Annotated in this window: 64 protein-coding genes and 3 pseudogenes; 51 read left to right on the top strand and 16 right to left on the bottom strand. The window is 44.3% G+C overall.

What is annotated here, in order from left to right:
• Positions 1–170 precede the first annotated feature (170 nt).
• From ACERC7_RS04165 to rpsD, 7 genes are all read left to right on the top strand, one after another.
• On the top strand, positions 171–593 hold the full coding sequence (locus ACERC7_RS04165) for a MarR family winged helix-turn-helix transcriptional regulator (protein ID WP_373658605.1): 423 nt from the start codon (positions 171–173) through the stop codon (positions 591–593).
• A gap of 137 nt (positions 594–730) precedes the next feature.
• Complete coding sequence (locus ACERC7_RS04160; protein ID WP_373666210.1) at positions 731–1282, top strand: NADPH-dependent FMN reductase; 552 nt, start codon at positions 731–733, stop codon at positions 1280–1282.
• A 169-nt stretch (positions 1283–1451) separates the two neighbouring features.
• A complete protein-coding gene (locus ACERC7_RS04155; RefSeq protein ID WP_373666209.1) occupies positions 1452–2420 on the top strand; it encodes a thiamine pyrophosphate-dependent dehydrogenase E1 component subunit alpha in 969 nt (322 codons plus the stop codon).
• A 476-nt stretch (positions 2421–2896) separates the two neighbouring features.
• Positions 2897–3892: an alpha-ketoacid dehydrogenase subunit beta gene (locus ACERC7_RS04150; protein ID WP_373666208.1), complete on the top strand. Its 996-nt coding sequence runs from the start codon at positions 2897–2899 to the stop codon at positions 3890–3892.
• Between the two features lie 176 nt (positions 3893–4068).
• Positions 4069–5472, top strand: coding sequence for a dihydrolipoamide acetyltransferase (locus ACERC7_RS04145; RefSeq protein WP_373666207.1), 1404 nt, complete (start codon positions 4069–4071; stop codon positions 5470–5472).
• A 279-nt stretch (positions 5473–5751) separates the two neighbouring features.
• Positions 5752–7512, top strand: a complete 1761-nt coding sequence (lpdA, locus tag ACERC7_RS04140; RefSeq protein WP_373660178.1) for a dihydrolipoyl dehydrogenase — start codon at positions 5752–5754, stop codon at positions 7510–7512.
• A gap of 746 nt (positions 7513–8258) precedes the next feature.
• On the top strand, positions 8259–8870 hold the full coding sequence (gene rpsD / locus ACERC7_RS04135) for a 30S ribosomal protein S4 (protein WP_373666206.1): 612 nt from the start codon (positions 8259–8261) through the stop codon (positions 8868–8870).
• Positions 8871–9024: 154 nt separating this feature from the next.
• On the opposite strand, the pseudogene ACERC7_RS04130 reads toward rpsD, so the two are convergent.
• From ACERC7_RS04130 to ACERC7_RS04115, 4 genes and pseudogenes are all read right to left on the bottom strand, one after another.
• A pseudogene (locus ACERC7_RS04130) lies at positions 9025–10187 on the bottom strand (tyrosine-type recombinase/integrase).
• Between the two features lie 97 nt (positions 10188–10284).
• Positions 10285–11801, bottom strand: a pseudogene (locus ACERC7_RS04125) (RNA-binding domain-containing protein).
• A 162-nt stretch (positions 11802–11963) separates the two neighbouring features.
• Positions 11964–12239, bottom strand: coding sequence for a helix-turn-helix transcriptional regulator (locus ACERC7_RS04120; protein WP_373658598.1), 276 nt, complete (start codon positions 12237–12239; stop codon positions 11964–11966).
• Positions 12240–12955: 716 nt separating this feature from the next.
• Entirely contained in the window at positions 12956–13507 is a 552-nt protein-coding gene (locus ACERC7_RS04115; protein ID WP_373658597.1) for a helix-turn-helix domain-containing protein, read from the bottom strand.
• Between the two features lie 222 nt (positions 13508–13729).
• On the opposite strand from ACERC7_RS04115, the gene ACERC7_RS04110 reads away from it, so the two are divergent.
• The 21 genes from ACERC7_RS04110 (at position 13730) to ACERC7_RS04010 (ending at position 23494) form a co-directional block, all read left to right on the top strand.
• Complete coding sequence (locus ACERC7_RS04110; protein WP_373658596.1) at positions 13730–13930, top strand: helix-turn-helix transcriptional regulator; 201 nt, start codon at positions 13730–13732, stop codon at positions 13928–13930.
• 14 nt (positions 13931–13944) lie between these two features.
• A complete protein-coding gene (locus ACERC7_RS04105) occupies positions 13945–14556 on the top strand; it encodes a Rha family transcriptional regulator (RefSeq protein ID WP_373658595.1) in 612 nt (203 codons plus the stop codon).
• 243 nt (positions 14557–14799) lie between these two features.
• Positions 14800–15240, top strand: coding sequence for a hypothetical protein (locus ACERC7_RS04100; protein WP_373658594.1), 441 nt, complete (start codon positions 14800–14802; stop codon positions 15238–15240).
• A gap of 2 nt (positions 15241–15242) precedes the next feature.
• The gene (locus ACERC7_RS04095; protein WP_373666205.1) at positions 15243–15365 is read left to right on the top strand and encodes a hypothetical protein; all 123 of its coding nucleotides are present in this window, start codon (positions 15243–15245) and stop codon (positions 15363–15365) included.
• Positions 15366–15513: 148 nt separating this feature from the next.
• The gene (locus ACERC7_RS04090; protein WP_373658592.1) at positions 15514–15816 is read left to right on the top strand and encodes a hypothetical protein; all 303 of its coding nucleotides are present in this window, start codon (positions 15514–15516) and stop codon (positions 15814–15816) included.
• A 3-nt stretch (positions 15817–15819) separates the two neighbouring features.
• Positions 15820–16035, top strand: coding sequence for a hypothetical protein (locus ACERC7_RS04085; protein ID WP_373658590.1), 216 nt, complete (start codon positions 15820–15822; stop codon positions 16033–16035).
• Positions 16028–16264, top strand: a complete 237-nt coding sequence (locus ACERC7_RS04080) for a hypothetical protein (RefSeq protein ID WP_373658589.1) — start codon at positions 16028–16030, stop codon at positions 16262–16264. The genes ACERC7_RS04085 and ACERC7_RS04080 overlap by 8 nt, the downstream gene beginning before the upstream one ends.
• Positions 16265–16268: 4 nt before the next feature.
• On the top strand, positions 16269–16592 hold the full coding sequence (locus ACERC7_RS04075; RefSeq protein ID WP_373666204.1) for a DNA-binding protein: 324 nt from the start codon (positions 16269–16271) through the stop codon (positions 16590–16592).
• Between the two features lie 3 nt (positions 16593–16595).
• Entirely contained in the window at positions 16596–16865 is a 270-nt protein-coding gene (locus tag ACERC7_RS04070; RefSeq protein WP_373660175.1) for a hypothetical protein, read from the top strand.
• Between the two features lie 10 nt (positions 16866–16875).
• On the top strand, positions 16876–17028 hold the full coding sequence (locus ACERC7_RS04065) for a hypothetical protein (RefSeq protein WP_373666203.1): 153 nt from the start codon (positions 16876–16878) through the stop codon (positions 17026–17028).
• Positions 17025–17906, top strand: a complete 882-nt coding sequence (locus ACERC7_RS04060) for a primase alpha helix C-terminal domain-containing protein (protein WP_373660174.1) — start codon at positions 17025–17027, stop codon at positions 17904–17906. The genes ACERC7_RS04065 and ACERC7_RS04060 overlap by 4 nt, the downstream gene beginning before the upstream one ends.
• Before the next feature lie 62 nt (positions 17907–17968).
• Entirely contained in the window at positions 17969–19441 is a 1473-nt protein-coding gene (locus ACERC7_RS04055; RefSeq protein ID WP_373658585.1) for a phage/plasmid primase, P4 family, read from the top strand.
• Positions 19442–19708: 267 nt separating this feature from the next.
• Positions 19709–20152: a hypothetical protein gene (locus tag ACERC7_RS04050; protein WP_373658584.1), complete on the top strand. Its 444-nt coding sequence runs from the start codon at positions 19709–19711 to the stop codon at positions 20150–20152.
• Positions 20149–20364 carry a hypothetical protein gene (locus ACERC7_RS04045; protein WP_373658583.1) on the top strand — a complete coding sequence of 72 codons (216 nt, stop codon included), beginning with the start codon at positions 20149–20151 and terminating at the stop codon, positions 20362–20364. The genes ACERC7_RS04050 and ACERC7_RS04045 overlap by 4 nt, the downstream gene beginning before the upstream one ends.
• Before the next feature lie 29 nt (positions 20365–20393).
• Complete coding sequence (locus tag ACERC7_RS04040; RefSeq protein WP_373658581.1) at positions 20394–20549, top strand: DUF2292 domain-containing protein; 156 nt, start codon at positions 20394–20396, stop codon at positions 20547–20549.
• Between the two features lie 79 nt (positions 20550–20628).
• Positions 20629–21438 (top strand): hypothetical protein, encoded by an 810-nt coding sequence (locus tag ACERC7_RS04035; protein ID WP_373658580.1) that lies wholly within the window; start codon positions 20629–20631, stop codon positions 21436–21438.
• Positions 21435–21647, top strand: a complete 213-nt coding sequence (locus tag ACERC7_RS04030; protein ID WP_373658579.1) for a hypothetical protein — start codon at positions 21435–21437, stop codon at positions 21645–21647. Before ACERC7_RS04035 ends, ACERC7_RS04030 begins: the two co-directional genes overlap by 4 nt.
• Positions 21632–22012 carry a replication protein gene (locus ACERC7_RS04025; RefSeq protein ID WP_373658578.1) on the top strand — a complete coding sequence of 127 codons (381 nt, stop codon included), beginning with the start codon at positions 21632–21634 and terminating at the stop codon, positions 22010–22012. Before ACERC7_RS04030 ends, ACERC7_RS04025 begins: the two co-directional genes overlap by 16 nt.
• Before the next feature lie 145 nt (positions 22013–22157).
• The gene (locus ACERC7_RS04020) at positions 22158–22598 is read left to right on the top strand and encodes a DUF1492 domain-containing protein (RefSeq protein WP_373658577.1); all 441 of its coding nucleotides are present in this window, start codon (positions 22158–22160) and stop codon (positions 22596–22598) included.
• 250 nt (positions 22599–22848) lie between these two features.
• Positions 22849–23037 (top strand): type II toxin-antitoxin system HicA family toxin, encoded by a 189-nt coding sequence (locus ACERC7_RS04015; RefSeq protein ID WP_373658576.1) that lies wholly within the window; start codon positions 22849–22851, stop codon positions 23035–23037.
• A 52-nt stretch (positions 23038–23089) separates the two neighbouring features.
• A complete protein-coding gene (locus ACERC7_RS04010; protein WP_373658575.1) occupies positions 23090–23494 on the top strand; it encodes a type II toxin-antitoxin system HicB family antitoxin in 405 nt (134 codons plus the stop codon).
• 666 nt (positions 23495–24160) lie between these two features.
• Here the strand turns inward: ACERC7_RS04010 and ACERC7_RS04005 are convergent.
• Genes ACERC7_RS04005 through ACERC7_RS03980 form a run of 6 tightly spaced genes read right to left on the bottom strand, consistent with a single transcriptional unit; the run spans position 24161 to position 29524 of the window.
• Entirely contained in the window at positions 24161–24844 is a 684-nt protein-coding gene (locus ACERC7_RS04005) for an NAD(P)H-dependent oxidoreductase (RefSeq protein WP_373666202.1), read from the bottom strand.
• A 1-nt stretch (position 24845) separates the two neighbouring features.
• A complete protein-coding gene (locus ACERC7_RS04000; RefSeq protein WP_373658573.1) occupies positions 24846–25139 on the bottom strand; it encodes a Veg family protein in 294 nt (97 codons plus the stop codon).
• A 13-nt stretch (positions 25140–25152) separates the two neighbouring features.
• Positions 25153–25707, bottom strand: a complete 555-nt coding sequence (locus tag ACERC7_RS03995; RefSeq protein WP_373658572.1) for a hypothetical protein — start codon at positions 25705–25707, stop codon at positions 25153–25155.
• 11 nt (positions 25708–25718) lie between these two features.
• Positions 25719–27071 carry a replicative DNA helicase gene (gene dnaB / locus ACERC7_RS03990; RefSeq protein ID WP_373658609.1) on the bottom strand — a complete coding sequence of 451 codons (1353 nt, stop codon included), beginning with the start codon at positions 27069–27071 and terminating at the stop codon, positions 25719–25721.
• A 42-nt stretch (positions 27072–27113) separates the two neighbouring features.
• Complete coding sequence (gene rplI / locus ACERC7_RS03985; protein WP_373658571.1) at positions 27114–27566, bottom strand: 50S ribosomal protein L9; 453 nt, start codon at positions 27564–27566, stop codon at positions 27114–27116.
• A 5-nt stretch (positions 27567–27571) separates the two neighbouring features.
• Complete coding sequence (locus tag ACERC7_RS03980; RefSeq protein WP_373666201.1) at positions 27572–29524, bottom strand: DHH family phosphoesterase; 1953 nt, start codon at positions 29522–29524, stop codon at positions 27572–27574.
• Positions 29525–29884: 360 nt separating this feature from the next.
• Here ACERC7_RS03980 and ACERC7_RS03975 point away from each other — a divergent pair, with 360 nt between their 5' ends.
• Positions 29885–31780, top strand: a complete 1896-nt coding sequence (locus tag ACERC7_RS03975; protein WP_373666200.1) for a M13 family metallopeptidase — start codon at positions 29885–29887, stop codon at positions 31778–31780.
• 91 nt (positions 31781–31871) lie between these two features.
• On the opposite strand, the gene ACERC7_RS03970 is transcribed toward ACERC7_RS03975, so the two are convergent.
• Positions 31872–32897, bottom strand: coding sequence for a low specificity L-threonine aldolase (locus tag ACERC7_RS03970; protein ID WP_373666199.1), 1026 nt, complete (start codon positions 32895–32897; stop codon positions 31872–31874).
• A gap of 154 nt (positions 32898–33051) precedes the next feature.
• Here ACERC7_RS03970 and ruvA point away from each other — a divergent pair, with 154 nt between their 5' ends.
• Positions 33052–33651 (top strand): Holliday junction branch migration protein RuvA, encoded by a 600-nt coding sequence (gene ruvA, locus ACERC7_RS03965; RefSeq protein WP_373666198.1) that lies wholly within the window; start codon positions 33052–33054, stop codon positions 33649–33651.
• Between the two features lie 23 nt (positions 33652–33674).
• On the opposite strand, the gene ACERC7_RS03960 is transcribed toward ruvA, so the two are convergent.
• Positions 33675–34526 (bottom strand): helix-turn-helix domain-containing protein, encoded by an 852-nt coding sequence (locus ACERC7_RS03960; protein ID WP_373666197.1) that lies wholly within the window; start codon positions 34524–34526, stop codon positions 33675–33677.
• Between the two features lie 305 nt (positions 34527–34831).
• On the opposite strand from ACERC7_RS03960, the gene ACERC7_RS03955 reads away from it, so the two are divergent.
• The 19 genes from ACERC7_RS03955 to ACERC7_RS03865 all read left to right on the top strand — a co-directional run bounded on the left by ACERC7_RS03955 (position 34832) and on the right by ACERC7_RS03865 (position 50419).
• Positions 34832–35167: a hypothetical protein gene (locus ACERC7_RS03955; protein ID WP_149036268.1), complete on the top strand. Its 336-nt coding sequence runs from the start codon at positions 34832–34834 to the stop codon at positions 35165–35167.
• A 182-nt stretch (positions 35168–35349) separates the two neighbouring features.
• On the top strand, positions 35350–36225 hold the full coding sequence (locus ACERC7_RS03950; RefSeq protein ID WP_373666196.1) for a hypothetical protein: 876 nt from the start codon (positions 35350–35352) through the stop codon (positions 36223–36225).
• A 24-nt stretch (positions 36226–36249) separates the two neighbouring features.
• Positions 36250–37137, top strand: coding sequence for a hypothetical protein (locus tag ACERC7_RS03945; RefSeq protein WP_373666195.1), 888 nt, complete (start codon positions 36250–36252; stop codon positions 37135–37137).
• Positions 37138–37161: 24 nt separating this feature from the next.
• The gene (locus ACERC7_RS03940) at positions 37162–38049 is read left to right on the top strand and encodes a hypothetical protein (RefSeq protein ID WP_373666194.1); all 888 of its coding nucleotides are present in this window, start codon (positions 37162–37164) and stop codon (positions 38047–38049) included.
• Positions 38042–38722 (top strand): ABC transporter ATP-binding protein, encoded by a 681-nt coding sequence (locus ACERC7_RS03935; protein WP_373666193.1) that lies wholly within the window; start codon positions 38042–38044, stop codon positions 38720–38722. Before ACERC7_RS03940 ends, ACERC7_RS03935 begins: the two co-directional genes overlap by 8 nt.
• Positions 38712–39095, top strand: coding sequence for a hypothetical protein (locus ACERC7_RS03930; protein WP_373666192.1), 384 nt, complete (start codon positions 38712–38714; stop codon positions 39093–39095). Before ACERC7_RS03935 ends, ACERC7_RS03930 begins: the two co-directional genes overlap by 11 nt.
• A gap of 36 nt (positions 39096–39131) precedes the next feature.
• Positions 39132–39698 carry a DNA-3-methyladenine glycosylase I gene (locus ACERC7_RS03925; protein ID WP_373666191.1) on the top strand — a complete coding sequence of 189 codons (567 nt, stop codon included), beginning with the start codon at positions 39132–39134 and terminating at the stop codon, positions 39696–39698.
• Between the two features lie 26 nt (positions 39699–39724).
• Positions 39725–40978 (top strand): competence/damage-inducible protein A, encoded by a 1254-nt coding sequence (locus ACERC7_RS03920; protein WP_373666190.1) that lies wholly within the window; start codon positions 39725–39727, stop codon positions 40976–40978.
• A 26-nt stretch (positions 40979–41004) separates the two neighbouring features.
• The gene (gene recA, locus ACERC7_RS03915; RefSeq protein ID WP_373658558.1) at positions 41005–42201 is read left to right on the top strand and encodes a recombinase RecA; all 1197 of its coding nucleotides are present in this window, start codon (positions 41005–41007) and stop codon (positions 42199–42201) included.
• A 240-nt stretch (positions 42202–42441) separates the two neighbouring features.
• Entirely contained in the window at positions 42442–42840 is a 399-nt protein-coding gene (gene spx, locus ACERC7_RS03910) for a transcriptional regulator Spx (RefSeq protein WP_018368116.1), read from the top strand.
• A gap of 176 nt (positions 42841–43016) precedes the next feature.
• Positions 43017–43283 carry an IreB family regulatory phosphoprotein gene (locus ACERC7_RS03905; protein WP_018368115.1) on the top strand — a complete coding sequence of 89 codons (267 nt, stop codon included), beginning with the start codon at positions 43017–43019 and terminating at the stop codon, positions 43281–43283.
• A complete protein-coding gene (gene ruvX / locus ACERC7_RS03900; RefSeq protein ID WP_373658557.1) occupies positions 43283–43702 on the top strand; it encodes a Holliday junction resolvase RuvX in 420 nt (139 codons plus the stop codon). Before ACERC7_RS03905 ends, ruvX begins: the two co-directional genes overlap by 1 nt.
• 17 nt (positions 43703–43719) lie before the next feature.
• Positions 43720–44019 carry a DUF1292 domain-containing protein gene (locus ACERC7_RS03895; protein ID WP_018368113.1) on the top strand — a complete coding sequence of 100 codons (300 nt, stop codon included), beginning with the start codon at positions 43720–43722 and terminating at the stop codon, positions 44017–44019.
• A gap of 339 nt (positions 44020–44358) precedes the next feature.
• Positions 44359–45909, top strand: a complete 1551-nt coding sequence (locus ACERC7_RS03890; RefSeq protein WP_373666189.1) for a hypothetical protein — start codon at positions 44359–44361, stop codon at positions 45907–45909.
• A gap of 125 nt (positions 45910–46034) precedes the next feature.
• A complete protein-coding gene (gene nrdD / locus ACERC7_RS03885) occupies positions 46035–48176 on the top strand; it encodes an anaerobic ribonucleoside-triphosphate reductase (RefSeq protein ID WP_373666188.1) in 2142 nt (713 codons plus the stop codon).
• An 18-nt stretch (positions 48177–48194) separates the two neighbouring features.
• The gene (gene nrdG / locus ACERC7_RS03880) at positions 48195–48758 is read left to right on the top strand and encodes an anaerobic ribonucleoside-triphosphate reductase activating protein (protein ID WP_373658553.1); all 564 of its coding nucleotides are present in this window, start codon (positions 48195–48197) and stop codon (positions 48756–48758) included.
• Positions 48759–48826: 68 nt separating this feature from the next.
• Positions 48827–48976: a hypothetical protein gene (locus ACERC7_RS03875; RefSeq protein ID WP_373666187.1), complete on the top strand. Its 150-nt coding sequence runs from the start codon at positions 48827–48829 to the stop codon at positions 48974–48976.
• On the top strand, positions 48973–49908 hold the full coding sequence (locus tag ACERC7_RS03870) for a Gfo/Idh/MocA family protein (protein WP_373666186.1): 936 nt from the start codon (positions 48973–48975) through the stop codon (positions 49906–49908). Before ACERC7_RS03875 ends, ACERC7_RS03870 begins: the two co-directional genes overlap by 4 nt.
• A gap of 10 nt (positions 49909–49918) precedes the next feature.
• Positions 49919–50419 (top strand): GNAT family N-acetyltransferase, encoded by a 501-nt coding sequence (locus tag ACERC7_RS03865; protein ID WP_373666185.1) that lies wholly within the window; start codon positions 49919–49921, stop codon positions 50417–50419.
• A 135-nt stretch (positions 50420–50554) separates the two neighbouring features.
• Here ACERC7_RS03865 and ACERC7_RS03860 read toward each other — a convergent pair whose 3' ends face one another.
• Positions 50555–51190 (bottom strand): VanZ family protein, encoded by a 636-nt coding sequence (locus ACERC7_RS03860; RefSeq protein WP_373666184.1) that lies wholly within the window; start codon positions 51188–51190, stop codon positions 50555–50557.
• Positions 51191–51265: 75 nt separating this feature from the next.
• On the opposite strand from ACERC7_RS03860, the gene ACERC7_RS03855 reads away from it, so the two are divergent.
• The gene (locus ACERC7_RS03855; protein WP_373658547.1) at positions 51266–51670 is read left to right on the top strand and encodes a hypothetical protein; all 405 of its coding nucleotides are present in this window, start codon (positions 51266–51268) and stop codon (positions 51668–51670) included.
• 130 nt (positions 51671–51800) lie between these two features.
• Here ACERC7_RS03855 and yaaA read toward each other — a convergent pair whose 3' ends face one another.
• A complete protein-coding gene (gene yaaA, locus ACERC7_RS03850; RefSeq protein ID WP_373666214.1) occupies positions 51801–52142 on the bottom strand; it encodes a peroxide stress protein YaaA in 342 nt (113 codons plus the stop codon).
• 20 nt (positions 52143–52162) lie between these two features.
• On the opposite strand from yaaA, the pseudogene ACERC7_RS03845 reads away from it, so the two are divergent.
• Positions 52163–52387, top strand: a pseudogene (locus ACERC7_RS03845) (GNAT family N-acetyltransferase); the annotation flags it as partial.
• Between the two features lie 119 nt (positions 52388–52506).
• Here ACERC7_RS03845 and ruvB read toward each other — a convergent pair.
• Complete coding sequence (gene ruvB, locus ACERC7_RS03840) at positions 52507–53505, bottom strand: Holliday junction branch migration DNA helicase RuvB (protein WP_373658546.1); 999 nt, start codon at positions 53503–53505, stop codon at positions 52507–52509.
• 220 nt (positions 53506–53725) lie between these two features.
• Positions 53726–54628: a helix-turn-helix domain-containing protein gene (locus tag ACERC7_RS03835; RefSeq protein WP_373666183.1), complete on the bottom strand. Its 903-nt coding sequence runs from the start codon at positions 54626–54628 to the stop codon at positions 53726–53728.
• Positions 54629–54953: the final 325 nt, after the last annotated feature.

Here is a 54953-nt window from a genome sequence, read left to right as displayed (position 1 = left end):
GCCTCAAACAGCTAATTTTAGCTTGTTTAAGCGATGTGTAGAGTGATGGACAGCGTTGCGTGTTGCCAGATGACCGCTTGTGCGTCATTATTTTTTTGCAGTCTCCTATCTTGACTTTATTATCGGTCATATAGTAGGATAAATAGCGGATATCGTATGGAGGAAAAATCATGAATGAGAAAAGACTAGCCCAGAAAGCTAATATTGTCTTTCGAAAGGCACAGTTGACGATTGATAATTATGTTGTGCCGAATCTACGCGAGTATGGCATCACCCATACCCAGTTTGGCGTGTTGGATTACCTCTACAGCAAAGGGGAGCAAAAAGTTGGGCAGATTTTATCAGGCTTATTAGCGACTTCTGGTAACATGACCGTGGTCATTAAAAATATGGAAAAAAATGGCTGGGTGTGGACAAAAACTTGTCCTGAGGATAAACGTGCTAAGCTCGTTGGTTTGACTGAAGCGGGTCGTGCGTTAATCGAGCGTGTCCTGCCAGAGCATTTAACCAAGGTCGAAGAGGCCATGTTTGTTCTGACCGATGATGAACAAGAGCAGTTGATTACCCTGCTTAAAAAATTCAAAAATTTGTAAGCAAAAGACTTTACAAATTTTTTTAGCTGTTGTATAATCACTATATAGTAATATCTGCTGTAAATCTATTTTAAGGAGATAGCGTGTCTATCATTACTTCAATCAAATCGTTGTTTTCAAAAAAGGAGGAAACAGTTATGTCAAAAAATATTTTGTTTATCGTAGGGTCACTGCGTCAAGGGTCATTTAACCACCAGTTGGCTCAAGCTGCTGAGAAGGTTTTAGCTGAGAAAGGTGCAACAGTGACTTACTTGGACTACAGTCAAGTGCCACTCTTTAACCAAGAATTGGAAGTCCCAACGCTTCCTGCGGTACAAGCTGTGCGTGATGCGGTGCTTGCTGCTGATGCGGTATGGTTCTTCTCACCAATCTACAACTTCTCTATCCCAGGTATCTTGAAAAACTTGACTGATTGGCTCAGCCGTGCTCTTGATTTGTCAGAAACTCGCGGTCCATCAGCGATTGATTCAAAAGTAACGACTGTGTCATCAGTGGCTAACGCAGGTCACGACCACCTCTTCCCAGAGTTCCAACAACTCTTGACTTTCATCCGTACTCAACCTGTTGGTGAGTTCACTGGCGCTTTGGTTAACCCAGAAGCTTGGGCAACAGGTGAGTTGACCGTTTCTGAAGAAACGATTGCTAAACTCTCTGCTCAAGCAGATGCGGTTTTAGCTGCCATTAACTAAGCTTACTAAAAATCTTGTTCGTTTTGAACGAGATTTTTACTTTGTGAAAAAAACAACTTTTTAAAAACCGAAACTGACCTATAACAGTTGAGAAAGCGGTTGAAATTCTTGCACTTTGTGAATTTTTCCGATAAAATAATAAGGTAATCTAAAAAATTTGGAGGCCGAAATGGTAACACTCTCAAAAGAGATACATTTGGAAATGTATTTGAAAATGCAGCGCATTCGTGAATTCGATATGCGGATTAACAAGCTGGTTCGTCGTGGCTTTGTTCAAGGGATGACTCACTTCTCAGTTGGTGAAGAAGCTGCCAACGTTGGTGCAGTACAACACTTGACTTATGATGATTGCTTCTTCTCAAACCACCGTGGTCACGGTCAGTCTATCGCGCAAGATATGGACTTGAATGCCATGATGGCTGAGCTTGCTGGTAAAGTGACGGGTGTATCTAAAGGTCGTGGTGGCTCTATGCACTTGGCAGACTTCAAACGTGGCAACTACGGCACTAACGGTATTGTTGGTGGTGGTTACGCCATGGCTGTCGGTGCAGCTCTTACCCAACAGTACAAAGGTACCAACAACATCGCTGTTGCTTTCTCAGGTGACGGTGCGACCAACGAGGGGTCATTCCACGAGTCTGTGAACATGGCAGCAACATGGAAACTCCCTGTGATTTTCTTCATCATCAACAACGGCTATGGTATCTCTATGGATATCAAAAAAGCGACAAACACGCCTCACCTTTACACACGTGCGGAAGCTTACGGGATCCCAGGCTTCTACGTAGAAGACGGAAACGATGTGTTGGCGGTTTACGAAACAATGGGCAAAGCAGTTGAGCATGTGCGTGGTGGAAACGGACCAGCTATCGTTGAAGTGATTTCTTACCGTTGGTTCGGGCACTCAACAGCGGATGCCGGTGTTTACCGTACCAAAGAAGAAGTTGAAGAGTGGAAGAAAAAAGACCCAATGATCAAGTACCGCGACTACTTGACCAAAGAAGGAATTGCAACGCACGAGGAGCTTGATACCATCGATGCTCAAGTGGTCAAAGAAGTCGACGATGCCTATGAATTTGCCGTAAACAGTCCAGACCCTGAACTCTCAGTAGCCTTTGAGGACGTTTGGGTAGATTAGGCGGCCGAGCAGGAGTGACTTTATCACTCCGTTGCGAGACCCCCGCAAGGACAGTTAGGGGATTGCCGAGCGTTTAGCAACGGCAGAGCCAGCTGTCTACTACGTGGTTGTAGGATATTCAGACTGAAATCTGAATGTTTCGTCAGCCGCTATGGCGGTCTGCCTACTGACCTTACTAACTACGTTATCGCTGTGTTATCGATAGTGATAACTCCGTGTCGTAGGCTAAAAAGAGCCGATGCTTGCTGGACAAATCAGCGAGCGAAGCGAGCAATTAAACGATAGATTCGCTGTGGCAAAGGTGGCATCAGATTTTAAGCTGATGCCACAAGGGAAGTTTTGAGACCTTAGGCTCAAAACTTAGGAATGGAATGCCGTAGGCAGTCGCTTCCGTCCCTGCCACCTAAGAATCTATCAAAAAGAAAACAATCATTGGAAAAAATCTTTTCATAAACAACACAGGAGAAACACACAAAATGGCTGAAACAAAATTGATGGCTATGCGTGAGGCGATTAACCTTGCCATGAGCGAAGAAATGCGTAAAGACGAAAATGTCTTCCTGATGGGTGAAGACGTTGGTGTCTACGGTGGTGACTTCGGTACCTCTGTCGGCATGTTAGCTGAATTTGGCGAAAAACGCGTTCGCGACACGCCTATCTCAGAAGCGGCAATCGCTGGTGCAGCGGTTGGTGCGGCAATCACTGGTTTACGTCCAATCATTGACTTGACCTTCATGGACTTCATCACCATTGCCCTTGATGCGATTGTGAACAACGGTGCAAAAAACAACTACATGTTCGGTGGTGGTCTCATTACCCCTGTCACTTACCGTGTCGCATCAGGATCAGGTATCGGTTCTGCAGCGCAGCACTCCCAGTCACTTGAAGCGTGGTTGACACATATTCCAGGAATCAAAGTGGTTGCCCCTGGTAACGCTAACGAAGCTAAAGGTCTTTTGAAGTCATCTATCCGCGATAACAACATCGTTATCTTCATGGAGCCAAAAGCCCTTTACGGTAAAAAAGAAGAAGTTAACCAAGATCCAGATTTCTACATTCCACTTGGTAAAGGTGACATCAAACGTGAAGGTACTGACGTGACCATCGTGTCTTACGGTCGTATGCTTGAGCGCGTTATCCAAGCTGCTGACGAAGTGGCTGCTGAAGGCATCAGCGTTGAAGTTGTTGACCCACGTACCCTGATTCCGCTTGACAAAGAGATGATTTTCAACTCTGTTAAGAAAACAGGTCGCCTGATTTTGGTCAACGACGCTTACAAAACAGGTGGCTTCATCGGTGAGATTGCTTCACAAGTTGCTGAGAGTGACGCTTTTGATTACCTTGATGCGCCAATCATTCGCTTGGCATCAGAAGATGTGCCAGTTCCTTATGCCCGTGTTCTTGAGCAAGCCATGCTTCCAACTGTTGAGAAGATTAAGGCTGCTATCTACAAGTCTGTTAACAAGGGCTAATCGCTCAGACTCTTTTAGTTTTGCTTGTTCTTCGTTAGGTGGTCTTGTACGACTATCAGTGGTGTCTATGACTGCTTGACGAGACTGAGCTTATCTGAAGGTGTCTGGCTGCTAGTCAGTAGTAATTGACTAGCTCCGCCATTAACCAAAAAAATAACACAAAGAAAGGAACCCCCATGGCAATCGAAATTATTATGCCAAAACTCGGTGTGGACATGCAAGAAGGCGAAATCATCGAGTGGAAAAAGAAAGAGGGCGACGTTGTCAAAGAGGGCGACGTTCTCCTCGAAATCATGTCAGACAAGACAAATATGGAGCTGGAAGCGGAAGATTCTGGTATCCTGATTAAAATCGTTCGTGGCGACGGTGAGGTTGTGCCAGTCACTGAAATCATCGGTTACCTCGGTGAAGCAGGCGAAACAGTTGAGACGTCTGGCGAGGCTGTTGCAGAAGCGTCTCCGTCTATCAGTGATGCACCAGTTGTGGCAACAGAAGAGCCAGAAGCTGCTGTACCTGCGAAGTCTGAGCAGCCAGTACCTGCATTTAAACGCCCAGCGGGTGAAAAAGTCCGTGCGACCCCAGCGGCTCGTAAGGTGGCTCGTGATTTGGGTATTGACCTTGACCTTGTTCCAGGAACAGGTGCCAACGGTCGTGTCCATAAGGACGACGTTGAGGCCTTCAAGGGTGCAGTTCCTAAAGCGACACCATTAGCACGCCGTATCGCTGCAGGCGAAGGTGTTGATTTGGCTAGCTTGACAGGAACAGGTGTCGGTGGCAAAATCACCAAAGAGGACGTTCTGGCAGCTATTGCTCCAGCACAAGCGCAAGCACCAGCTGCGCCTGCCAAGGAAGAAAAACCAGCCAAGGAATTGCCAGAAGGCGTTGAAGTCATCAAGATGTCTGCCATGCGTAAGGCGATTTCAAAAGGTATGGTCAACTCTTACCTGACAGCACCAACATTTACGCTTAACTACGACATCGACATGACCAACCTCATGGCGCTTCGCAAGCAAGTCCTTGAGCCAATCATGAACAAGACAGGTCTCAAAGTGACCTTTACCGACTTGATTGGTCTGGCGGTCGTGCGTACCCTCATGAAACCAGAACACGAGTACCTCAATGCCTCTCTCATCAACAATGCTGAAGAGATTGAACTCCACCGCTTCGTCAACCTCGGTATCGCCGTTGGTCTGGACGCGGGTCTAGTCGTACCAGTTGTTCACGGTGCAGACAAGATGAGCCTGTCTGACTTTGTGGTAGCGTCTAAGGATGTCATCAAGAAAGCCCAATCTGGCAAGCTCAAGTCTAACGAGATGTCAGGCTCGACCTTCTCCATCACCAACTTGGGGATGTTTGGAACGAAATCCTTCAACCCAATCATCAACCAGCCAAACTCAGCGATTCTGGGTGTGGCAGCAACAGTACAAACCCCAGTTGTAGTGGATGGCGAAGTGAAAATCCGCCCAATCATGGGACTGTGCTTGACCATCGACCACCGTATCGTAGATGGTATGAACGGTGCCAAGTTCATGGTGGATCTCAAGAACTTGCTTGAGAATCCATTGGAGTTGTTGATTTAAAAATAAGCGAGCGTTAGCGAGCACAGTAGATACTGACGCCGTGATTATAGTATCATTGCTAGAGGCAATGATACAGGCAAACGGAAAGACTACAGGCTTTCCGTTTAGCCATGACATTCAAAATGGAAAGTTGCGACGTTTGGAAAACAATTCGATAATAATTATTTTCCAAACTAGTGCAAATCATAGTCAATTCTGACGGGAATTGACGTTATGATTTGCCTTGCGTCCCGACCACCTCAGTCAGTATCAAAAAGAAACCATAAAAAGGAGAAAATCATGGCAGTAGAAGTCATTATGCCAAAACTCGGTGTGGACATGCAAGAAGGTGAAATCATCGAGTGGAAAAAACAAGTCGGTGATGTCGTCAACGAAGGTGATGTCCTTCTTGAAATCATGTCTGACAAGACCAATATGGAACTGGAAGCAGAAGATTCAGGTGTTCTCTTGAAAATCGTTCGTGGCAACGGTGAAGTAGTGCCTGTTACAGAAGTGATTGCCTATATCGGCGCTGAAGGTGAAGTAGTTGAAGAAGGAGCAGCTCCAGCCGCAGCTGATGTGGCTAAGGCAGAAGCAGACCTCAAGGCAGCAGGTTTGGAAGTGCCAGCAGCTCCAGCTCAAGCGGCACAAGCGCCAAAAGCAGAATTGGCAGCTGATGAGTACGACATCATCGTAGTCGGTGGTGGTCCTGCTGGTTACTATGCGGCTATCCGTGGTGCCCAACTCGGTGGAAAAATCGCCATCGTAGAGAAGTCTGAATTTGGTGGTACCTGCTTAAACGTTGGCTGTATCCCAACTAAGACCTACCTCAAAAATGCTGAAATCCTTGACGGTTTGAAAATCGCAGCTGGTCGTGGCATCAACTTGGCGTCAACCAACTACACCATCGACATGGATAAGACCGTTGACTTCAAGAACACAGTTGTAAAAACCCTCACTGGTGGTGTTCAAGGTCTCTTGAAAGCCAACAAGGTAACCATCTTCAAAGGTCTTGGTCAAGTCAATCCTGATAAGACAGTAACCATCGGTTCAGAAACCATCAAAGGTCGCTCTATCATCTTGGCGACAGGTTCAAAAGTGTCTCGCATCAACATTCCAGGGATTGATTCTAAGTTGGTGTTGACCTCTGATGATATCCTTGACCTGCGTGAAATGCCGAAATCCCTCGCTGTTATGGGTGGTGGCGTTGTCGGTGTTGAGCTTGGTTTGGTATGGGCATCTTACGGTGTCGAGGTGACCGTTATCGAGATGGCTGACCGTATCATTCCAGGTATGGACCGTGAAATCTCTCTTGAGCTTCAAAAAGTCCTTTCTAAGAAAGGCATGAAGTTCTTGACATCTGTAGGTGTCTCTGAGATTGTTGAAGCCAACAACCAGTTGACCATCAAACTCAACAATGGTGAAGAAGTCGTCGCTGAAAAAGCCCTTCTTTCTATCGGACGTGTGCCACAGATGGCTGGACTTGAAAACCTCAACCTTGAAATGGACCGCGGTCGTATCAAAGTTAATGCCTACCAAGAAACCTCTATCCTAGGTATCTACGCTCCTGGTGACGTCAATGGTACGAAGATGCTCGCTCACGCGGCTTACCGTATGGGTGAAGTGGCTGCTGAAAACGCGATGCAAGGCAACCACCACAAAGCAAAATTGGACTTCACACCAGCTGCTGTTTACACACATCCAGAAATTGCCATGGTTGGTTTGACCGAAGAGCAAGCCATCGAGAAATATGGCAAAGACAACATTATCATCGGTCGCAACAGCTTTACTGGTAACGGTCGTGCCATCGCCTCTAGCGAAGCTCACGGTTTTGTGAAGGTCATTGCGGAGAAGAAATACCATGAAATCCTTGGTGTTCACATCATCGGTCCGATCGCTGCAGATATGATCAACGAAGCAGCCACCATCATGGAAGCTGAATTGACCATCGACGATGTTGCGGCATCCATCCATGGACACCCAACCTTCTCTGAAGTGATGTACGAAGCCTTCCTTGATGTACTTGGTGTGGCCATCCACAACCCACCAAAACGTAAGTAAGCTTAACTCTGTCATCTTGCGAAAGCAAGGGACAAGCTGAGCAAGCTCTACTTATGGGCAGCTTGCTCAATCTCAAACTAGAATGAAGCCCTCGTTGTTGTCAAACGAGGGTTTTGTTCGTTGTAAAAAGTAAGAATCCAGCGATGTGCTCAGAGGCATTGTAATGGTATATGAAGAGGAATCTCCAAACTACGCTTTAGTGACGGTCATCCATCTGCACCAGCTCCCTTTTAACTTCTTCCTAGCCCATTTTCTCAGGCATTTCTAGAAAGTCGCAAGCCCTTGGTAGGAGTCCAGTCTGATCTGCGCTTCTTCTGTCAGTTTAGCCAGTTTTTTCAATCGTTGGTCTTTTCTTTCTCTGAATTTTAGGCGATAGCCAGCTTGGTAGGGTGCCTTTCGGACAAGAGTTCAGAGAAATAGACAATATCAGGTTTAAGGTCACTGTGGGTATCATATGTTTTGAGCTGGATGCTCGCATTTGTCTGTGCTCGGTTTCTGGTAGGTGCTTGTAAGTAGATGTTTTGTAGAAGATGGCGAATGATAAAAAACAGTGAAAGTGCTTGTCAAGGCTATATTTTTGTGATATAATATCATTTGTGTGAAATAACAGCAGGACAAAATAAAGCTCGTCAACAGCTTGTCTGAAATACCAGTAACCTTTGCTGTTTGGGCGAAGGCAAGCTGCACGAATTAGGTTTGTCTACATCGTTATTTCCATAAAAATTTATTTTATGGAGGACATTGCTATGTCACGTTATACAGGACCATCTTGGAAACAAGCTCGTCGTTTGGGTCTTTCACTTACAGGTACAGGTAAAGAGCTTGCTCGCCGTAACTACGTCCCAGGACAACACGGACCAAACAACCGTTCTAAATTGTCAGAATACGGTTTACAGTTAGCTGAAAAGCAAAAATTACGTTTCACTTTTGGTATGGGTGAAAAACAATTCCGTAACCTTTTCGTACAAGCGACTAAAATTAAACAGGGTACGCTTGGTTTCAACTTTATGCTTTTGCTTGAGCGTCGTTTAGACAACGTCGTTTATCGTCTTGGTTTGGCAACAACTCGCCGTCAAGCGCGTCAGTTTGTTAACCACGGTCATATTCTTGTTGACGGTAAACGCGTAGATATCCCATCTTACCGTGTTGAAGTAGGTCAAGTGATTTCAGTTCGTGAAAAATCATTGAAAGTACCAGCAATCCTTGAAGCTGTTGAAGCAACTCTTGGACACCCAGCTTTCGTGTCATTCGATGCTGAAAAATTGGAAGGTTCACTCACTCGTTTGCCAGAGCGTGATGAAATCCACCCAGAAATTAACGAAGCCCTTATCGTTGAATTCTACAACAAAATGTTGTAATACTTTTTTGGAAGTATGGGGCAGAAATGCCTTTATATCAAGCACTTTGGGGCTCTATCCCAAGGTGCTTTTTTGATTTTACTACCCTTTTTACTACCCCTGGGAGAAATTGGGTTAAGTAAGAGGGTCGTCGCAAAATGCGACACCCTTGTTTTTATAGATTGCTGATAGCTGCCTCAAAGATTGAGACGGCTTTTTAGCCCCCTCTTGGGTGGCGTGGACATAGGTGTTTAGGGTCATGGCTATATTAGAATGCCCCGGCCTATACTGGAGGTCTTTAGGCTCAATCCCAGCGTAGAGCATGATAGTGGCGTGCGTATGGCGAAAACCATGGAAACTAATATCAGGAACGCCAGCAGCCTTAAAATGGCCTTGCAGCCTCTTTCTCAACATGCAGGCATGGGCGTACTTGGTGGTAAGAGGTGTAAAGACAACTGTTTCAGACCGTCCCAGTTGCCAGCTTTGGACTTGCTGGCGTTTTTTGTATTGTTTCAGGAGCAAAACGGTAGCTTTGTCTATCTCAATATCACGCACCCCAGCCTTAGACTTTGGCGTGTTGGTTTCCTGATACCTGTTTAGGGTTTTGGATATGCTGATAGTCCCCTGCTCTAGGTCAATATCAGACCAGTCAAGGGCTAGGGCTTCGCCGATACGGCAACCGCTGGCCAGTAAGACCTTGTAAAGCACGTAGTCAAAAAACGTTCCATAATCGGACAAGTCTAGGCTATCGAGGTAAGCCAAGAACTGTTTAAGCTCCTGATTGCTGAAAAATTTGACTTTCTGCTCTTTATTTTGTTGCTTACGTGGTACGATGACATCACGAGCAGGGTTATGCTGAAGCAGTTGCATAGTGACCCCGTACTGGAGAATGCGGCGGTTGATATTGTTGAGAAAGCTATAATTAGCGTATGCTCCCTTTACTCCTCTATTGGCTCTATCAGCCCATTTGTTGACCTGTTGCTGGATAACTGGAGTAGTCAGCTTATCTAGCTTGTAATCGCCAAATACAGGCAAAATATGAAGCCTTACAATGCCTTCCATGGATTGCTGGGAGTTTGGTTTGATGGTATGGTGGTAGCTGTCCCACCAGAGAGCCACAAGCTCCCTATACGTTGTAATGGTTGGTTTAGCCTTTGAGCAATTCCCATTAGCCACAAAAGCGTTGACCGCCTCCCTAACCTTGATTTTTACCCCTTTTTTGGTGGAAGCCGTGACCGTGGTGCGTGCTTTCTTACCTGTTAGCTTATCAATGCCCAGGTAAACACTAGCCCGGTAAACTGTTACCCCATTTTTCTTTTTATGTTCTGTAATGTTCATTGTCTAACCTCTTTTCTAACTATCAGCAGGCAAGCCGTTATCAAAGGTTTTAGATTGGGGTTAGGTTTATATCATGTCAGGGCTTACGAGAAGGCCTTTATTTTCGTTTCATTTCTTCTAGTAGAGAATACATAGCATCAATGTGGTTATATTTTTGAAATTCAGGATCTTGGTTTTGTGCAATAAAGTATACGTATTGTCTACCAGATTTGAATTTATTGATAGCTTGTTTTTCCACTAATTTTTTTAAATATTTTAAAATTGTATTTTTATGGATTTTTAGTTTTTCTTCCAAAGTCTCTCTTGTTATGAAACGGTTTTCGATTATTAACTCTAATATTTTTTTCTCATGTTCGTTATCAATATCTAGGTTATCTATAAGGGAAGTATCCCATAATGTAAGTTCAACTGAGTCTAATTCAGTTCGTAATTTGGGATACTTTAAATGACTCTCTTTAACTGCTTCCATTATTTTAGGGATACCAGTTCCCGCTTTTTCACATAAATTTAAAAACCTAAAAATTTCTTGTATTAAGTAGTTTCTTGGATCAGAATGTGCCCCACTAAAAAAGTCCTTTAGGTCAATTCTAAGTGTTCCGCCATTTGTGAATATATATATCTATCAGAGTATCTAATTACCATTATCCCTTTTTCGCTTTTATAATCACTATGAATAAGGCTGTTAACGAATGCCTCACGAATTGCAATTCGTAACTTTGAAATCCCAATTCTATTCATAGAATTTTCTTGAATGTTAGAGTTGTCATTTAAAGTTAGATACAATTTTTCGATAACTAGGTGAAAGAAATTAAAAAGATTATCTTCTCCCCACGTACCATCATAGATTACTCGGTCTTTAAATCGATTATTTTCGGTAAATTCTTTTAAAACATATTCTACGTTATAGTGAGGAATAAACTCTTTTATGGCATTATGTGTTCCAAAAATTAATAATCCAGCCACAGTTGGTTTTATTTTATTGTCTGTACGATCTCTTCGTAGAGCGTTTATTTTTAAGAGAAATTGCTCGGTGTCTAATTTGGAAAAAGGGTGCTCAGCATTAATATTATCGAACTTTTCTCTATAACGGTTTATTGTTTCTCTATCTAAATCTAAAATAGAGAAATCCTGAACAAGTGTACTATCAAAACTTTCTTTTGCAGAATCTCTTAGCATCGCATTGATTTGTTCTTGTGAACACCTAAAATCACCAGTCCCCTGACGAAAATAGGTAGATGCTATATTGTCATTAAGATATATAGGTTTATCCTTGTAGTCAACCTTGTTAACAGGGATAATGATAATCTCTTTTCCTTTTATATTTGTGACTTCAACACTTTCTTCATTAATCACATTTCTATTAATTTTATTAGGGTTATTAAGTAAACTATATAATTCGTCCAGTACTTTATCGGAATCATTAACGCCGGAAATATAAAAATCTTTACTCTTTGTGTTTTCTGAGACCCCTAGAATTAACAGACCATTATTTGTATTAGCGAAGGAACAAATTGTTTTCATACCGTCTTTAGGGAAAGAATTTTTAGCTTCTTTAAATTCGACACTTTGGTTCTCCCCTGATAATAACAATTTTTGTATATCGTATTTTCTCATTTTTTCTCCAATCAATTCGCACACGCATTCGCACACGCGCAGACTAATAAGTTTGTTTCCTGTTAGCAAAAGGCGTTATTAAAGGATTTATCGATAACAATCAATTCGCACACGCATTCGCACACGCGCGGGAAAGTTTAAAAATCATCTTAGTTAATTTGTTTATAACTTGTGCCAGTTATTGTTATACCATTCCCTTACTGCATCTCTCGGAAAAGCTAATCTTCTTCCATATCCTCTATCAATCTTAGGAAAATCTTTCCGATAAATAAATTCAGGTAAGCGACTTGTAGAACAACCGAGCAAAGTTGCCAATTGTTTTTGGTTAAGTTCCAGGGGCAATGTCTGATCAATATCAATGACTTTTGTTTTTTCAATGATTACAGCCTGGATCATATCACCAAACTTATCAGCCATTTGTTGCATTAATTTATCCATGTTTCGATTTCCTTTCTAGGAACAGTAAAGTCACAATTAAACAGGCGCACAATATACGGCATTATATGACCTTGTCCAGAAGCCTAATTTGTGTATGCGGTTTTCAAAAAAATGATTATGCGCCTGCTTAATTCTGATAGCTAAGTTAGGTGTTTGATCAATCACGCACCCCACAAGCGGACTTCTATAAGTCCGTTTTTTCTTTTGGATTTGTGGTAGGTATGTGAAAGTATGAGGATAGACTACACCCTTAAGTATAGACATATCCCGTATATAGGAAAATGTTGGAAAAAGTAGGAAAAAAGTTGGTAGAACCAAGATGGCTAATAACGCCTAGAAATAGCCTTTTATCCATGTTAGTAGAGTGTGATTACTAAGAAATCCTAAGGTAAAAACCTGTATAGGGCAACTGTCAAGCGATGGTTGATAGTTGGGAATGTTAACCCACCGAGCCTATATAGGCAGGTTGTGGGTGCGTGATGGTGTTGCCCTCAATCCCGCTGGAATGGTAGGACATGCGAACCAGGACATCATCAAGATAGCTATTTGAGTAGGGCATAGGTACCGCCTTTCTATTTGGATTGTGAGAAGGCTCTAGCAGGCGTTTTGAGAGCCTAAACTTTTTGGAGGGGAAAGATACCCCTAAGAGTTTTGAAGTCGTTAGAAGCCCAGTAGGAAGCTTCTGGTGGGGCGTAGAATGGATTATGGCGCGTGGGTTAATCGATAGTGTTAGCAAACTCTTGGGCTATTTCCATAACTATATCTTTTTGCTTTTGTGTTCCCATTGACCAAAAGACTAGTAATTTTCTATATTCTTCAGGTAAGTTAAAAATATTATTAACAAGATGGGTAATATCACGCATAGCTTCCTCTTTTGAGCTGTACCCGCCTAAGCCAAACTTTTTATTCTCAGTGTTGGCAATGTTAACGAGAGCGTCATAAAATTCATCTACTCTTTTCTCACCGATAGTATCAAAAAGAAGAAGCTCTATAGGTTCAGCTTTTAATTCAATTATATCTCCTACACTTTCGTGATGTACTATTTCTTTGCTTTTCAAAAAATCATTAGGGGAAATAAAATCACTATACCCCAACAGATACCCCACTGATACACCGAAGTAGTCCGCCAGTTGCTGGGCTTTGTCGGGTTTGATTTGGCTTTCGCCGTTTTCCCAGCGTTGATAAGTTCTAGGTGGCACTTGTAATTCAAGGGCTATTTCTTTTTGAGATAGCTTTTTTTCTTGCCTTAATTCTTTCAATCTGTTCATAAATTTCACGACCTTTCAAAAGTGATTATAACTAAGAATTAGAAAAAAGTCAAAAAATGGCGTAAAAAAATTCAAAAAGCTATTGACAACGACAAAAGATGGCGCTATAATCTTAATCAAGATTTGATTGCGCCAAAAAACGACGTCAAATCCTACACCCCTCCACGACCTTTCATGATTTCAATCTATGGAGGGGGATTTTTTCAAAGAAAGGAGAGCGGCATGAGCAAACTGAAAGGCTATCGGGTCATGCTTGGACTGACACAGCAAGCAATGGCTGACAAGCTAGAAATCTCTTTACAGTCTTACAACAACAAAGAGACAGGTAAGACACCATTCAATGACAAAGAGCGCCTAAAAATCAAGTCTATGGTTACTGAAATTAAGCCAGATATAACCATTGATGAACTATTTTACAGTTAGGAAGGAGTGAGAAGATGAACCTAGTCTATCTTGACGGCAAAAAGGAGCCGTACACCACAAGCGAGATAATCGCTGAATGTGCTGGAGTGAAACATCACGCAGTACAAGAACATATCAGAAAGAATAGAGAGCGCCTTGAGCGTTTTGGGAAGGTCTCATTTCAAATGCGACCTTTACCGAGTGGACAACAGGCAAAAGATTATATTCTAAACGAGCAACAAGCAACCTTGCTGATTACGTTCTTAAAGAATACAGAGCAGGTCGCAACATTCAAAGAAAACCTGGTCAAAGCATTTTTTGCAATGCGTGATGAGGTGGCAGAATTTCGCTATCAGAGGGCTTTAGAGAAGCCCAAGCGTAAAACCCTACACGAGGTCATAGAACGCTGGGAAGAAGCCCCTAAACACGCGCATAGCACCGTTACAAACCTATTGCTTAAAGGTGCAAGCGGATTGAATAAGCGTCAGCTAGTGGCAAGCCGTGGCGGTCTGACAGGTATTGACAGCTTAACTAGTAAGGAACTAGTGAGATACCAAGCCTTGGAAGATATGGCTATCGCTATGATCAACCTGGGCATGAGTTACCAGGACATCAAGACCATGGTTTTCAGACCACAAGGCGCGTGAGAGCAACAAAAAAAGGCTTAACAGGGACCAACCAGCAAAGCCTTTGGGACAAAAAACTAGAACACCATGAAACAGTAGGCAAGCCGTTATCAAGGGTTTTAGTAAGTTTTTCTAGCTAGATTATACCATAATCGGCTAGGATTGACCAGACGGAGAGCGGGAACTCTTAAAACTATCCCCTTCCCCGACCATCAAAAGCAGGGGCAACCCGTATAGTAAAAAATCAAAAAACAGAGGTAAAACATGGAACAATTTTTTAAGGATTTTGAAGCAAAGTTACAAGTGACTGAGGAAAAGCTGGATATTCTGAGCGAGTGGCATATAGCCAAGGGGCATAATGGAGCTACTGAAATCGCAGAAGAATGCAGAATAGCTATAACGTCTTTATGGATTGAATTTTACAGGCTATCAGAGACTTATAAACAGCGTGAAGCCAGCCATGAAGCGTTTTATCAAGCTAATGTAGAAACAGTGATCAATGAATTACGCCAACAGGACGAGCGAGAGGCAACGGTTAACAGATTGCTGGATAGAAAACGTCCGAACTATTTACTTTTTGATTTGCTAGCAAAAGAGATGGAAACTTTTAGAACGGAAGACCAAGGGGATGTGTCCTCATTTTCTATCTGGTACTATCTACGCCGTCTAGTCAAAGAAGATTTAAAAGCAAGGGGTGTTATTTAATCATGAACGAGCTTAACCTAATCATGCCCCAGCTTTTAGCTTTGCTGGCTATTCTGCTCCCTCTAGTCACCGTTTTATTGGCTGACCTGCTGACAGTAAGGCAAGTTAAGCGGCCGGCCAACTAGGGGCAATCACCCAGCGTTTAACTTGAGCTATTTGAAAATATCCTATGCAGAGAAACAGCACAAGATAAGTCTTTTAATCACGGAGAAATCACGCACCGATAGCGTGAGCATTACACAGACAACACCATCAAACCAAGCGAGGTAAACCATGACACAAGAAACATCAAGCAAAAAAATCCAGCTATCAACTCAAAAATTAAAAGAGCTAGGAAGCCAACTAACCGATATCATGGGCAGGCTAGAAATGACTAACCATGCCATCGAGGGGCTAGAATTGGCACGGCGGAAAGACCGAGACACATTTATCCTGCTTAGTGGCAAGTTCCTAAATACAGCTTTTGAGCAAAACCAAAAGCTCTATGCCCTACTGGATAACATAGCCTTTTACTTACTGGAGTGCGACAACGCCAAAGAGCTAGAGGCTTATGCCAAGTCTAAAATGGAGGGGTAGCTCATGACTAAACAAATTGATTTTTCGGCAGACTATGAGGGCTTGAGTGGGCAGTTGTGCGACTTGGTAGAGGTCATAGACTTAGCTTTGGTATACGATGACAAAAAGACCGCTATAGATACGCTGAACGTGATCAAACACAGTCTGAACCACCTTATCACGCACCATACAGCCAATGCTAACAGGCAATATCAGCCCCAGGAGGTTGCCCATGAGTGACAAGATTATTAGCTTGGAGCAACACCGCCAAGACCTAAAGCAAGTCAGCCTAGACTTATCCGAGTACAAGAACGACGGCACGCTTAATAGCATGATGACAGAAAGTGTTATCCAACTAACTGACCTAGTAAGGGGCTTGAGCGATATTGTTACAGGCCAGCAGACAGTCTTGGAAAGTCTGACCCATCGAGTGGAGCAACTGGAAAAAGCAAAGACAAGGAGAACATAAGAACATGGAGAGACTAGAAATGCAGGTCTTGGGATTGATACCCACAGGGCGACAACGCCCCAAACCAGCCAAAGAGATAGCCCAGGCGGTGAGTATCTCAGAACGGTCAGTTATGGACATCATCTCCCGGCTGATAAGCAAGTACCGAGTTCCCATTATTGGGGAGCGTGGCGATAATCACGGCTATTATATCCCAGCCGATGAGACAGAACGCTTGGAAGGGTTGCAGGCTCTACGCAACCAAACCACAGAGCAGACCAACCGCTTGAACGTGGTCACCTATTGCAGTTTGACCGAGTGGCGGACATTGCTAGAAAGCGAGGGCTAGGCTATGGCGTTATTATCACAGGAGGCGGAGCGTGAGCTTTTGGGCATTGTTGACCGCCGTTTCAGCGAGTTGGTGGCTTTCCAGCAGGCTAACGCTGACCCATTGGATTTAATCCCCCGTGAGGTTTTGCTGGAGAAGTTGGAAATATCCAGCCAGACCTTGAGGAATTGGGAAAAGCTGGGAGGATTGCAGCGTTACCAGCCACCGCTGGAGGATAGCAAGAAAATCTATTACCGCAAGACTGACATTTACAAGTTTTTGGCGGTGAGTTAGGAGGTAGGAAATGACAGGTAGACGATTAACACATCCAGGAGAGAAAAAACCTCAAAGGGCTATATTGAAAGAGAAAAGCCGTCAGCTACCTCAGGGGGAGAAGGAACGGCGGCAGGAGAAAAAACGACTGAAAAAACTGAGACAGAAGGGAGGCAGACGTTGACTATCTACGAGAGTCGAGGGTTTGGCAATAGTCTATACCTCTACGATAAAAAAGCCCCGTTTGAGTATGTGACCCAGTTTACCCCCCACGTCGTTCCCAAAGGAATTGACGTCGAGCGGTACAAACGCACATACGCCCCATATTGTTTGAGTGGCAAAGTTGAACCAAATGATCAGGGGGAATTGAAACGCAATAACGACAGTCTGCTCTATCGGGATTTGATTTTCCTTGATTATGACGAGATTGAATCAGGCGTAGACTTCCCTGAGGTTGTTTCTAAGGCACTCCAAGGGTATTCATGGATAATTTACCCAACAATCAAGCACACGCCCCAGAAGCCCCGCTATAGGCTTGTCGTAAAGCCTAGTCATAGCATGAGGGAACCAACTTATCGGGCCGTTGTTGCAGATATAGCCGAACGGATAGGGTTACCTTTTGACGTGGCAAGTCTAACATGGTCACAGCTCCAAGGCCTACCCGTGACCACTGGAGACCCAGCCGATTATCAGAAAATCATCAACCGAGGAGCGGATTACCCGGTCAAGTCTGTCCTGGATAAAGCACCCCAAGCAGTGAGGGGAGAGGTTACCCCTAAAAAAGCAGCTAGTGGCAGGAGGGGGCAGACGGTGACCATGAGGGTTTTGGAGGTTCTTATCAATGGTTTTGGCGGTGAAGGTGGACGTAACGTCGCCTTGGCCCGTTTTGTGGGGTTACTAATCGGCCGTGCAGTGAGGTGTGACGTCGCCACGGCTTGGGAGTTAGTGCAAGTTGCAAATAGTGTTACGGCGGATCCGCTGCCGTTTGCCGAACTGGAGCGGACTTTTGAAAGTATTGTAAAAACAGAAATCAGAAAGCGAGGACTAGGATTATCGAACTAGAAAAATTGCAGGAAGAGCTGGAACAGGCTCAAGCGTTAGGGGATTTTTCAGCGCCGGAGAGTATGAAAGAGCTCTATGCCGCTCTGCAGGCATTGGGTGAAATCTGGAGAGCGGAACACCAGTATATTGTCAACGCAGGGAAGGCTAACGAGAAAATCGTTACCCCTGTCCCAGAACCTAAAGACGTCGCCAAAAACTTAAGGGAGGTTTGCCACTTTGCTTTCATCGGGTACGGAAGTGCGACTGATAAAAGCCCGTTGTATTTATTCAACTTTGACACGGGGCTATATACGGATAGCGTTGACCTTTTTAACCGCCTATGCACTAAATTTGACAATAGATTAAAGCCTAGAGTGTGGGCTGACACAAGGGCCTTTATTCGGACCAGTACGAGGATAATGAAACCTTTTGAGGACAACAACCTTATCCCAGTTGCGAACGGCGTTTTTAATCTCAGAACAAAGTGGTTACAGCCGTTCTCGCCTAACTATGCCATAACAAGTAAGATTAAAACGGCATACCGAGAGGGGGCCCAGAAGCCTACGCTAGGGGGGTGGTTTGACTTTGACAAGTGGCTGGATAGCATAGCTTGCGGTGATTCTGAAATCGTCACGCTCCTATGGCAGGTTATGAATGAAGCCATCAACCCAAACCGAACCAGGAAGAAGATGGTTATCCTGACAGGTAGCGGCAACAACGGAAAAGGGACTTTCCAGGCCCTGCTTGAAAATTTAATCGGCCGTGAGAATGTCAGTAGCCTAAAACCTGATCAGTTTGGCGAAAAGCATTTACTAGCCGCCTTGAGCGGGAAGGTTTGTAATATCGGCGACGATATCACAGATAAGTACCTGGATAGCGTTTCGGACCTGATGAGTGTTGTAACGGGGGACACTATTCAGGTTAACCCGAAGCATCAACAGCCCTATGAGGCGACTTATAGACTGCTTTGCATTTTTTCAGGCAATGGACTGCCCCGAAGTCGGAACCGCTCAAACGGCTGGTATCGTCGCCTGTGTGTTGTTCCATTTAACGCCGACTTTAATGGAGAGGCTGAACGCCCAGAGGTTAAAGAGGTCTTTGTCAAGGACAAAGAGCTGCTGGAGTGGATTTTACACCAAATCCTAAACATGGCCGATTTTGAAAAATTTGTAGAACCTATGGCATCAAAGTTGTTGCTAGCTGAGTACAAGGAGAATAACGATTTTTACTACTCTTTTGTGGTTACGGAGTACATCCTGAAAGGTTATCATGAGTTAGTTCATGTTCCCTTGCCGATTGTGAAAATGTGGCTAGAGGAACACGTAGAGAATGAAGGGGTCAAAAGTGCTAACTTGTGGGGATTTGGTAAGAAAGTCGTGGAGGTGCTTAACAGGGAAACGGAAGGCACCTACGAAATAAAAAGTGGTCACGTCAGAGAGGAAGATTATGCCGTTTTGGACCCGCTGGGGTTTTACCGAGATAGGTTACAAAACAAACCCAAGGGGGTACGCCTAAAAGGTGACCAAGGTGACCAAGAAGTGACCGAGATTTTTTAGTTGGTCACCCAGTAGAACCCTTGCCACGACTGACTTTTACGGCACTAGGTGACCAAGTGACCAAGATTTTTATTTATATATATAGGGAAAGTATATATAGCTATATATAAAAAATAGAACTAATTTTTTTCAATCTTGGTCACCTCGCTTTTTTGGGGCTAAAAACCCTTGATACTGCTGGTTTTTGAGGTGACCAATTGTTTTTTAGAAGTTGGTCACCTCAAGGAAAGTTTACATAATTTTAGACAAAAAAGGAGAATCGAGACGATGACAGAGACAGATTTTTTGGGGCAAGAGCTGGAAAACATGGATCGGCAAAGAGCTATTTATATGGCTGACGACACCCCGGTTACGGATGAGGATATTCCAAAACTGCTAGAGATTGGGGCAAAGTTGCGAGCGACTGATACCAGCTTAAATGTATATGAACTCTATAAGCACCCAGAAGCCAGAGCCAAGCTCTTTGCACAAATTACCGAGGCTTGCTATATGGCTCTAGGTAAAACACCGACACAAGCCCAGCGGTTAATCTTTGGTGAGTATCTGGAGGGGCAATTTAAGACCACTATGCAGAAACTCGTCAACCAAACCGATACCCAAGCCCTGGGTGAGCTTATCGAAGTTCTGGAACTTGACGGGGCACAGCGGGAACAGTTTGCAAAAGATATGGCGGTAAGTGGGCTATTAGCTAGAAATGAGGTGGACGAATGACCGAGCGGACTTTTAGCTATACCTTTGCCTATCGCCCTGATATGCTAGCCTTTAAGAATGGCCTGGTCGGCTATTTTGTGGGCAGTCACGAGGGGCTGACCTATGCCATTGACTACGGCAAGGGGAAAGTATCGGTGACCTATGAGCATGACAAAGACCTATCAAGCGACTTGGAGCGAATAGCTAGGGCTTTTGATAGCAAACAGAAATAGACAAATATAGACAGATTGGAGGGGGAATATTGAAAATCGAAAAGGACTTTATTTATTTTGAAAGAAATGGTAAAATAGATTTAGTAATAAAGCCAGAGTTTGGAAGTATCACTTTAAAAATCCAGGATGGTGTAGTTACTGAAGTCGAGACAATCGATAGGAAAAAATATAAAAAGCTGACTTAACAAGGATTTAAGAGGCGACAAGGTATAGGAATATCTTGCCGTCTCTTTTTGTTTTTAATAAAAGTTTGGAGGAATAAAAATGGTAGATTATAAACGTATGCTTGAAGAAGCGAACGCAAAAGGCATCAAGGCTTATGGAGAAGAAGCTTGGGAAAAAGCTAAAAAGAGCGGCCAAACTTTTGAGGGAACGACCCCAGACCCTAGAGAGGTGGGGCTAGGAGAGAATGACCCGTGGACGTTACTTACTAACGAGATAGCGAAAAAATTTGAAAATCCGTTAGATGGGTACTCAAATGCCAAACGTGCTGAAGAGATATTAGAGTTAGAAAATCATGCTCAGATATTAGTAAATGAATTTAATAACTGGGTCAAAAATTTAGAACAAAATAACGATTACAGCGAAGAAGGGAAATATAATCTTTATCAAGCCAAGCGGCGTGAGACTGAAATCCAACTAAAGGAGCTTGGAGACCGTCAGCATGAGCTCCAAGTTGAAATTGGAAAAACTCGCTATAATTCAATGGAGAAGGCATTCGCAACCTTAAAAAGCGAGTTGAAGCCGTCTGACTTGTCTGCCGGTGACATTGCTTATATCACATCATTATTAGAGAAAGACAATAGTCAACAAGCAAGGGTTGAACTAGCTAGTGAATACAACTATCATTTATCAGCATTGAAAATTATAAATGCTTATCGGAGTAAAAATAACCCTACCGATCATGAGATTTTGCATCCATTAGAAAATCAGTTACGTTCTAAACCTAGCTTATATAGATTAACCGAGTTTAGAATGGGTGGTTTAGGACGCTATACCCATCAAGTCTTAAGAAATTTGAATAATAAGATTATCCACGGATTCGAGACCGAAGGCACGGGTAAAATTGTATGATAAACCGTCATACGGTAAAAAAGAGAATAGGGAAATTAATTGCCAACCAACCCGATTATCGGAAGTACCCGGATTTTGATGAAATGATTCAAACGTTACAAAAAGGTGAAGCGATAGATTGGGAAAAGTATCGGGTTACCCCCATTCTTAGAAGTATCATAGAACAATTAGCTGATCAAGGAGGTGAACTAGAATGGATGAGAAACTGACCCCTAAACAAGAAAAGTTTATGCTTGCTTTATCTACCAGCCCTAGTGTTGTGAAGGCGTGTGAGGTGGCGGGTATAGCACGGAGTACAGGGCAAAAGTATTTGAAATCTGTTGTGTTTCGTAAAGCTTGGCGTAATTATAAAAGTGAACTGATGGCCCAGACCACAGCCCAGCTGCAAAACGCTAGCCTTGAAGCGGTGCAGGTTTTGCGGGAAATTATGCTAGATGCTAATACTAGTCCTTATGCTAGGCAGCAGGCCGCCCAGACTGTCCTTTCCATGGCCTACAAATCCCACGAGGTGGAGAGCGTGCAAGAGGTGCTGGAAGAGTATGAAATCAAATTTTCGGAAATGCTAGACCGATAAGAAGTTATGAGATAAAGATTTATTATTTAGAAAGTGGTGATTTTCAGAACGAACAAATACTCTGGATAAACCATAGCAAAAACCCCCGCGGTTTGGCCGCAGGGTAGAAAGTTTCAACAATCTTTCTACCACAGGAGGGGCAACAATGACCACGGAAGAACTAAAACAGAGGTTAGAGGGTATTAAGTGGATTGATAAGGAAATCAGCTCACTCTATCTGGAACTTCAGTATTTGGAAACAGGTCTCTTTAAGCAGACAAGACTAACGCAGACTAGGGTGCAGACTAGCAGGGTAAACATTACGGAAAATCAGTTAGTTGCCCAGTTAACGCTTAAGGAAGATATAACGAACAGAATTAACAGGTTGACTAAAGAACGTATGGAGCTGGTCAGCCTAATTGACAGTCTAAAAACCCCCAAGCATCGATTAGCATTAAACCTTTACTATGTTCAGCAAAAATTAGACATAGAGGCAGGGGAGGCAATGGGCGTAAGTGGACAAACATTTTTTAGATACTTGAGAAAAGCACTTTCTGAACTTGCTGAGGTGTTAGATCATGTAGAATCTGACCATGAAAAGAGCTGAGATTAGTCTGAGGTTGTCACAGGCTACACAGACCAACGAGAACAGGGCAAATCAAGCGACTAGCTAAATATAGGCTACCCCCCTCTAAAATCGCTCTACGGCTTTTATATGGCGTTTGAGAGGGCGACGGATTTTCAAGGGCCCCCTTTTTTCTTGTATATAAAACATTTGTAAAAAACAAGTGTTTCATATTGACAAGTGTTTCAAACAAGTGTATAATAGTGTTAAAGATAAGGAAAGGAGGTAGCCGATGACCACACGGCGAGAACTTGAGAAACTAGCTAAGGCTAAAGGGTTCTACCCAACGGATAAAGGCAAAGGGTCTCATACCCTTTGGGAACATGAGGACGGCAGAACAGTCCTAATCAGCAATCCAAAACAAAAAGACTATAAACCTAAGACCTTAAACAATGTTTTGAAAGTCTTGAACGAGAAATAGGGGTAAGCTCTACCCCTTGCCCTTTTGGGCGGTCATCGGCTAACCAAAGATTATGAAGTACACTTATTTAGCTATTTTTGAGGCAGACCACGAAAACGGCGGTTATACTATCACGTTCCCAGACTTTCCAGGGGCGATTAGTGAGGCAGACACATTGAGCGAGGCGGTTTATAATGCCCGTGAGGTGCTGGAGATTTACGCCCTTATGTTTGAAGATGAGGGCAAGGAGTTCCCAGCGGTATCATCTTTCAAGGCTCTTGCGGATAAGCTGACCAGCGATGATGACATTATCCAAGCGGTAACGGTGGATAGTGAGCTGGTGCGTGAACGTGAGCGGTCAAAAATCGTCAATAAGACAGTAACCTTGCCTAGCTGGTTGGTCGAGATTGGCAAAGAAAGAAAGGTCAATTTTTCCCAGCTCTTGCAAAAGGCAATCCGTGAGGAATTGCAAGTATAAGCCTAGCCCCTAGCTGGGCTTTTTTGCGTGGTCTGAACGCAGATAAACGCAGTAGGTCACAGTAGAATACACTAGGAAACAGTAAAATACAGTAGCAAGAGATGCGTGAGTGTGGTATATAGGCAAGGTGGTCTAACGCCCATGAAGCAAGTCACTTGTGGAGGCGGTGGGTTGCCTTGCCTATCTAACTTTTTTTCATCACAAAAGAAAAGCACCTTGTGAGGTGCTAGTCTCTTGCCTGCTGAACTCGTGAAATTTAATCACCAATTTACTACCCTTTAAGTTTCCTGTATTTGTCAATTTTTGACCATTTTAGCTAAGAATAAAGTCAAAACCCTAGGCTTTTACCCTCTATTTGTCGGTATTTGACACAACCCAGATAACAAAATGCTTTAATCTGATAGTGAAGCACATAAAAAGCCCGTGGTTGCGGGCTTTTTACTTTATCTGAAAATGTTGCTCTTTGAAAAAATTCCCTTTTTAAAAATTTCCTAGAGCTGACTTGTAGAACGTAATGGCTTTTCATTATGGCTTAAAGTCATAATAAGATAACGTCCATTCAACGAGCGTTAGTCAAGTAATCAAGTAGCCTGGACGTTGACGCGGTTGGAGAGAATCACCTTATAGGCGGTGTAAAAACCACCCTTGAAAACGGGTGATTTGGATTTAATCCGTCAACCAACTAATAACTTCTTCACGCGGTTTGCGTGTTTTAGGGTGTTTGGGGTCACGTAAGCGGTAGCCTAGAGATAACATGGTCACTAGACCTTCTTTGTTTTGGTCGATAATGCCTGCTTCTGTCAATAGACGATTGACTTCTTCCTGATGGAAGCCTTCGATAGGACAACTGTCAATCCCTAAAAGAGCAGCACAAGTCATCACATTACCTAGAACGATATAGGTCTGCTTGGCTGTCCAGTCAAACAGAGCCCGTTCATCGTCCGCCATCGCCATATCGCGTGTTTGAAATGCCTTATAAAGCGCCAAACGACTGTTTAGATCAGCTTCGCTAGTTAAGCCTCGTCGCACTAAACTTTGCCGCATGCTCTCGCTATCGTAGCGGGCATTTTTTTCTGCGACCAGAAAAAAGAAGTGACTGGCTGTCTCAAATTGCGGAATGGCTCCCCAAGAAACGGTCTTTAGAGCATCTTTCAACTGACTGTCCAGTTTATGATTATCAATAGCGATAAATCGCCAGCCCTCTAAGCCGACAGAGCTAGGACTTTGGTGAGCGATATCAAGGAGTAGCTCAACGTCTTCCCTCGCTAACTGCTGTTCGCTATAGACACGAACGGCTGTTCGAAAATCACTAGCCGTTCTAATGGCATGTCTCATTTCCTGGTGGTCCATACTATTCTCCTTGTTCTTCTTTAATGGTATCCTCTGTTTCATCCAAGTAACGAATCAGCGTTTTTTCTGTCAAAATATCAGAGTAGGTATAAGACTCGATGGAGGTTTGACCTGTCAATTCATCGGTAAACTCGATGACAAATAAGGAGGGATAAACCTCTGATAGGAGACCTTGCTTAATATTTTCTCGTTTTCTCCCGTTTTCTAAGGTTAATTCGACAATTTGCCCCTCGTGAGCCTTGATGTCTTCCTTGATTTTTTTCATTTTTGCAACGTCTGTAAATGCATCACTCATGTGTTTCTCCTTTTTAATGGTATGTAATATGTGGGAAATCCTTAAGAATGTCGTGGTGTACTGCTTCTAGCCAAAGCTTAGGACTGTTCAAGGTCAGAGCCTTAATGGGCAGGTAGACTGGCTTTGCCCCATCCAAGAAGTCAGCAATCAAGTATACCTTTGGCAAGCGTTTTAAGCTCCCACTAACTTTATAGTAACTCAGCCGAGAGACCCTAGCTAAGGGCACAACTGTAAATTGACCGACGCGATAAGAAATCAGGTGTCCCTTGTAGATGAGCAAACCAAACTGATGGTCAATAAAGCTAGCCCTCGTCTCAAGAGCAGATATTTGACCGTTTAATTCAGGAAACTGATTGAAAAATTGGGCATAATTCTTTTGGTTAGCAAGAATAATTTTCCCAGCCCAGACTAATAAGCCCAGTCCAAGCACGGTAAAAACTGCCATAGACATGTAGCCTATGTTATCAGCCTCTTGCCGTTCAGTAACAAATACCCATAAACAGGTACCTAGTAGCACCACTCCCTTGATCAAGTATTCGTAGATACCGCCCAACAATCGCTTTTTCACTGGTTTCTCCCCTACCTATTCTCTTCATAAGGTGCGATACTAGAAAACTTGTTGTATTCTTTTTGGAAAATCAATTTAACGGTTCCCCTGGCTCCTGCTCGGTTTTTTTCCAGAATAACTTCAATGATATTATCGGGTAGCCTGTCATTACCGTCCGCGTCTTTGTTATCGCGGTCATAGTAATCATCGCGATAAAGAAAAGCAACGATGTCCGCGTCTTGCTCGATGGACCCCGATTCGCGGATGTCAGATAGAACTGGGCGTTTGTCCTGCCGCTGCTCAACCCCACGAGAGAGCTGACTGAGGGCGATAACAGGAACTTTTAATTCCTTGGCTAAGATTTTCAACTGGCGAGAAATATCTGACACTTCCTGTTGGCGGTTTTCAGGTCGTGTACCCGTAATCAACTGCAGGTAGTCAATAACAATCAGTCCCAAGGGCTGTCCTAACTCTTGAGCCAGTTTGCGGGAACGTGCTCTGATTTCTGTAATCTTAATCCCTGGGGTATCGTCAATGTAAATCGGTGCCTTGGCAAGATTGCCCATGGCTATGGTGACATTTTGCCAATCTTGGTCAGTCAGTTGCCCTGTCCGCAAACGATGGGCATCAACCACACCTTCGGAAGCCACCATCCGGTCGACCAAGCTCTCTACGCCCATTTCCAGCGAGAAGATAGCGACGGGCTGATGTTGCTTGGTACCAACGTTTTGTGCGATATTGAGGACGAAGGCGGTTTTTCCGACTGCAGGACGTGCCGCAAGGATGATGAGCTGATCGGGATGCAAACCTGTGGTAATCTTGTCCAAGTCCCGAAAACCAGTTGGCAAACCAGTGACATCACTTGTCTGATTAGCACGCACCTCAAGATTTTCGTAATTTAGTGCCAGAACATCAGCGATTCGTTTGAAGCCACTGCGATGATGGTGTTCACCGACATCAACTAGAGCTTTTTCAGCCTCTGCTAATATTTCCTCAGGTGACAGACTGCCATCGTAGGCCTGATTAACCGACGCGGTAAGCCGATAGATGATTTGCCGAAGCATAGCCTTTTCAGCAACGATTTGGGCATAGTAGTCAACATTGGCTGATGTGGGAACGCTATTGACTAGCTCTGCGATGTAGGTCAGGCCACCGACAGCCTGTAAATCACCCTGATTATCCAAAATTGACCGGACTGTGGTTGCATCGATGGCTTCGCGACGGTCACTCAAGGAAAGCATGGCTTGAAAAATGATACGGTGAGCAGGCTTATAGAAATCCTCTGGATTGATGAATTCATGCACCCCGACCAGTTTATCAGGTGCAATAAAAAGAGCGCCCAAGACAGATTGCTCAGCTAACAAGTCTTGGGGTTGTACCCGCATTTCTTGAAATTCTGTCACGAGGACACCTCCTGTTTAGATGATTTAAGCTTCTTTGATGTGCAGCTTGATTTGCCCATCAACGTCTTTGTGAAGTTTCACAGGGACTTCGATCAAGCCGATAGCACGAATCGGATGGTCTAGTTGAATGCCTCGTTTATCAACAGTCAAACCAAACTGTTTTTTCAGCTCTTCGGCAATTTTCTTGGCAGTGATTGAGCCAAAGGTACGACCGTCTGGCCCAACCTTTTCAGAGAATTGGACACGATGCTCTTCCTTATCCAACTCAGTTTTCAAGCGTTTGGCTTCGGCTAAGAGCTCAGCAGCGTGTTTCTCTTCAGATTTTTGTTTACCTGCTAACTCACCAATCGCTTGATTAGTGGCTTCTTTGGCGAGATTTTTTTTGATAAGAAAGTTTTGAGCGTAGCCCGTAGGAACTTCCTTAATCTCACCTTTTTTACCTTTTCCCTTAACATCTTGTAGAAAAATAACTTTCATACTCGTTACTCCTTGTCTATCGTAATTTCTTCTATTTCGGTTAGTAAAATATCCCTAACTTGTCGTGTAGATTGGCTATCCAACTGGGCGGCTGCCACATTGAAGTGACCGCCACCGCCGAGGCGCTCCATCAGGCGCTGCACGTTGATATCTTTTTTACTGCGCGCAGAAATAGCGACAGTGCCATTCGCTGTTCTGGTGATGACGAAGCTGGCTTCGATACCAGCCATCTCAAGAAGGGTATCTGCTGCTTTGCCTGTCTGAGTATTGGTATAGACGACATTTTCATCACCTGTAGCGATAATGACCCGCTGACCGACGAGCTGCCCTGCCATAATCAGCTGGTTTATTTGACGGTATTCGTCAAAGTTTTGAGCGGAGATTGTCTGAATAGCGACGCTATCGCTACCATATCGGCGCAAGTAACTCGCCACATCAAAGGTACGGCTGGTTACTCTGGCAGAAAAATTCTTGGTATCCAGCATGATGCCTGCCATTAAAACGCTAGCCTGCAAGCGACTAATCGGTTTAGGGGCGTTTTGAAACTGAATCAGCTCGGTGACGAGTTCACTGGCTGAACTAGCTCCTGTTTCGATAAAACTAAGGCTGGCATTGTCAGGGAAGTCCTCATCTCGGCGATGATGATCCACGATAATCACCTCACGAAACTGCCGATAAAACTCTTGAGATAAGGTCAGCGCGAGTTTTGAATGGTCAACCATAATTAAAAGCGAACGCCGTTTAAGGTGACCAAAAGCTTCTGCCAGTGTTAGTAGTCGTGTGCTCTCGTCATGTTTTAAATAGCTGATAGCCCGCGCTACATCATCGGTCATGCTCTCTGGGTCATACACTGCATAAGCCTCATCAATCACCTGTGACGCAAAAACCTGCATACCGACACTGGCAGCTAAAGCATCCATATCCGTCTGCTTATGCCCAACGACAAACACATTATCAGCATGCTTGATTTTCTCTGAGATAGCAGACATCATCGCCCTGGTGCGTGTCCGAGAGCGTTTGACGGTAGAGGTGCTACCGCCACCAAAATACTGCACATCTTTATCTGGCAGGTTCTCTTTGACGACAACTTGGTCACCGCCTCGAACCATGGCAAGGTTAAGGTTATTTTGAGCCACTCGACCGATATCCTGATAATCGTGACTACCATAAGCAATTCCGATACTCAGCGTTAAGCCTAGTTCAAGCTCCTTTGCTGCCTGACGAAATTGCTCCAGCAAGGCAAACTTTTCCTCAATTAACTCCGTCAAGACCAAATAATCTGTGAACAAGTAGAACCGATCCATTTCGGTTCGACGATAGAAAATCTTCTTTTGATTGGCAAAATCAGAGATAAAATTCGCCACAAAACTGTTGATTTGTGACACCTCTGCATCAGCCAAATTGTCCGTCATGTCATCATAGTTATCAACAGAAACAACCGCGATAACCGGACTAAACTCGCTCAAGATTGGTGCTTGAACCTCTGGTTGGTAGGTGTGCCAAAAGTAAAGCATCCCTTTAGCACTATCCGTCGTCACCATCAGGAGGGTGTCCCCAAGTTTAACAGTTCCTTGATGGTTATGCCTAAACAACTCAAGGACACTGTTGGCATCAAAGTCACCGTCTTCTGTGGTCAATAGCAGAGCAGCATAGGGATTGAACCAGGTCACATGTTGATGGTCTTCAGAAAACTGAACCACACCAACGGGCATCTGATCCAGCAAAGTGGCTAAGTTATCCTCCATTTGATCTGCTATCCGTTCAACTTGTTCATTTTCAGACAAATCATAGCTGAACTTTTGGTACAAAGATAAACCGACCAGAGCAATCATAACTCCCAGCAACAAGAAGAAAAACCAAATAGATTGCCCAACCAAGACATGACCCAAAGCCAATACGCCATAGCAAATCAAACCAATCATGATGAGATGGTTCTTATCAAATCGAAATTTTTTCATGTTAAACCTCTTAATGCCTTATTATATCACAAAAAAGCTCTAAAGGATAGCAATTTTAGATTGGGAATGAAGGACCGTAGAGACGGTATGGCAACCATGCCAGGATACCTTAAAGATAGGCAAAGCAAGTCCGATGAATGTCGGTGCTATTATACGGATTTACTAAGTTATCATGAGGTAGTAAAGTGGGTTGCTTGACGATTAAGGTTCTTTTAAGGAAGAAGGCTTATCATTAACTCATCTTTTTCATAAATCTCCTAGTTAAAGCCCAGCAATTTGCTGGGCTTTAACGTTTTTTCTACTCAAAACGTCAAAATTTTGCTACAATAATATCCAGCAACTGAAAAGGAGTATGAACGAATGACACGTTTACAAGATGATTTTTACAAGAGTGTTAACGGTGAGTGGGAAAAGACAGCTGTGATTCCAGATGACAAGCCAACGACAGGTGGCTTTATGGATTTGCACCTGGGCATAGAAAAGCTCATGCTTGAGACTACGGACAAGTGGTTGGCAGGTGAGGATGTGCCGACAGATCCTATTCTGCAAAACTTCGTCAAGTTCCATCGCTTGGCGGCTGATTTTGACAAACGTGAGGCTGATGGTGTGGCGCCAGCCATGCCCCTGATCGAGGAAATTCGTGCCCTCAACTCTTTCAAAGCCTTCACTGATAAACTAGTAGACTTTGAGTTTGCAGGTAAGCCCAACCTCCTGCCGTTTGGGGTATCGCCTGACTTTATGAACGCCCAGCACAATGTCCTTTGGGCTTATGGTATGGATACCATTCTCCCAGACACAACCTACTATGAGGACGGTCATGAGAAGGGAGCGGAGTTGTTGGCGAAATGGCGGAGCTGTCAGGAAGAGCTCCTACCTCACTTCGGTTTTACAACTGAGGAGATTGCCGATATGCTGGACAAGATCATCGCCTTGGATGCCAAGATTGCCCAGTATGCCCTATCAAACGAAGAGTCAGCCAAGTATGTGGAGCACTACCACCCTTACGACTGGGCAGACTTTACCGCTCTGGCCCCAGAGTTGCCACTGAATAGAGTGTTCACAGAGATTTTGGGGCGTTTGCCAGAGCAGGTTATCGTGCGCGAGGAGCGTTTCTGGACAGGCTTTGCTAAGGAATTTTATTCAGAAGCCAACTGGCCAGCCCTCAAGGCAAGTCTCTTGAGTTTGGCGGCGCAACAGTACACCAGCTACCTAACAGACGATATCAGGGTCTTAGCGGGAGCTTATGGGCGTCACCTCTCGGGGACGCCACAAGCCATGGACAAGAAAAAAGCAGCTAGTTACCTGGCCCAAAGTCCTTATAGCCAAGCCATCGGTCTCTGGTATGCGCAGCATTACTTCTCGCCAGAAGCTAAGAAGGACGTTGAGGACAAGGTGAGAACCATGATTGCAGTTTACAAGGAGCGCCTAGAGACCAACGACTGGCTCAAGCCCGAGACTCGTGACAAGGCCATCGCCAAACTCAATACCATCGTGCCACACATCGGCTACCCAGAAAAACTCCCTGAGACCTATGCGCAAAAAATCATCGATGAAAACAAGTCTCTAGTCGACAATGTTCAGAAATTAGCAGAGATTTCTATCCGTCACGGTTGGAGCAAGTGGGATAAACCTGTTGACAAGTCCGAGTGGCACATGCCGGCTCACATGGTCAATGCCTACTATGACCCTCAACAGAACCAGATTGTTTTCCCAGCGGCAATCTTGCAGGCGCCGTTTTATAGTTTGGAGCAGTCTTCCTCAGCCAACTATGGGGGGATTGGTGCGGTCATCGCGCATGAGATTTCCCATGCCTTTGATACCAACGGTGCCAGCTTTGATGAGCATGGGAGTTTGAAAAACTGGTGGACAGACGAGGACTACGCGGCCTTCAAAGAGCGGACAGACAAGGTTGTCGCTCTCTTTGATGGTCAGGATTCTCACGGTGCCAAAGTCAATGGCCAGCTGACGGTGTCTGAAAACGTGGCAGACTTAGGAGGTCTTGCCTGTGCCTTAGAAGCTGCCAAGAAAGAAGCTGACTTCTCAGCGGCAGACTATTTCACCAACTTTGCCACCATCTGGCGTTTGAAAGCTCGTGAGGAGTACATGCAAATGCTGGCTAGTGTTGATGTCCATGCCCCAGGTCACTTGCGTTGTAACTTGCAAGTACCAAACTTTGCTGAATTCCATGAGACCTTTGGGGTCACACCAGCAGATGGTATGTGGCGTGATGAAGCGGATCGTGTGATTATCTGGTAGTCATTGACGAGTGTCTTGTCAGTGATTGACGGTAATGATGTAAAAGTGACGAGTCAAACGATTCGCCACTTTTTCGTTGTTAGATTCGTTGTTATAATAGTTCTCTTAATTGGTCGACATCTTCCTGCGTGGTTGACCAGCTGGTTGTTAGGCGGATGACGGTACGGTTATCATCATAAGGTTCCCAGATGGTATAGACCATTGACTCAGCGAGCTTGCTCAGCTGGCTATTGTCGATGATCACAAACTGCTGGTTTGTCGGAGAATCGATGTAAAGGTGGTAGCCTTTTTCAAGGAGAATCGTTCTGACTTGTTCAGCGAGTTTGATAGCGTGACGCCCAATAGTTAGGTGTAAGTCATCAGTAAACAGGCGATCAAATTGAACACCAAGAACTCGCCCTTTTGCGAGAAGAGCGCCGTGTTGCTTGACGATACTGGTGAAGTTTTTCGGCATGGGCTGTCTGGTAAAGACTAAGGCTTCACCTGCTAAAGCACCGATTTTTGTGCCGCCGATGTAAAAGACATCACAAAGCTCTGCTATTGTCGGCAAATCGACATCTGTCTCGGTCACGGCTAAGCCATAGGACAAGCGTGCGCCGTCAAGAAAGAGCGGTAAGGTGTAGTGACGACAGATTGAAGCGAGGGCTTCTAACTCCGCTTTGGAGTAGAGTGTGCCATACTCTGTCGGATGTGAGATGTAGACCATACCTGGTGCTACCATGTGTTCTTTGGCATCATCTTGGTAAAACTGTTCGAGATAGGCCTTTAGTTTATGGGCAGAGAGCTTGCCTTGTTCGTGAGGGATTGTTAAGACCTTGTGACCAGTATACTCAATCGCGCCTGCTTCATGGGTGTTAATATGCCCAGTGTCAACAGTTACAACCCCCTCATAGGAGCGAAGGAGGCTTGCGATGGCAACTTGGTTGGTTTGTGTTCCTCCTGTTAAAAAGAATACGTCTGCATCTGGTGATTGGCAGGCCAGCTTGATTTTCTCAGCTGTTCGTTTGGTGTAGTAATCTGTCCCGTAGCCAGCTAAATTTTCAGTGTTTGTTTCTAACAAGGCTTTGAGTAGCTCGGGGTGAGCCCCTTCGTTATAATCATTTTCAAAATGTAACATGGTATCTCCTTTTGTGTTAGGACTAGCTTATCATTTTTTAGTTAAAAAGCAAGATTTTTTTGTCACTGATGGAAGAGAATGTCAGTGTCGGAACCACTTCATGGGCTATTTTTCTTTTTATCTTGCTGTGGTATAATGGTATAAAGGAGACTCTATGTACGACTATATCAAAGGCACACTGACCAAAATCACCGCCAAGCACCTCGTGGTCGAGGCTTATGGCATCGGCTACCTACTTCATATCGCCAATCCCTACCGTTTTTCAGACCGTGTTGGTCAGGACGTCCAGCTTTACCTCTATCAGGTGGTGCGTGAGGACGCCCAGCTCCTCTACGCTTTTGCCAGCGAAAGTGAGAAAGAAGTCTTCCTCAACCTCATCTCGGTCACAGGGATTGGACCAACCACCGCCCTCGCCATCATCGCAGTGGACGACAATGACGGGCTGGTCGCCGCCATTGACAGCAGCAACATCACCTACCTGACCAAGTTCCCCAAGGTCGGCAAAAAAACTGCCCAGCAGATGGTGCTGGACTTGGCTGGTAAGTTTGAGCCTAGGGCTACTTCGGCTGACGCCAATAGCAGAGCTGCTCTGCCATTGACCCCAGAAAACACCGCTCTTGAAGAAGCTATAGAGGCTCTCCTCGCTCTGGGCTATAAGGCGGCTGAGCTCAAGAAAATCAAGACCTTCTTTGACGGCACGACCGATACAACGGAGAACTACATCAAGAGTGCGCTTAAGATGCTGATGAAATAAGAAAAATGAGTAGGACAACCTGCTCATTTTTTCAGTTTATCCAGTTCTTCTCGTGCATTGGTTAACATCTTGTCTTCGCCTGTCAGTTCGAGTAAGGCTAGCCCCTTGTCGATCAAATCGCGGTCATCACGGCAAATGCCCAAGCGAACCTGCGCAAACCCTAGCTGGTCATAACGCTTGGTCTCACGAGCTAAGTCTTCAATCATCATCGTCAGTCGTTCACAGTCCTTGATGAGGTTGTTATAGAGAAAAATACTGGAAAGGTTGGCAAGGAGAGCGTATTTTAGGTCGTTGATGTTACGGTAATCCTTGTATTTTTCGAGACTGACAAGCAGTTTATCAGTTGTGACAATAATCGTTTCTAAAGGAAAGGTAAACAAAATCACACCAATCATTTTCAAGTCTCGTTCATACCAAGTATCTTGCTTAGCAAGTTCGTCCCAGATTCTTTTAGTAAGCTGTTGTAGTTCTTCAGAAGGATTTAAAAAACCTTGCTTGCGAACTAAGAGGGTCACATTGATTTTATCTAGGAGTTTTTTTATGGGAATATCATGGTGAGTTTTTAGATGTTCTTCACACAGGCATTTTATCTGGTAGAGTTCTGTGTTATCTGCTATTGATTTATAGTTATAAACTCTCTCAAAGATATGCTCTCTTTGTCGTGGTCTATAGTGGTTACAGATATAGCGGAATTCCTCTAAACTCATGTTGATTTGATCAAGGAGAAAAATCACGTTTTCAAACTTAGGGACAACTATGCCACTTTCTATCTTGGTCAGTGTGGTTCTCGAAATCATATCGCCACAAACTTGAACTTGGGTTAAACCTTTTGATTTTCGAATTTTTTTATAGATATAGCCAAAATCATGTCTCATAAAATCCTCCTAAAATAAAAAGTGAAAAAAGTTTACATTTTAATCGCTTATCTACTTTTTATTGTATCATAAAATAAAGAAAAGGAGGAAAAATGAAAAACTTGATATTAGCTAAACTAATTATTACTACCTGTCTAATTGCTCCAGTTTTAGCCCTAGATTGGACGTGGTTAATATTGCTTTAATGCTTTACGGCAAGCAGTATTATAAATAGATAGAATCGAGGTGAGTCCGATGGATTAACTAACAGTTAATGTGTGCTAAAAAACGAACAAAATGTTATAATACGTAAAGGAGAATTGATGATGAAAAATTGGAAAAAGAAACTAATGACCTTGACTGCCCTATCTTTGCTTGGCTTAGGAACTGCTCAAGTTATTCAGGCAATAACCTTCAGCAATGGTCCTAAGTGGGTAAGAAGTACAGAGCAATTACAATTGCGCTATTTTGGGGAAGCCTATACGAAAGCAGCACGAGGTGCTGCAAGAGGAATTTATAAAAGAGATGGTAGGGTCGTTGGTTCCGTAACTGCTCTGGTACCATCTTGGTCTGATGCCGCAGAAGATTATCAGACAACCTATGTTTGGGATTCGTTAATTTCAGGTCGGCGTTACGTCACTCAATTTTATGCTCAATGGTGATGAACATCTATATCAAGAGCGATTATAGAGTGGGCTCTAATTCGCTGATTTTATCAGCTTTCACAGCCCTACTCAACTGTGCGGAGGTGGGACGACTCATTGAATTCTGACGAATGACCGATTTTTGTCCCACTCTCATCTGTATTATCTAATGGGATGGATTGAAAATGGAGGAATTCTGGATGAGATATATTTATCGGCTACTCATTGCCAGGCGTTGGTATATTTTTGTGTCAATTATCTTATTAGGTTTTGTCATGAATTTTTTGACATTTTATGAGTCTAGTCGCTTATTTCGTTACGCACCGCAGTTGATAGGGTTATATCATAAGCGTAGTGATAATGACTATGAAATCATTCATCTACCTTACACCATCAACCAGAGGATTATCCCAAATTCTTCAGAGGAAACAGAAGAATTTTATAACATTATCAAAGAAACTTTTTTTGACAAAGATATTAGTGAAACTCTCTACTACAATAAATGGGGATATATAGAAGGGGGAAGTCTAGAACAGTTGACCTTTGAAGAATTCAGGGAAAAATCTTCTTTTGCAAATTCAGGTACACTTGATGAGTTATTTTTAGATGATTTACTTGTCAGAAATACGTCAAAATCCACTTTAAGTGCCGTTACTGAAAAATTCAAAACGCTTAATATAAACATGTCGTTTGAGTCACTTAACCAACGTTTATCGGCAGAAGTGAACTATTATGTTGTCAACTTTTTATTCGGGCTAGGGGCAGCTCTATTTATTCTGATATTTGTATTAGCGCTGCTCTATTGGCTGATACAAACAAGCTTAAACCTCTATCAAGATGACATCAGATTATTAAGTATTGTTGGAGCAAATAAGCAAGACATTTGTATTGGCTTTTCGTTATTACTATTTAGCCCAATTTTTTTAGCCTCTATCCTAGTTATCATTTTTGCACATGCCATTGGCTTTGGTGCGATTGCCTACGATTATATTTATTTACTTTGCTTCAATGCTTTTGTGCTAAGCTTGATTTACTTTATTGTAAAAAGTCAACTAAGAAAGTCTCTAAATGCTTGAATTGATATCATAGAGGAGCTAACAATGGCGTATGTGTTTTGGACAATCATTAAAAAACGCTGGTATGTTTTTGGTATCATGGGTCTGTTTACCTTTATCACGACCGTTCTATCGTGGAACAATACCAATCTATTGTTTACCCAATTACCCTATATCATTCAGCTTCATGACAAATCATCAACCGATGTTTATGAAATTGTGGCAATTCCTCATGCTGAATCAGACGGTCTTATCATAACCAACACCTCTAGCGAAAGGCAACAATTTATTGGGTTGCTAGAGACCACGTTTTTTAGCAATAAGAGTGTAGATAAACTGTATAGAGACAAACAAGGGTATTTGGAAGGCGATAAGGGATTGGCTGAAATGCCTAAATTAGAGCAGTCCGAACTTTCACAGATGCTAGCAGGACATATTTTTCAACCAGAATTTTTTGACGATTTATTAGTGGCAAATACATCTCCCGAACACTTAAAACAAGCTGAGTTGTTAGCTGAAAAACTAAGAATTAACTTGATGTTTACCTCTCTTAAAAAGCGATTTCAGAGTGAATTAAGGTATTACGGTGGCGGAGCTCTCTTTGCTCTGTTGGTCAACGTGCTGGCATCTGGCTTTGGCTTATTACTGATTTACTGGCTTATCCACTCTCTGTTCATCATCTGTCAAGAGGATATTCGATTATTGAGGATTATTGGCTTATCCAAGTCTCAACTGCATCGGTACTTGCTGATACTGGTGCTAAGCGCTCCAATGTTTGGAATTTTCCTATCGTTATTATTTATTCACAGCATTTCTGTTGGTCGTACGATACTCATTTGGGATTATATCTATCTATTTAGTTACCAGTTTTTGATCGGACTTATAATATCAAAACTATTGTCAAGTCAACTAAGGAGGTTTCTCGATGCTTGAGTTGTCATTACAAAGGAGCTAGCTATGGCGTATGTGTTTTGGACAATCGTTAAAAAGCGCTGGTATGTTTTTGGTATTATGAGCCTGTTCACCTTTATCACGACCGTTCTATCGTGGAACAATACCAATCTATTCGTTGAAAATTTGCCAAGGCTTATAGCCCTTCATCAGAAATCGTCCGATGATATTTATGATGTCTTTGTGATGCCGCAAACAGACACTGATGGTCGTATACTGCCGAATACGGCTAGCGAGCGCCAGCAGTTGATGGTTTTGCTGAAGGAAACGTTTTTCAAAGATACTTCCGATAATCGTTTGTACAAAGGGAAACGAACCTATTTGAAAGGTGACCAAAGCATTTCGGAAATGCCGATTCTGTCAGAAGCCGAGTTGTCAACGCAACTAGCAAACGAGCTTTATCACCCGACGTTTTTTGCTGATTTATTAGTGACCAATGTTGACCAGTCACAACTAAAGAGATTAGAAAAGGCGGCAGGTCGCTTAAATGTGACGATGATGTTTACATCCTTGAGAGAGCGAGCGGCATCAGAAATCGGCTATTACGGTGGCGGAGCTCTCTTTGCTCTGTTGGTCAATGTGCTGGCGTCTGGCTTTGGCTTATTACTGATTTACTGGGCAGTTGTTTCTGTCATGACAATTTGCCAAGAGGATATCCGCCTACTTCGTGTAGTGGGACTGTCGGCTACTCAACTGCATCGACAATTGGTGTTGTCAGTCACGGTCTTGCCGACCTTGGGGTTTCTGCTAGCGCTGATTAGCATCATAGTGATTTTCCCATGGCGAGAGTTTTTGATATGGGATTCCCTTTATCTATTTGGTTATCAATTGCTAGTACTTACCATCGTTTCAAAATTAATCAAAAACCAACTAAGGAGGTTTCTCGATGCTTGAGTTGAAACAAGTTAAAAAATCCTATAAGGACAAGCAGATTTTTTCAGGCATAGACCTGACAGTTGAAGCGGGTCAAATCGTGTTGCTGATGGGTAAGTCCGGCATTGGGAAGTCAACCCTGCTGGATATGATAGCTGGGGTAAAATCAATGGATGATGGCAGCTATCATTACCGTGGCAATGAGATTTTTTGCCAAGATGATAAGCAGATGAGCCGTTTTCGTAACCGTCATATCGGCTATATCTTACAAGATTTTGCCTTAATTGACGACTACACCGTGCTTGAAAACTTGTTGTTGCCTGCCTTGTATCGTCGTTCAGCAGACACATCAAGCCTTGAAGACAAGGCTCGTCAATTAGCCGACCAATTTGAGGTATCAGATGTTCTGGATACTAAGGTCAAGCGCATCTCGGGCGGTCAAAAACAGCGGGCAGCCATTATCCGCAGTATTCTTTTGGACCCAGATATTATTCTTGCCGATGAGCCGACTAGCAATCTTGATGCAGACAACTTTCAGCTGGTCATAGAGTTATTTAACACCTTAAAAGCCGACGGGAAAATCATCATCATCGCCACCCACGATGACCGCTTGACAGCCATAGCCGATAAGGTTTACCAGATTAGCGATCACCGTTTGAAGCTGATGACACAAGGGGGCTCAGATGATGCATGAGTGGCGGATTCGCTTACTTAACCTCTATACCAGTTTGTTGATGAGTATCTTTTTTCACTGGAAAGAACCAGTAGAAGGTCTGCTTTGGCTGAGCGCCCTTTATCTGCTAAACCTAATCTTTTTTTACATGATGATGTTGTCAAAGCGAAAAGAGTTTCGCATTCATCACCTGTTAGGCAGACCGCACCACCAGCTACTAACGGCATCATTTCTCAGTCAACTCAGATGGCAGTTACTGCCCGTCCTTATCTGGGAGGTTGGGTTGTTCTTTATCCTTCCCAGCGACTTTTTTCGCGTTGTCGGTTTATTATTGTTTATTATCGGCGCTATATTGGCCAAACACCTCATGTTAGAGTATATTCTAAAGCACTGACAGTTCATCAGGTGCTTTTTATGTTATACTTATCCCATGGAAAAAACACGTTGTTCTTGGGTGAAAATCAGTAACCCTCTTTATGTTGCTTATCATGACGAGGAGTGGGGACTCCCTCTCCACAACGACCACAAGCTTTTTGAGCTGCTCTGCCTAGAAACCTATCAAGCAGGGCTGTCTTGGGAAACTGTTCTTAACAAGCGTTCGGCTTTTCGCTCAGCTTTTCACGGCTACGCCGTGGACAAGGTGGCCCAGATGACCGACGAGGAGCTGGACCGTCTGCTGGTCAACCCAGACATCATCCGTCACCGAGCCAAACTCTATGCCACACGGCAAAATGCTCGGGCTTTTCAGCGAGTGCAGACTGAGTTTGGCAGCTTTGACCGCTACCTCTGGAGTTGGGTAAATGGTCAACCTCAGGTTAATCCTGTCAGTGACTACAGCCAAGCCCCCACTCAGACGACCTTGTCTCAAGCCTTATCCAAAGACTTGAAAAAACGGGGCTTTACCTTTGTCGGACCAGTCTGTGTTTACTCGTATTTACAGGCTGCGGGGTTGGTTAACGACCACGAAGACACCTGTTTTTGCAAAAATACCCAGTGATTACGAATAATTGATTAGGAGGACTTATGAGAGCAGAGCTGATTACCGTTGGAACAGAGCTGTTGACAAGGCAAATCGTCAACACCAACGCCCAGTATTTGGCGGAAAAAATGGCAGAAATTGGCGTAGATGTTTACTTTCAGACAGCGGTCGGCGATAACCGAGACAGGCTGCTGTCGGTGCTTGAACTGGCTAAAAACCGAAGTCAACTAGTCATCCTCTGTGGTGGTTTGGGTCCGACCGAGGATGACTTGACTAAGCAGACCTTGGCTGAGTTTCTGGGGCGAGACTTGATTGCTGATCCAGATGCGATGGCTAAGCTGGACCATTTTTTTGCCAGCCGCCCCACTTATCATCGTACCCCAAACAATGACCGGCAGGCAGAGCTGGTGGATGGTAGTCGTCCCCTGCCTAACCGAACAGGCTTGGCCGTTGGTGGGCTGGTCGAGCAGGATGGGGTGACCTATGTTGTCCTGCCTGGTCCGCCGAGCGAGCTCAAGCCCATGGTGCAAGAACAGCTCTTACCCTTCTTATCCGATGGACAGCGGCTTTACTCCCGTGTTTTACGGTTTATCGGGATTGGGGAGAGTCAACTAGTGACCGTGCTCGCAGACCTCATCGCCAATCAGACAGATCCGACCATCGCTCCTTATGCCAAGACAGGCGAGGTCACCCTACGCTTGTCGACCAAAAGTAGTCGTCAAGAGTTGGCAGATGCTGCATTTGACCAGCTGGAGGCGACAATTCTAGCCCATGAGGGGTTAGCGGACTGTCTCTATGGCTATGGCGAGGACAACTCGCTCGCAGCTGTGGTGGTCAATTTGCTCAAGGAGCGCCAGCTGACCCTGACCGCAGCAGAGAGCCTGACAGGCGGGCTCTTGCAAGCAACCCTAACAGAACAGGCCGGTAGCTCAGCTATTTTCAAAGGTGGTTTCGTCACCTATAGTCTGGAACAAAAGGCGCAGATGCTGGGGATCTCACCTGAGCTGTTACGCCAGCACGGGACAGTATCGGCGGTTTCTGCGGAGGCAATGGCAGAGCAGAGTAGGCGATTGACAGGTAGTGATTTAGGAGTTGCCCTGACGGGTGTGGCTGGTCCAGAAGAGCTGGAGGGACAGAGCGTTGGGACGGTTTATCTGGGGCTTGCAACAGAGTATGGCGTCATAAGTCACAAGTTGACCATCGGTGACCGTGGTAGGCAGCATATCCGTCAGATTGCCGTCTTGCACGCCCTAAATCTCGTTCGTCAGGCTATCTGTTCTGACAAAACTATGGTATAATGAAAAAGTGATTAAAAGGAGACAACATGGCTAAAAAACAGACAAAGAAATTAGAAGATATCACTAAAAAATTTGGTGAAGAGCGTGAAAAAGCGCTAAATAAAGCCCTTGAGCAAATCGAAAAGGATTTTGGTAAAGGTGCCATTATGAAGCTCGGCGAGCGAGCGGAGCAAAAGGTTCAAGTGATTAGTTCCGGTTCTCTGGCCTTGGACATTGCTTTGGGTGCAGGTGGGTATCCCAAAGGGCGGATTATCGAGATTTATGGACCGGAAAGCTCTGGTAAGACAACTGTTGCTTTGCATGCGGTAGCTCAAGTTCAAAAAGAAGGTGGCATCGCGGCCTTTATTGATGCGGAGCATGCGCTCGACCCTATTTATGCTCAAGCGCTGGGCGTTAATATTGATGAGCTGCTCCTTTCTCAGCCAGACTCCGGAGAGCAGGGGCTAGAAATTGCAGGCAAGCTCATCGAATCAGGTGCGGTGGACTTGGTGGTTATTGACTCAGTAGCTGCTCTAGTACCGCGTGCAGAAATTGATGGTGACATCGGTGATAATCATGTCGGCTTGCAGGCTCGGATGATGAGTCAGGCCATGCGTAAACTAGGTGCCTCTATCAACAAAACCAAAACGATTGCTATCTTTATCAACCAGCTCCGTGAAAAAGTTGGTGTTATGTTCGGTAGTCCTGAGACCACACCTGGTGGACGTGCCCTTAAATTCTATGCTTCTGTTCGTCTAGATGTTCGTGGGTCAAGTCAAATTAAGGGGACTGGTGATCAGAAAGACCAGAGCATCGGTAAGGAAACGAAGATCAAAGTTGTCAAAAATAAGGTTGCGCCACCATTTAAGGAGGCTCTTGTTGAGATCATGTTCGGCGAGGGCATTTCACAGACTGGTGAACTTTTGACCATTGCTACGAACTTGGATATTATTAAAAAATCAGGTGCGTGGTATTCTTATAATGATCAAAAAATTGGTCAGGGGTCTGAAAAAGCCAAGGATTTCCTCAAAGAGAACCCTGACATCTTTACAGAAATTGACCGTAAGGTACGACTTCACTACGGTCTGATTGAACCTGAAGAAGGTGAAGACCTGCCTGCCATCGAGACCGAAGGCAAGAAAACGGCTAAAGGCAAGAAAAAAGAAGCTGACGAGGTTATCGAAGAGGAAGATACCCTCTTGGAACTTGACCTTGACGATGACGATATCGATCTGGAGGACTAAAACAAGCCAGTGGCTTGTTTTAGGTCGAGGCAAAAAAATTGAAAAGCCGAGACAAGCCAGTGGCTTGTTTTAGGTTGTGCCATCAGAAGTTGAAGTGACTGTTGTACTTATCTCGGGTTACTGTTAACGTTAAAAAACTGGTTTTTTAGCTTGTCGTAAAAATAGGTCTAAAGACCTACGACCAGTGTCTCAGCTTTGTGTTATAATGGTAGTATGACTTGATAGAAAGGTGGATCAGTAATGATTACGATTTATACCATCTCCAGTTGCACCTCATGTAAAAAAGCAAAAACTTGGTTAAACAGCCACAAACTACCATATAAAGAACAAAATATTGGCAAGGAACCCTTGACAAAGGCAGAAATTCTCGATATCTTATCAAAAACCGAAAACGGTGTTGATAGCATCATTTCGTCGAAAAATCGTTATGTCAAGGCTCTTGATTTGGATGTTAACGACTTGAGCCTCAATCAAGTGATTGAATTGATTCAAGAAAATCCTCGTATTTTGAAAAGTCCGATTTTAGTAGATAACAAACGCCTACAGGTTGGCTACAAAGAAGATGACATTCGCATTTTCTTGCCACGTTCGGTGCGTGATGTTGAAAATTCGGAAGCTCGTTTGCGGGCTGCTTTATAGGTTATTAAAGGTTGGTTGATACAGTGATTCACCCAGCCTTTTTATCTATCAATCTGATTTGCTTAGCTTGGAGAAAAATCGCTAGCAATGTTCGGTGACGAAAGGATAGCATGTCCTTGAAAATATTATAAAAATAAGGTATAATAGTTAATAAAATAAGGAAAGAAGGGGACGTTATGGGATTTACAGAAGATACTGTCCGTTTTCAACTGGATGACGGCAATAAAAAAGAAATTAGCGAGACCTTGGCGTCTGTCTATCGCTCGTTGAGCGAAAAAGGCTATCAGCCGATTAACCAAATCGTAGGCTATGTCCTGAGTGGGGACCCAGCTTATGTCCCACGCTATAACGATGCTAGAAATCAAATTCGTAAATACGAGCGTGATGAATTGGTTGAAGAGTTGGTTCGCTTTTACCTGAAAGGCAATGGGATAGACCTCTGATGCGAGTAATGGGATTGGATGTTGGGTCAAAGACTGTCGGAGTGGCGATTAGTGACCCGCTAGGGTTCACAGCTCAGGGTGTGGAAATTATTCCAATTAACGAGGATAACGGTGAGTTTGGTTTGGATCGCCTAGCAGGGTTGGTTAAGAACTATCAAGTGACCAAGTTCGTCGTCGGTCTGCCAAAGAACATGAATAACAGCCTCGGTCCTCGTGCCGAAGCAAGTCAGGCTTACGGGGAACTCCTTATTGAACGGTTTGGGTTGCCTGTTGATTATCAAGATGAGCGACTAACCACCGTTCAAGCAGAGCGGCTCTTAATTGAGCAAGCAGATGTCAGCCGTAACAAGCGTAAAAAAGTTATTGATAAATTAGCTGCTCAGCTAATTTTGCAGAACTACCTTGACCGGTCTTTCTAGGAAATAAAGGAGAAACTATGTCACATAACCATGAACATGATCACGATGTGATTACCCTCGTTGATGAAGAGGGCAACGAAACCCTCTTTGAAATTTTGTTGACCATTGATGGTCGAGAAGAATTCGGTAAGAACTATGTCCTCCTAGTGCCAGCAGGTGCAGAGGCAGATGAAACAGGTGAGATTGAGATTCAAGCTTACTCTTATACAGAAAATGAGGACGGTACAGAAGGCGACTTATTACCAATCCCTGAAGATTCTGATGCTGAGTGGGATATGATCGAAGAAGTCTTCAACAGCTTTGTTGATGAAGAATAGTAAAAAACGGTCTAGCGCCGTTTTTTATCTGGCTATAACCGATGTCAAGGCTAGCTTATGCTGGTCTTTTTTAGTTAGTAAAAAGCTGAAAAAGGTGATATAATGAAAGATACAAACGGAGCATACAAAATAGGATAAAAGTATTTGGTGAAACCAAATTCCAGAAAACACGTGTAAAAAATGCCTATTGGGTGCTGAGGATAGGCGGGTTGTCCAGACGAGAAATTGGAAATCCGATTATTGGGCTTGAGGCTTGGATAATGCAGGGTGTTGAATGCCCAGTTTTTTAAGTTTGACAGCAAGCTATACAAGAACTACAAATGAATAAGGAGATATGTCGTGAGTGAACATTTTCTAAACCCCGAGGATTGGGACAAATTGCTTGAGGCGCCACTTGCGGAGCGACCAAAGAAAAGATTAAGAGATTACAGAGTGCCCCTATCGTATCAATTTCTCTTGATGCTGTGGAGTACGGTTGTATCTCTCATGTCTTTCGTTCCCCTTTACATCAGTACCTCTGCAGATGGTCTGCAAAGCCAGATTTTTTACATGGCTTGGGGGATTACTCAAGGGCAACTGCCTTATGTTTCGATTTTTAGTCGATCTGGACTTCTTTACAGTGCTTTGGTTGCTGCAACCACATTCCTAGGTGGGCTTCAGTGGATGATGCTAATCCAGCTTGGGTGTTTATACCTATCAGGGATTTACCTGTTTAAACTGGTGTCTTATTGGACAGGGGATAACCGACAGGCGCTGGGGTTATCAGGGATGTTTTACGCAGTCAACGCCGTTGTTGGATTCGGCGGTTTTCTCTCGGTTCAATTGGCCATTCCGTTTGTCTTGATTGGTCTATGGCTATTGGTGACCTATTTAGATGACTGGCGGCGCGATGAAATTTTTATCACTTATGGTCTGGTGTCTGCCTTGGCTTTAGCTTTGGAGCCTCGGACATTAGTGTTTTGGTTGCTCAGTTTTGTCGTTTTCACTGGTTCCAATATCGCTAAAAAACGTTGGGCTAGAGGCTTCTATCAACAATTAGCCATGGTGTTCGGTATCATTTTAATCATCTACCCATTGGCCTATATTGCGGTTAACTTGGATTTGTTGACACCCTATTTTGAGCAAGCCTTTATTGGGAACTTCAGCAGCTTGTCCGACACTGGCACGATGAGTTTTCTGCCTATGGGGGTCAATGCCATCCTTGCCCTTGGGTTGGGGCTATTGACAGGTTTGCTCTTTTTGCCGAAAGTTTTTCGACACATGTCAGAGCAGACTGCCAGTGTTGTTTTGCTGGCGTTGCTGACCTTGAGTTACTTAATTGTGGCCGTACTTGGGGAATCTTGGTCATTTACAGATTTATTGCTGCTACTGCCGTTTGGCCTGTTACTAACAGGTCTGGGCTTGGCTGATGAGAAAACGACTTTGGTAAACAGCCGTTCAGCCCGTCGTCAGAAGTTAGCCTCCTCATCGGTTGGTCTGTTGAAAAGCCATGCTTATCTGCCTGCGGTATTGCTTTTAGTTGGGCTAGTCTGGCGCTTGTCTCCTATCTTGACAGAACAAGCTGTTCAAGCTGAAAGAGAACAGATAGCTCAGTATCTGTCTAGCGAGGTAACTGGTGAGACATCGATCTACGCTTGGGATAAATCCGCGACAATTTATCTGGACAGTCACCTGACCTCGGCAAGCCAGATTCCCATTATCACCGCTTATCCTATGACTCAAACCACTCAGCAACAGGTTGTCGATGAACTGTTGCGAGGACAGGCAAGCTTTGTCATTGTTAACAAGTCCCTTCCTCTCCCTGAACAATTACAGGAGAAGTTGGATAAGGATTATCAACACCTGTCATCACCCCAGTTTACTCATTTTAACTTCTACCAGAAACAGTAAAAATCAATATCTTGTGTCTTTTTAAAAAATAGACCACAAGATATTGATTTTTTTTGCTCTTCTTGCTATAATGGAGAAAAAGTGAATTTGCTAACAAGGTGGGTATCAATATCATGAGACAACTGATGGTTATTAAACGAGACGGCAGGCAGCAATTATTTGATGCAGATAAACTGTATCGGAGTTTAGTAAAGGCCGCGAGGTATTATGAATCTTTTAATCAGGAGCAGTTAAGGGAGTTATGCCAGCAGATTTGTGATGCGGTAGGTCAGAAAATCAGTCAGTCTGAACAAGACAACATCAGTTCAGGCGAAATTCAAACATTATTGTCAGAAACCTTGCAGACGGCTGGTTATGGCGAGCTAGCAGAGAGCATGCTAATATATGCTAGTGAAGAGGCAAGGGCATTTGCAGCAGCGACAGATATGGGGCAGGCGCTCAACCGTTTGGCAACGGCTGATAGTAGCCTTGTCCATGAAAACGCCAATAAGGATGCTCGGGTGTTTAACACTCAGCGGGATTTGACTGCTGGTCTAGTCGCAAAAAGTTTCGGGTTGTCACTCTTACCCCCTCATGTGGCCAAAGCTCATCAACGTGGACACTTGCACTACCATGATTTGGATTATAGCCCCTATACGACTATGACCAACTGCTGTCTGATTGATTTTGCCAATATGCTTGGAAACGGCTTTCGGATTGGTAACGCTGACGTGGAGAGTCCCAAGTCTATCCAGACAGCGACAGCGCAGATGTCTCAAATTATCGCCAATGTCGCTTCCAGTCAATACGGGGGCTGTTCAGCTGACCGTGTCGATGAATTGTTAGCCCCTTATGCTCAACTCAATTATAACAAGCACCGCCTTGAAGGGGAAAAATGGCTAAGCCCTGACCAGGTCGATGCCTACGCCAAGGAAAAGACGGTCAAGGACATTTACGATGCCATGCAGAGCTTGGAATATGAGATTAACACCCTCTTTAGTTCCAACGGTCAAACGCCGTTTGTCTCTCTGGGATTTGGTCTAGGAACCAGCTGGTTAGAACGAGAAATCCAGCGTGCTATCCTCCAAATCCGCTTAAAGGGTCTGGGGCGCGAAGGTCGCACAGCTATTTTCCCAAAACTCATCTATACCCTCAAACGAGGGCTTAATCTGGAACCTGACAGCCCCAACTACGACATCAAGCAACTGGCGCTGGCCTGTGCCACCAAGCGGATGTATCCTGATATCCTATCCTATGATCAGGTGATTGAGCTGACAGGCTCCTTCAAGGTGCCGATGGGCTGTCGCTCCTTTTTGCAGGGCTGGACAGATGAGAACGGTCAAGAAGTCAACTCTGGTCGGATGAATCTCGGGGTGGTCACCCTCAATCTTCCGCGGATTGCTTTAGAGTCTTTGGGTGACTTGTCACGTTTTTGGCGGCTCTTGGAGGAGCGCCTGACCACCGCACATGATGCTTTGGTCTATCGTGTCCAGCGCGTCAAGGAAGCTAGCCCGACAAACGCGCCTATTCTCTACCAGCACGGCGCCTTCGGCCGCCGCTTAGCCGAGAACGATGCAGTTGATGAGGTGTTCAAGAACCGTCGGGCGACCATTTCACTGGGCTACATCGGTCTTTACGAGGTGGCGACAGTCTTTTATGGGGCAGATTGGGAGACCAATAGCAGAGCAAAGACCTTTACCTTGGACATTATCCGCCAGTTCAAGCAGGCATGCGAGACCTGGTCAGATCAGTATGGCTACCATTTTTCGGTCTATTCCACACCATCAGAGAGTTTGACCGATCGGTTTTGTCGCTTAGATGCCGAGCAATTTGGGTGTGTCAAAGACATCACTGACAAGGGGTATTACACCAACTCCTTCCATTACGACGTGCGCAAGAACCCAACGCCATTTGACAAACTGGACTTTGAAAAAGATTACCCAGCAACAGGTGCTAGTGGTGGTTTTATCCACTACTGCGAGTACCCTGTTCTCCAGCAAAATCCCAAGGCTCTGGAAGCCGTCTGGGACTACGCCTATGACCGTGTTGGCTATTTGGGAACCAATACCCCAATCGACAAATGCTACAAGTGCCAGTTTGAGGGGGACTTTGAGCCGACTGAGCGAGGCTTCCAGTGCCCAGACTGTGGCAATACGGATCCCAAAACCGTCGATGTGGTCAAGCGCACCTGCGGCTATCTGGGCAATCCCCAAGCCCGTCCCATGGTCGCTGGTCGCCACAAGGAAATTGTTGCCCGAGTCAAACACATGAATGCCTCTAGCTTATAAAACCTGAAAGGAGCGACCATGAATAATCCCAAGCCCCAAGAATGGAAAAGTGACGAGCTAAGCCATGGTCACATCATGGATTACAAGGCTTTTAACATGGTAGATGGTGAGGGGGTAAGGTGCAGCCTCTATGTATCGGGCTGCCTTTTTCATTGTGAGGGCTGTTATAACGTTGCCACGTGGAACTTTAGGGCAGGCATTCCCTACACGCAGGAGCTTGAGGAGCAGATAATGGCTGATTTAGCCAAGCCCTATGTGCAAGGTCTGACCCTGCTTGGAGGCGAACCCTTTCTCAACACAGGGATTCTCCTTCCCTTGGTTAAGCGGATACGAAGAGAACTGCCTGATAAGGACATCTGGTCTTGGACAGGCTACACTTGGGAGGAACTGCAGCTAGAAACCGAGGACAAGCTAGAACTGCTCCGTTTCCTCGATATTTTGGTTGATGGACGATATGACCGCAGCAAGCGCAATCTCCGCCTACAGTTTCGCGGGTCATCTAACCAACGCATCATTGATGTCCCAACGTCGTTAGCAACTGGTGAAGTTGTCCTGTGGTCGAGGTTGCAGGAGATGGAGTAACCTTTGACGAACCATTGACAATATGGTAAGCTAGAGGTCACATCAAATCAACCACAGAGGAGACAATTATGGGAAAATACCAACTCGACTACAAGGGACAGGCGCAGGTGACTAGGTTTCACGAGAAACATTCGACAGGCAAATCTGATAAAGCCGACAAACTCAAAGACCTGAAGGCCCAGTTTGTCGCTAGGACCAAGAAAGGGAACAAGGGATGAGAATTGGCATTGTTGGCATTGGCGGCATTTGCCAGAAAGCCTACCTGCCCTACCTGCGGCAGCTGACGGGGGTGGAGTGGCATCTCTTTACCCGCAATCAAGCGGTACTGGCAGAGACAGCTAGCCTCTTTGGAGTAGCCAACATCTACCAAGCCATAGAAGACTTGCTGGCGGTGGAACTGGATGGGGTCATGATTCATGCAGCGACGGTGGCGCACGTGGAGCTGGCTAGTCAGTTTCTGCGGCGGGGGATTCCTGTCTACATGGACAAGCCTTTGGCAGAGGACTACGAGGCGGCGCGCCAGCTCTATGCCTTGGCTGAAAAGCACAACACCTTTCTTATGGCGGGCTTCAATCGCCGCTTCGCCCCTCGAGTGACAGAGCTGACCCAGCTCACGAACAAGACCCACATTCGTGTCGAGAAAAACGACACCAACCGTCCCGCCGACTTGACCTTCAAGCTCTATGACCTCTTTATCCACCCGTTAGATACGGCGCTTTTTTTGGCAAATGGCCGAGCTGTCTCTGGGGATTTTCGCTACTACCTGACGCCATCAGGACAGTTGCGACAGGTTGCTGTCACACTGGAAACTGACCAAGCTGAGCTAATTCACATTGGCATGAACCTGCAAGCAGGCTCTCGCCATGAGGTCATGGACATCCAAACCCCACAAGCGACCTATCAGCTGGAAAATCTGGACAAGCTGACCATCATTGAGGGCGACGACCAACAGACCAAGAGCTTTGGTTCCTGGGATACGACCCTCTACAAACGAGGGTTTGAGAGCATTGTTGACGCCTTTCTGACGGCTATCAAGACCAAGCAAAATCCTGTAGACCCTACTAGCAGCTTGCTCAGCCATTGGCTCTGCCACCAAATCAACCACAGTAAAACCAGCAGCGGTCAGCTCCAGCTAACCCTGCCAGAATAGGAGGACTGTCATGCAACTAAGACGACCAACCCTAGCGGATCAAGCGGCTGTCGAGGAAATGATGGCGGAGTTTATCGCCACAGGTTCTGCGACCGATGGCGGCTTTTGGACTCCTGAGAACTTTGACTATGCTGACTGGCTCCAGTACAACGCCGACGCAGAGATGGGGCTCAATATCCCAGCAGAGTTTGTTCCAGCTGTTCAGTTTGTCTCTTTTGATGAGGCTGGGCGAGCTTTGGGCTTTCTTCATCTTCGTCTGCGGCTCAATGACTTCCTGCTACAACAAGGTGGGCATATTGGCTATTCCATCAGACCGAGCGAGCGGGGTAAGGGTCACGCTAAGGAGCAGTTGCGGTTGGGGCTTTTAGAGTGCCCACAGAAAAATATTCACCGCGTACTAATCACCTGTTCCATGGAAAATCCAGCCAGCCGAGCGACGATTTTAGCCAACGGCGGCGTGTTGGAAGACGTGCGTGAAGGCACAGAGCGGTATTGGGTTGATTTAGAGTAGACAAAAAGAGCCAAATGGCTCTTTTTTGCTGGTTATACTCAAAAAATCAGCATCAGACTAGGAAACGAATCGAAGGTAGCACTGGTGGTGCAGTTAGGCGAGGTGACGACATCTGATTTTGATTGTCAAAGCGTACTAGTTTTTGTAGAAATAGATGTAGCTACTGTCTGTTCGACTCTTCCAACCCAAGTCCCTTAATAAATCTAAGCCTAAATAGCCCAAAAGAATACCAGACAGGTTAGTCAGGATATCAGCCACATCGGCGATACCCAGATGAAGAAGATACTGGCTGATTTCTAGGATTATCAGACCAATCGTAGCAGAGGCGACAACCATTTTGAGCGTTTTGACACGACGAAACAGCAGGAAACCAACGGGGATAAAGAGGACGATGTTGGCAAAAACGATAAAGGCTGACTCCTGAAATTGGGTGAGGAGATTTAGTGGGTTTAAGTTAATTCCCTGCACCCCTCGACTTTTGAGCATGATGACAAAGAGAAGAGCGACAAGATAGAGGAGGGTCTGGACTTTCAAAAATGTTTTTTTGAATCGTAGGTGGAGGAGTTGCCAAACGTTGGTAGCAAATAAAAGAATGATGGCGACTAGTGACGTGATAATGAGCCAAGTCTGACTCAAAATGTCAACTCCAGCCCCTCCTAACAGGAGCACTAGGTAGGGATAGGCAGTAAAGGAATAAAAATTAGCTAGTTCGAAAAAGAAAACGAGACTCATAAGAAGGGTTATAACAACATAAATGATATTTTTCTTCATTTTACTTGACTCCTGTTTGAGAAAATTATAATGTATACGTATACATTATAACAAAAAAATAGAAGGAGTAAACTTATGAAATCATTAAATTTCAATAAAAAGATAGTCTTCTTAGTCTTGTCTACTGTGACTTTTTTATCATTGGCTACAAGCGTGGTACAGGCTGCCGTTGCATTTAGCTATGAAGGTTGGGGGATAAGGAGCAGACCGTCGCTGGGCTCGACCTACCTCAATAGTTCCCAAAGGGTTACAATCAATCATTATCAGCAAAGAGATTATAACTGTAATGGTATCGGAATGACAGTGACCGTGCAAAAGCATAACGGTTGGACGTGGTATTCGGTAGCTTCTGAAACTTATTATGAAACAAGGCCTGCTACTTTCTCTCCTTATTTATCATCAGGAACTTATCGTTTGTATTTTTCGACAACAGAGAGTTCGGGTCAGACCTACTATATCAGTGGTACATTTAATAAGTAGACTATGATTGTCTGACTAATTATTTGAAGTAATTGACCATTTTAGATTATATTTAAGAACACTCTAGTCCTAACTATCTTAAAAGATTAAGGCTAGAGTATTTTAGGATTTTGTTTGACCTGAATCTTGTTTAATCAGCTGGACGGACATAAACCAATTCCTGCTCGCTGGATAGAACAGCCTGATAGGTAAAACCCGCAAAAGTCAGCTCTTTGAGCTGATCCAGAGTCTCCATTGCTTCCAGGCAGGCTTGCTTGAGGAGAAGACCACGTCCTTTTTTGGAAATGGTAGAATGCGTTTTGAGCTGTCCAGCTTTTTCCTCATGGAAGAGCACTCTGACAAAACGCTCTTGAACAGTCGGTGAAAAGACTGTTTCAAACTCGCTTGAGAGGAGAGAAATCAAGAGGTCTTCGCTGCTGACAGCTTGGTCATAGAGTGGGCGCCAATAGGTTTTGAGGGAGTAATCGTCAATGTTTTAGCGATAGAGGTGATTTACTCGGTATTTTCTCCTTTAGTAAGGATACCACCCCAGAAATTGTTGACGAGTATGGGCATATTGGCTATTCGATTCGTCCGTCGGAGCGTGGCAAGGGTTATGGGAATACCCAGCTAAAGCTAGGGCTGCTTGAACTCAAACAGTTAGGCTTGAAACGACTAATACTTATCTGTGACGCTGATAACAAGAGAAGTCGACAATTGATTTTGGGTAATGGTTGACATTATGAAAAAACGGTCAACCATGATGAATTTTATTGGATCGACCTAACTTGAGATGAAAGTTGACGATAAAAAGAGCCTCGTGGGCTCTTTTTGTGCATTATCTCGATAACGTGTGGTTAAGTCTGAGGATAGGGATACCCCAAGTGCTCATAGGCTTTTTGGGTAGCGACCCGACCAGACTTGGTACGGATGATAAACCCCTGCTGAATCAGGTAAGGTTCATACATGTCCTCGACCGTCTCACGTTCCTCGGCGATGTTCACCGCCACCGTTCCCAGCCCGACCGGACCACCACGGTAAACCTCAATCATGGTGCGCAGGATTTTCTGGTCGACATAGTCTAGCCCCTCCTGATCCACGTCTAACATGGTCAAGGCTTTATCAGTTACCTGATCGTCAATTTGCCCGTCGCCCATAATTTGGGCGAAATCCCGCACCCGCTTGAGCAGGCGATTAGCGATACGGGGAGTTCCACGGCTTCGCCGTGACAATTGCTGAGCAGCCTCGTGGGTGATTTCAGCTTCAAAGATGTCAGCCGTCCGTTCAACGATTTCCGTCAGATCCTCCAAGGCATAATATTCCATGTGCCCAGAGATACCAAACCGAGCGCGTAAGGGATTGGACAGCATCCCAGCCCGTGTCGTCGCCCCAATCAAGGTAAAAGGAGGCAAATCCAGATGGACAGCTCTGCTATTTTCCCCCTGCCCAATCATAATATCGACATAAAAGTCCTCCATCGCCGAGTAGAGCACCTCTTCGACAACCATGGGCATGCGGTGAATCTCGTCAATGAAAAGCACATCACCGGGCTCCAGATCGTTAAGGATAGCGACCAAATCACCAGGTTTCTCAATGACAGGACCGCTAGTTTGTTTGAGATTGACCCCCAGCTCGTTAGCAATTACCGCGGCCATAGTCGTTTTCCCAAGACCCGGAGGACCAAAGAGCAGGACATGATCCAGAGCTTCGTCACGCAGTTTGGCAGCCTTGATAAAAATTTCCAGCTGCTCCTTAACCTTGTTCTGACCGATGTACTCTCGAAAATACTGGGGACGGAGTGTACGTTCAACCGCCTCCTCCCCAGACAGTTGTTGCTTGTCTAGTAGATTGTTCATGAAAATAGTATAACATAAAAGCAAGCGATAAGCTTGCTTTTATGTTACAGTTCAGTTATTTAACGCACCACCAACTGAGTTCTTCCAATGGCTTAACGATGAAAGCACTAATTGCAGCGAAGTTGAAAAAGAACATGGTGTTATCTCCTTTAAAATTAATAATTTATATTACATACTTATTGTATCGGAACATCATTAATCTTAACAGGACAAAAATGTCTTATCGACGAACGATATCTTGCTTCCATTCAGCAGATAATTTAGTTAGCAAGGTTTTATCGCTAACTAGCCTAGCAAACATACAAGCATTTTCGTAACACAATCTAGCCTCTTCTTCATTTTTTTCCTGGAATAAATAGTATTTCCATTTCATGAGATTGAAAATTGGCATTTTTTGAAAATCTTGTGTCTTTTGCATAATTCGCTCCATTGCGGCAATCGTTTTTCCCATAGATTCTTCACAATTTAAGCTGATAGAATTAGAAAATACACTAATAAACACAGAGTTAAGAGTAGATAAATCTTCAAGAGGGACAATATCAACATGTTTAAAAAGATTGCTGATTAATTCATTATATTGTTTTTTATCAAACCATTCAGGAGGAAAGTCTTTCTTTTTTATAGCAAGCAAATAAAGATCAATAAGGACAAGGTCGTTGGCAGTATAAATATTTTTTGTGAAGAGTTGGTCTAAATAATCTTCGAGAATTTTGTTAGCAGAAAAGAAATTATCATCAAAGCCTAATCTTAAATTTGTATCAATGATGTCAATTACTAATTGCTCTTCTTCAGAGAGTTCGTCATAAAAATCATCATATATCTCATTTAGATAAGTTTCTTTTTCTTCTAATCTGCTGTTTTCTTGATACGTCTGCGTCCTCAATAATAAGTATTTCAACTCTTTATAGCGCGCTGGCAATTCAAAACTCTCATCGGTTAAATCACCGATTTTAACCCCTAATCGACTAGCGATAAATTGAACCTTAGCCAATGTAGGTGTTGATTTACCTGTTTCGATGCGTGTTAGCTGGCGCACAGATAGTTCGCTTTCATCGCCGCAAAAGGCCTCTTTAGTTATCTTTTGAGCCTGTCGTAACGCTTTAACTTTCTTTCCGAATTTCATAGCAACCCCTTTTGAATTGTTTTACCAGAATAAGATAATTATATCAATTTTTGTTAGTGCTTTCAATATATTGGTTATACATTTTAACTATAAAGTACCATAGCCTTTAGCTATAACGAGTAGACTTTTACTTTCTTTGGTTAATCTGCATAGAAACTGAGACCGGAAAAGTTTTCCAGGCTCTTATGTTAAAGCTTATAATCACTCACCTTCAAGTTGTTTGATTAATTTTTTCACTTTTGTAATGATATTCTTTTTCCCTTTAAAAGCATTTCCGGAAGCGAGTTTTTGGACAAGATTCCACTCTTCGTTAGTAAGTAATTTT

Origin of the sequence: Streptococcus sp. E17BB (genome assembly GCF_041807725.1) — a bacterium.
GTDB lineage: Bacteria > Bacillota > Bacilli > Lactobacillales > Streptococcaceae > Streptococcus > Streptococcus entericus.
Note: the sequence above shows the minus strand (reverse complement) of the source record. Positions and strands in the feature narration are given on the sequence as shown.

What these genes read in the sequence shown, in the direction of transcription:
- ACERC7_RS03865 (WP_373666185.1), top strand. Translation starts at nt 49,919, where the DNA reads ATGCAACTAAGACGACCAACCCTAGCGGATCAAGCGGCTGTCGAGGAA.
- ACERC7_RS04120 (WP_373658598.1), bottom strand. Translation starts at nt 12,239, where the DNA reads ATGGATAAATTAATGCAACAAATGGCTGATAAGTTTGGTGATATGATC.
- ACERC7_RS04110 (WP_373658596.1), top strand. Translation starts at nt 13,730, where the DNA reads ATGAGCAAACTGAAAGGCTATCGGGTCATGCTTGGACTGACACAGCAA.
- ACERC7_RS03920 (WP_373666190.1), top strand. Translation starts at nt 39,725, where the DNA reads ATGAGAGCAGAGCTGATTACCGTTGGAACAGAGCTGTTGACAAGGCAA.
- ACERC7_RS03945 (WP_373666195.1), top strand. Translation starts at nt 36,250, where the DNA reads ATGGCGTATGTGTTTTGGACAATCATTAAAAAACGCTGGTATGTTTTT.
- ACERC7_RS04080 (WP_373658589.1), top strand. Translation starts at nt 16,028, where the DNA reads ATGAGTGACAAGATTATTAGCTTGGAGCAACACCGCCAAGACCTAAAG.
- lpdA (WP_373660178.1), top strand. Translation starts at nt 5,752, where the DNA reads ATGGCAGTAGAAGTCATTATGCCAAAACTCGGTGTGGACATGCAAGAA.
- ACERC7_RS04050 (WP_373658584.1), top strand. Translation starts at nt 19,709, where the DNA reads ATGACAGAGACAGATTTTTTGGGGCAAGAGCTGGAAAACATGGATCGG.
- ACERC7_RS04150 (WP_373666208.1), top strand. Translation starts at nt 2,897, where the DNA reads ATGGCTGAAACAAAATTGATGGCTATGCGTGAGGCGATTAACCTTGCC.
- ACERC7_RS03870 (WP_373666186.1), top strand. Translation starts at nt 48,973, where the DNA reads ATGAGAATTGGCATTGTTGGCATTGGCGGCATTTGCCAGAAAGCCTAC.
- ACERC7_RS04115 (WP_373658597.1), bottom strand. Translation starts at nt 13,507, where the DNA reads ATGAACAGATTGAAAGAATTAAGGCAAGAAAAAAAGCTATCTCAAAAA.
- rpsD (WP_373666206.1), top strand. Translation starts at nt 8,259, where the DNA reads ATGTCACGTTATACAGGACCATCTTGGAAACAAGCTCGTCGTTTGGGT.
- ACERC7_RS04035 (WP_373658580.1), top strand. Translation starts at nt 20,629, where the DNA reads ATGGTAGATTATAAACGTATGCTTGAAGAAGCGAACGCAAAAGGCATC.
- ACERC7_RS04155 (WP_373666209.1), top strand. Translation starts at nt 1,452, where the DNA reads ATGGTAACACTCTCAAAAGAGATACATTTGGAAATGTATTTGAAAATG.
- ACERC7_RS04095 (WP_373666205.1), top strand. Translation starts at nt 15,243, where the DNA reads ATGAACGAGCTTAACCTAATCATGCCCCAGCTTTTAGCTTTGCTGGCT.
- ruvA (WP_373666198.1), top strand. Translation starts at nt 33,052, where the DNA reads ATGTACGACTATATCAAAGGCACACTGACCAAAATCACCGCCAAGCAC.
- ACERC7_RS04025 (WP_373658578.1), top strand. Translation starts at nt 21,632, where the DNA reads ATGGATGAGAAACTGACCCCTAAACAAGAAAAGTTTATGCTTGCTTTA.
- ACERC7_RS03975 (WP_373666200.1), top strand. Translation starts at nt 29,885, where the DNA reads ATGACACGTTTACAAGATGATTTTTACAAGAGTGTTAACGGTGAGTGG.
- ACERC7_RS03875 (WP_373666187.1), top strand. Translation starts at nt 48,827, where the DNA reads ATGGGAAAATACCAACTCGACTACAAGGGACAGGCGCAGGTGACTAGG.
- ACERC7_RS04105 (WP_373658595.1), top strand. Translation starts at nt 13,945, where the DNA reads ATGAACCTAGTCTATCTTGACGGCAAAAAGGAGCCGTACACCACAAGC.
- recA (WP_373658558.1), top strand. Translation starts at nt 41,005, where the DNA reads ATGGCTAAAAAACAGACAAAGAAATTAGAAGATATCACTAAAAAATTT.
- ACERC7_RS03855 (WP_373658547.1), top strand. Translation starts at nt 51,266, where the DNA reads ATGAAATCATTAAATTTCAATAAAAAGATAGTCTTCTTAGTCTTGTCT.
- nrdD (WP_373666188.1), top strand. Translation starts at nt 46,035, where the DNA reads ATGGTTATTAAACGAGACGGCAGGCAGCAATTATTTGATGCAGATAAA.
- ACERC7_RS03955 (WP_149036268.1), top strand. Translation starts at nt 34,832, where the DNA reads ATGAAAAATTGGAAAAAGAAACTAATGACCTTGACTGCCCTATCTTTG.
- ACERC7_RS03930 (WP_373666192.1), top strand. Translation starts at nt 38,712, where the DNA reads ATGATGCATGAGTGGCGGATTCGCTTACTTAACCTCTATACCAGTTTG.
- ACERC7_RS04045 (WP_373658583.1), top strand. Translation starts at nt 20,149, where the DNA reads ATGACCGAGCGGACTTTTAGCTATACCTTTGCCTATCGCCCTGATATG.
- ACERC7_RS04020 (WP_373658577.1), top strand. Translation starts at nt 22,158, where the DNA reads ATGACCACGGAAGAACTAAAACAGAGGTTAGAGGGTATTAAGTGGATT.
- ACERC7_RS04160 (WP_373666210.1), top strand. Translation starts at nt 731, where the DNA reads ATGTCAAAAAATATTTTGTTTATCGTAGGGTCACTGCGTCAAGGGTCA.
- ACERC7_RS03960 (WP_373666197.1), bottom strand. Translation starts at nt 34,526, where the DNA reads ATGAGACATGATTTTGGCTATATCTATAAAAAAATTCGAAAATCAAAA.
- ACERC7_RS04100 (WP_373658594.1), top strand. Translation starts at nt 14,800, where the DNA reads ATGGAACAATTTTTTAAGGATTTTGAAGCAAAGTTACAAGTGACTGAG.
- ACERC7_RS04165 (WP_373658605.1), top strand. Translation starts at nt 171, where the DNA reads ATGAATGAGAAAAGACTAGCCCAGAAAGCTAATATTGTCTTTCGAAAG.
- ruvB (WP_373658546.1), bottom strand. Translation starts at nt 53,505, where the DNA reads ATGAACAATCTACTAGACAAGCAACAACTGTCTGGGGAGGAGGCGGTT.
- ACERC7_RS04085 (WP_373658590.1), top strand. Translation starts at nt 15,820, where the DNA reads ATGACTAAACAAATTGATTTTTCGGCAGACTATGAGGGCTTGAGTGGG.
- ACERC7_RS03935 (WP_373666193.1), top strand. Translation starts at nt 38,042, where the DNA reads ATGCTTGAGTTGAAACAAGTTAAAAAATCCTATAAGGACAAGCAGATT.
- ACERC7_RS03905 (WP_018368115.1), top strand. Translation starts at nt 43,017, where the DNA reads ATGGGATTTACAGAAGATACTGTCCGTTTTCAACTGGATGACGGCAAT.
- ACERC7_RS04075 (WP_373666204.1), top strand. Translation starts at nt 16,269, where the DNA reads ATGGAGAGACTAGAAATGCAGGTCTTGGGATTGATACCCACAGGGCGA.
- ACERC7_RS04030 (WP_373658579.1), top strand. Translation starts at nt 21,435, where the DNA reads ATGATAAACCGTCATACGGTAAAAAAGAGAATAGGGAAATTAATTGCC.
- spx (WP_018368116.1), top strand. Translation starts at nt 42,442, where the DNA reads ATGATTACGATTTATACCATCTCCAGTTGCACCTCATGTAAAAAAGCA.
- rplI (WP_373658571.1), bottom strand. Translation starts at nt 27,566, where the DNA reads ATGAAAGTTATTTTTCTACAAGATGTTAAGGGAAAAGGTAAAAAAGGT.
- ACERC7_RS03980 (WP_373666201.1), bottom strand. Translation starts at nt 29,524, where the DNA reads ATGAAAAAATTTCGATTTGATAAGAACCATCTCATCATGATTGGTTTG.
- ACERC7_RS03940 (WP_373666194.1), top strand. Translation starts at nt 37,162, where the DNA reads ATGGCGTATGTGTTTTGGACAATCGTTAAAAAGCGCTGGTATGTTTTT.
- ACERC7_RS04070 (WP_373660175.1), top strand. Translation starts at nt 16,596, where the DNA reads ATGGCGTTATTATCACAGGAGGCGGAGCGTGAGCTTTTGGGCATTGTT.
- ACERC7_RS04015 (WP_373658576.1), top strand. Translation starts at nt 22,849, where the DNA reads ATGACCACACGGCGAGAACTTGAGAAACTAGCTAAGGCTAAAGGGTTC.
- ACERC7_RS03970 (WP_373666199.1), bottom strand. Translation starts at nt 32,897, where the DNA reads ATGTTACATTTTGAAAATGATTATAACGAAGGGGCTCACCCCGAGCTA.
- ACERC7_RS03950 (WP_373666196.1), top strand. Translation starts at nt 35,350, where the DNA reads ATGAGATATATTTATCGGCTACTCATTGCCAGGCGTTGGTATATTTTT.
- dnaB (WP_373658609.1), bottom strand. Translation starts at nt 27,071, where the DNA reads ATGCGGGTACAACCCCAAGACTTGTTAGCTGAGCAATCTGTCTTGGGC.
- ACERC7_RS04005 (WP_373666202.1), bottom strand. Translation starts at nt 24,844, where the DNA reads ATGGACCACCAGGAAATGAGACATGCCATTAGAACGGCTAGTGATTTT.
- ACERC7_RS04055 (WP_373658585.1), top strand. Translation starts at nt 17,969, where the DNA reads ATGAAAGAGCTCTATGCCGCTCTGCAGGCATTGGGTGAAATCTGGAGA.
- ACERC7_RS03925 (WP_373666191.1), top strand. Translation starts at nt 39,132, where the DNA reads ATGGAAAAAACACGTTGTTCTTGGGTGAAAATCAGTAACCCTCTTTAT.
- ACERC7_RS03835 (WP_373666183.1), bottom strand. Translation starts at nt 54,628, where the DNA reads ATGAAATTCGGAAAGAAAGTTAAAGCGTTACGACAGGCTCAAAAGATA.
- ACERC7_RS04010 (WP_373658575.1), top strand. Translation starts at nt 23,090, where the DNA reads ATGAAGTACACTTATTTAGCTATTTTTGAGGCAGACCACGAAAACGGC.
- ACERC7_RS03895 (WP_018368113.1), top strand. Translation starts at nt 43,720, where the DNA reads ATGTCACATAACCATGAACATGATCACGATGTGATTACCCTCGTTGAT.
- ACERC7_RS04065 (WP_373666203.1), top strand. Translation starts at nt 16,876, where the DNA reads ATGACAGGTAGACGATTAACACATCCAGGAGAGAAAAAACCTCAAAGG.
- ACERC7_RS04000 (WP_373658573.1), bottom strand. Translation starts at nt 25,139, where the DNA reads ATGAGTGATGCATTTACAGACGTTGCAAAAATGAAAAAAATCAAGGAA.
- nrdG (WP_373658553.1), top strand. Translation starts at nt 48,195, where the DNA reads ATGAATAATCCCAAGCCCCAAGAATGGAAAAGTGACGAGCTAAGCCAT.
- ACERC7_RS04145 (WP_373666207.1), top strand. Translation starts at nt 4,069, where the DNA reads ATGGCAATCGAAATTATTATGCCAAAACTCGGTGTGGACATGCAAGAA.
- ACERC7_RS04090 (WP_373658592.1), top strand. Translation starts at nt 15,514, where the DNA reads ATGACACAAGAAACATCAAGCAAAAAAATCCAGCTATCAACTCAAAAA.
- ACERC7_RS03860 (WP_373666184.1), bottom strand. Translation starts at nt 51,190, where the DNA reads ATGAAGAAAAATATCATTTATGTTGTTATAACCCTTCTTATGAGTCTC.
- ruvX (WP_373658557.1), top strand. Translation starts at nt 43,283, where the DNA reads ATGCGAGTAATGGGATTGGATGTTGGGTCAAAGACTGTCGGAGTGGCG.